Origin of the sequence: Nocardioides sp. T2.26MG-1 (assembly GCF_950101795.1) — a bacterium.
Lineage (GTDB): Bacteria > Actinomycetota > Actinomycetes > Propionibacteriales > Nocardioidaceae > Nocardioides.
In genome coordinates, this window is sequence record NZ_CATNLZ010000032.1 from 558,585 (window position 1) to 613,857 (window position 55,273).

The window sequence follows — 55,273 nt, forward strand, 5'->3', positions numbered from 1 at the left end:
CGCGTTCGGGTCGAAGCCCGACTACGGGCGGTACACCGCACTGCCGAACCGGGTCTCGCTGACCGAGAACATCGCGACTGCTCCCGCGTGCGGACTCGACACCCCGCCCAACGGGGCGTCCGCGAGGACCGGGCCCGTCCCGGCGAGTGCCGTGTCCTACACGGTCGCGTGGCAGCGGTGGGCGAAGCGGCAGCACTTCAGCGGCCACCGTGCCCAGGCCGACTACGCCAACCCGGAGCAGATGAACCGCTACACCTGGTACGACGCCCACCACTGGGACCTGCCGTACCCGGGCGACCCGAAGGTCTACCTGCCGGGTGAGGTGCCGGGGGCAGCCCTCCCGGGTGCAGAGGTCGACTGACGCACAGCAGCCCACGCAGTCCTTCGAGGCGGCGGCGGGGGCCCCCCCCCCCCACCACCACACNGGGCCCCCCCCCGCCGGCGTCGTGGGTCAGGCCGTGGTGATCTCGCCGCCCGTGACGGTGACCGCGACCGCGGGCAGCGGCTTGGTGGCCGGGCCGGTCGCGACCGACCCGTCCGTGATGGAGAACTTGCTCCCGTGGCACGTGCAGTTGATCGTGCCGTCCTTCACCGCGGTGACCGGGCAGCCCTGGTGGGTGCAGATCGACGAGAACCCCCTGAACTGACCCTCGGTCGGCTGGGTGACCACGATCTTCTGGTCGGCGTAGATCGTGCCTCCGCCCACCGGCACGTCGGAGGCCGGGCCGAGCTTCTCGCCGGACGTCACGTCGGGAGCGTCCGACGCACCGGAGGACCCGCCGCCGCTCCCGCACGCGGCCAACAGGGGAGCCGCCACCCCCACCGCCGTCGCTCCGGCCAGGGCCTGGCGTCGCGTCATCCATCGGTTGGTCCCCATGCTCACGGTCGTCCTCTCGACGGGCAGTCGTTGAATCTTCACCCTACAAACGCAGGCCGGCGCCGAGAGGTTCACGCGAATGAGAGTTCGGTGAGAATCCCCGGCCTCGGTCAGCCAGCCTTGCGGACCGCGGCCTTCTTGGCCGCCGTCTTCTTGGCGGCGGTCTTCCTCGCCGCGGCCTTGGTGGCGGGGCCGTTCGCGGCCGGCTTCGCGGGGCTCGCCCGGCGCGTCGGCTGCTTGGCGGCCCGTCCCTCGAGCAGAGGAGCGAGGAACTGGCCGGTGTAGCTGTCGGCGTTGTCGGCCACCGTCTCCGGAGTGCCCTCGGCGACCACCATGCCGCCGCGAGAGCCGCCCTCGGGTCCCATGTCGACCAGCCAGTCGGCGGTCTTGATCACGTCGAGGTTGTGCTCGATCACCAGCACGGTGTTGCCCTGGTCGACCAGCCGGCCGAGCACGAGCAGCAGCTTGCGGATGTCCTCGAAGTGCAGACCGGTCGTCGGCTCGTCGAGCACGTAGACAGTGCGCCCGGTGGAGCGCTTCTGGAGCTCCGAGGAGAGCTTGACACGCTGCGCCTCGCCGCCGGACAGCGTCGTGGCCGGCTGCCCCAGCCGGACGTAGCCCAGGCCGACCTCGACCAGCGTCTTCATGTGCCGGGCGATCGCGGGCACCGCGGCGAAGAACTCGGCGGCCTCCTCGATCGGCATGTCCAGCACCTCGGCGATGGTCTTGCCCTTGTAGTGGACCTCGAGCGTCTCGCGGTTGTAGCGGGCGCCGTGGCACACCTCGCACGGGACGTAGACGTCCGGCAGGAAGTTCATCTCGATCTTGATCGTGCCGTCGCCGGAGCACGCCTCGCAGCGACCGCCCTTGACGTTGAAGGAGAAGCGGCCCTGGAGGTAGCCGCGCATCTTCGCCTCGGGGGTGGAGGCGAACAGCTTGCGGATGTGGTCGAAGACCCCGGTGTACGTCGCCGGGTTGGACCGCGGGGTACGCCCGATGGGCGACTGGTCGACATGGATGACCTTGTCGACGTGCTCGAGGCCGCTGATCTTCTGGTGCCGGCCCGGCACCGCGCGGGCGTTGTAGATCTGCTTGGCCAGCGAGGTGTAGAGGATGTCGTTGACGAGCGTGGACTTGCCCGAGCCCGAGACGCCCGTGACCGCCACGAACAGCCCGAGCGGGAACGACACGTCGACGTCGCGGAGGTTGTGCTCGCGGGCGCCGTGCACGGTCAGCTCGCGGCCCTTGGTCCGCGGACGGCGTACGGCGGGCACCGGGATCTCGCGGCGGCCGGAGAGGTACTGGCCGGTCATCGAGTCGGGGTGGCGCAGCAGGTCCTCGACGCTGCCGCTGTGGACCACCTGGCCGCCGTGCTCGCCGGCACCGGGCCCGATGTCCACGACCCAGTCGGCGACCCGGATGGTGTCCTCGTCGTGCTCGACGACGATCAGGGTGTTGCCGAGGTCCTTGAGCCGCAGCAGGGTCTCGATCAGACGGTGGTTGTCGCGCTGGTGCAGCCCGATCGACGGCTCGTCGAGGACGTAGAGCACCCCGACGAGGCCGGCCCCGATCTGCGTCGCCAGCCGGATCCGCTGCGCCTCGCCACCCGACAGCGAGCCCGAGGGCCGGTCGAGCGAGAGGTAGTCGAGGCCGACGTCGAGCAGGAAGTTGAGCCGCTCCTGGATCTCCTTGAGCACCCGCTCGCCGATCTGCCGCTCACGCGGGGTGAGGTCGAGGTGGCGCAGGTAGTCGGCGGTCTCGTTGATGGGCAGCGCGCAGACCTCGGCGATGTTCTTGCCGCCGTCCTGCAACGACCCGCCGAGCGTGACCGACATCGACACCGGCTTGAGCCGGCTCCCGCCGCACGTCGGGCAGGGCACCTCGCGCATGAACCCCTCGAACCGCTCGCGGCTCGTGTCGGACTCGGCCTCGCGGTGCCGGCGCTCGACGTAGGTGCGCACGCCCTCGAACTCGGCGTAGTAGGCGCGCTGCCGCCCGTAGCGGTTGCGGGTCACCACGTGGACCTTGGTGGAGTGCCCGTCGAGGATCGACCGCTGCGCCTTGGCCGAGAGGTCCTCCCACGGCGTGTTGAGGTCGAACCCGAGCTCGTCGCCGAGCGCGCCCATCAGGCGCAGGAAGTAGTCGGCGACGTGCGCCTGGCTCCAGGGCTGGATCGCGCCCTCCCCCAGCGTCGCCTGCGGGTTGGGGACGACGAGCTCGGGGTCGACCTCCATCCGGGTGCCGAGGCCGTGGCAGGCCGGGCACGCACCGAACGGGGAGTTGAACGAGAACGAGCGCGGCTCGAGCTCGTCGGTGTCGATCGGGTGCTCGTTGGGGCAGGCCATCTTCTCGCTGAACCGCATCTCGCGGTGCGGGTCCTTGGCGTCCAGGTCCACGAAGTCGAACAGCACCAGGCCGCCCGCCAGCTGCAGGGCGGTCTCGACCGAGTCGGTGAGCCGGCGCTTGGAGGACTCCTTGACCGCCAGGCGGTCGACGACCACCTCGATCGTGTGCTTCTTCTGCTTGTCGAGCGTCGGCGGCTCGTCCAGCGAGTAGGTCTCACCGTTGACCCGGGCCCGCGAGAAGCCCTGGGTCTGCAGCTGCTTGAAGAGCTCGACGTACTCCCCCTTGCGGCCGCGGATCACCGGGGCGAGCACCTGGAACCGCCGGCCCTCCTCGAGCGTGAGGATGCGGTCGACGATCTGCTGCGGCGTCTGCCGCTCGATCGGGGCGCCGCACGTGGGGCAGTGCGGCCGACCCGCACGCGCGTAGAGCAGCCGGAGGTAGTCGTAGACCTCCGTGATCGTGCCGACCGTGGAGCGGGGGTTCTTGGACGTGGACTTCTGGTCGATCGAGACCGCCGGCGAGAGGCCCTCGATGAAGTCGACGTCCGGCTTGTCCATCTGCCCGAGGAACTGGCGGGCGTACGCCGAGAGCGACTCGACGTAGCGCCGCTGTCCCTCCGCGAAGATCGTGTCGAAGGCGAGCGAGGACTTGCCGGAGCCCGAGAGGCCCGTGAAGACGATGAGCGAGTCTCGGGGGAGGTCGATCGAGACGTCCTTGAGGTTGTGCTCCCGGGCCCCCCGGATGATGAGCTGGTCCGCCACTGCGTTGTCCCCTGGTCCCCTCGTCTTCGAACACGTGTTCGTCATCGTAACCGGCGCGAGCTCGTCATAACGAGCCCCGGCGTACGGATGTTCCCCACGATCTCACGGGCCACCGACAACGGCCCGTCCGGCAGGATGGGGCCATGGCCGACCTCACGCCCGACCACCCGATGATCCACCTCCACGACCTGCTGGCCGAGGCCACCCGCCGGCTGATCCGCACCACGGACGGCCTGGCCGACGACGACTACGCGGCGCCGAGTGCGCTCCCGGATTGGACCCGGGGCCACGTGCTCGCCCACCTCGCCCTGAACGCCGAGGGTCTCGCCGCGGCGCTCGCCGGCATCGTCGAGGGGAACCGGACGCCGATGTACGCCTCGCAGGAGGCCCGGGACGCCGACATCGAGGTGCTCGCCGGGCAGGAGCCGGCGGCGATCCGGACCCGGCTCCTCGGCGCCTGCACCGACCTGGCCGACGCCATCGCAGCGGTCCCGGACGACGCGTGGGACAGCAGCATCGAGCGGACGCCCGGCGGGCGCACCTTCCCGGCCTCGGCGGTCCCAGGCATGCGGCTGCGCGAGGTGGAGATCCACCATGCGGATCTCGCGGCCGGCTACGACCGGACCGCCTGGCCGCCGGCCTTCACCGTGCTGCTGCTCGACGGTATGACGACGCGCGTCTCCGCCGGCGCCGGGCTCACGGCGTACGCCACCGATCTCGGCCGCACGTGGAACCTCGGTGCGGGCCCGACCGTCTCCGGGACCGCCGCCGACCTCGGCTGGTGGCTCACCGGGCGCGGCGACGGCGAGGGGCTGACCAGCGACAGCGGCGAGCTGCCGCGCATCGAGGAGTGGTGATGAACGAGTACACGGGACAGGTCGAGCCGGGCGCCGGACCCGACGTGCGCGAGCTAGAGCACCTGACGATCGCGAAGGTCGCGGTCGACGCGCAGATGTCCAACAACTGCTACCTGCTGCGGTGCCGGCGCACCGGCGAGCAGGTCCTCATCGACGCCGCAGCCGAGCCGGAAACGCTGCTGCCGTTGATCGGGGATGCGGGGCTGACCGCGGTGGTCACGACCCACCAGCACTGGGACCACCACCGGGCCCTCGCCGACGTGGTGTCCGCGACCCGCGCCGAGGTCGTCGTCGGCGCTCCAGACGCACAGGCGGTGACGGACCAGACCGGCGTGGTCGTCACCCGCCGGGTCGCGCAGGGTGACACCGTGGCAGTCGGCGACTGCACCCTGTCGGTGATCGCCCTCGCCGGCCACACCCCCGGCTCCATCGCGCTGCTGTACGAGGACCCCAGCGGCCCTCCGCACCTGTTCACCGGCGACTCGCTGTTCCCGGGCGGCGTGGGCAACACCTTCGGCGACGAGGGCGCCTTCGCGCAGCTGATCGACGAGGTCGAGACCAAGGTCTTCCAGCGGCTTCCCGACGAGACCTGGTTCTACCCCGGCCACGGGGACGACTCGACGCTCGGCGCCGAGCGTCCGGCACTCCCGGAGTGGCGCAACCGCGGCTGGTAGCCGCGCCTCGCGCCCTCGACGGCGGGTCGCGAGCGCGGTCGCGCTGCGCCCGATGGCTGGAGTCCGATCGGTGACGACGAGTCGCTCTTGATCGCCGCCGCGGTGAGCTGCGGGCACCTCAGCATCGAGCCTGCGTAGATCGAGCCTGCGTAGATCGAGCCTGCGTAGATCCGGGCGCGCCGAGGAACCGATCGACCGAGACGTGGGCGTCCGCGAGCCGCCACACGCCGCACATCGCGACGACCAAGCCGCAGATGACGAGGATGCGCTGCGCAGCGCCGTCAGTGACGTGCGCGGTGCTCACGGCGCGACTGTCGCACGGCCGGGCCCCTGGATCTCTGTCGTTTGGTCACCAACGGCAGAACCGGAGCACCGAACCGTGTCGTTGGTGACCAAACCACGACACCAGCCACGGCGAGCGAGACCGCCGCTCAGGCGACGGAGGACCAGCCCCCGTCGCCGTCGGATTCCCAGTCGGCGGTCGAGGGAAGCGGTGAACGCCCAGGCCCCGTCGCGTCGGTCGACCAATCGGCGAGCTCGGTCGGGAACGTCAGGTCGTCAAGGGTGGGGATCGAGTCGAGGTCGAGGAGCTCCGCGATCGGCATCCCGGCCGGGAGGCTGTCCTCGCTCAGGCGGGCGAAGACGCGGAGCGACTCCCAGCGCGGCGCCGTCCCTGCGTCCAGGTGCTCGAGCATCGCGTCCTCGGCGAGGCCGGCGTCGACGACGACGACCAGCTTGTCGACCCCGTGAGCACCGATCCAGCGCCACAGCGTCCGCGCGGAGAAGCGGCGGTCCCGGGCCAGCCGCATCACCCGCTCGACGGCCGGGGCGGACACCCCACCGGCGAGCAGGCGCGCCTCGACGTCGCCGTGCTGCACCCGCTCGGGGTGCCGCTCCAGCTCGAGGTCGCGGCGGCGCGCGCCCTGGCCGGGCGAGCGCACGACGGTGCCGGCGATCGCCAGACCGAGGCAGGTCATGCAGATCAGGAACAGTCCGAGGACCATCGCTCACCCTCCTTCCCGTGCTCCGGCCGGTCGGCCGAGGTCGTGGTCGACCCCCGCAACTCCCCCGCCCCGTACAGGGTTACGCCGCAGCGCGCCCGCGGCCCCGGCGGGCTAGACCAGAAATGCCACGAAATCTCGAGCTCGGCCGCGGCCACGAGGATTACGTCGGCGCTCCGACAGGCCGTCGGTGCGTCAGTGGTACGTGACCTTGACCGTGTCGGTGACCGGGACCGCCTGGCAGCCGAGCCGGATGCCCTCGGCGATGTCCTCGTCGTCCAGGACGTCGTTGTGGAGCATCTTCACCTCGCCCTCGAGCAGGCGGACGGCGCACGCGGAGCACTCCCCCTCCCGGCAGGAGTACGGCGCCTTGACGCCCTTGGACTCCAGGTGCTCGAGCAGCTTGGTGCCGGGCGCCCAGTCGTCGAAGACGTACTGCTCCCCGTCGAGCTCCACCTCGAGCTTCACCGGACCCTGCGGCCGGTCCCCCTCGACGCCGAGCAGAGCCTCGTCGGCGTCGTCCGGGTCGTGCTCGGCGTCCTCGATCTCGTGCTCGGCGACCTCCTGGTCGTGCAGGTCTCCGAACGGGTTGCCGCCGAGGGAGATGAACTTCTCCTGGTGCCGGCGCCCCCGCGGGAACTCCAGCTCCTTGAGCGCGGCGACGGCGAGCTTCATGAACGGCGCGGGTCCGCAGACGAAGGCGTCGTACGTCGCGTAGGCGGACGCGAACGCCTTCAGCTGCTCCTGGGTGGGCAGCCCCTGCACCGACTCCAGCCAGTGCACGACCTGGAGCCGGTCGGGATGCTCGGCGGCCAGCCGGGACAGCTCGGGGGCGAAGATTACCGACCGCTCGTCACGGTTGGCGTAGAACAGCACGATCCGGCCGCCGCCTTGCCGGAGCGCGGTCCGGGTGATCGACATGACGGGCGTGATCCCGCTGCCGCCGGCGAAGAGCAGCAGGTCGGCGTCGAGCGAGGCCGGGGTGAAGATCCCGCTCGGCGGCAGCATCCGCACGGTGTCACCCTCGCGCACGTGGTCGCACAGCCAGTTGGAGGCATAGCCGTCCGCGGTGCGCTTGACGGTGATCGTCAGCGGGCCGCCGTCCCCGGGGCTGCTCGACAGCGAGTAGCAGCGTGCGGCGACGCCCGTCCGGTCGCTCGGCACCGCGAGGGTGAGGAACTGGCCGGGCTTGTAGGCGAACTGCTCCTCGGCACCCGGAGGCACCTCGAAGGAGATCGAGTACGCGTCAGTGGTCTCCTCGACCACGTCCACGACCTTCAGCTCGAAGGACTCGTCCGTCATGGGGTCAGTAACCGTCCTCGGCTCCGATGGGGATCCGGCCCTCACGCACCGCGGCGTCGATGCTGGCCACCAGCCGCGGGCATCCGGCGTACACCGGGCGCCCGCCGGGCTGCGCCGACATCCTCGCGAACTCCTGGCAGTGCTCGAGCGCCTGGTCCGACCACTGGATGGAGGTGTGGTGGTCGCTGTTCTTCTTCACGCCGACGGTCGCCAGGCAGTCCTGGCACGCGACCTCCACCAGCCTGGCCCGGGTGTAGAGCCGCTGGTCCTCCAGCGTCTCGGCGCTGGTGGGCACGAACGACGCCATCAGGTGCCCGTCATGATCGGCGGGGTGGCGTCGCTGCCCGCCTGGCTCTCGGCGCCGTCCTCCGCGCTCTTGCGGGCGAGGTTCTCCTCGACCTCGGCACGCCAGTTCTCGTTGGCCCTGGTGGTGTCGACCTCGAACTCGAACCGCTCGGTCATCTCCGGCGCGACGTCGGCCTTGTCGACGTAGAACTGCTCGTACCAACGGCGCAGCTGGTAGACCGGGCCGTCCTCCTCGCACAGCAGCGGGTTCTGCACCGGGGCCTTGTTGAGCCAGATCGCGACGTCCTGCTCGAAGCCCTCCTTGAACGTCTCGGAGTAGCGCCGGCCGATGTACTCGGCGGTCGCGTCGTCGACGCCCTCGGGCTTCTTCACGCACAGGCCGTACTGGAGCTTGAAGGAGTTCTGCGACGTCGGGACGTGGCAGTTGATGAGGATGACCTCGGTCTCGAAGCCTTTGTAGTCGACGTTGATCCAGTTGATCATGTAGGACGGCCCGTAGTACGAGGCCTCCGACTTCAGCATCAGCCCCTCGTCGCCGTAGCCGGCACCGTCCACGTCGGGGCGACCGGTCGACTCCATGAACTGCGTCGCCACGTGCCCCTCGAACACGTTGCGGAAGCTCGTCGGGAACGCGAAGTGGATGTAGAAGAAGTGCGCCATATCGACGACGTTGTCGATGATCTCGCGACAGTGCGCGTTGGGGACGTCGAGCACCTCCCAGGTCCAGTCGGTGTACTCGTCGGTGCCGACCCCCGGCAACTCCGGCGGCAGGATGTCGAGGTCGGGTTCCGACCCTTCCACGTCGTGCCACACCAGCACCTGACCGTTGCGCACGACCACCGGGTAGCGCTGGGTGCGGGCGCGCAGCGGCACCCGACGCGCGTACGGGATCGCCTTGCACTTGCCGTCGCCGCCCCACCGCCAGTCGTGGAAGGGGCAGGCGATCTCGTCGCCCTTGACGGTGCCCTGGGTCAGGTCGCCGCCCATGTGGCGGCAGTAGCCGTCGAGGGCGTTGATCTGACCCTGGGAGTCCTGCCAGACGACGAGCTTGCCGCCGAACGCCTCGATCCCGTGGGGCTTGCCGTCCGCGAAGGCCGACGCGAGCCCGAGGCAGTGCCACCCGCGTGCGAACCGCTCCGGCGGCGTGCCGCGGTCGAGGGCGCGGGCGCTGGACGGGGCGCTGGTCGAGGTCGGGCTCATGACGTGCCTCCAGACAAGGTGGACCAAAACGAGAACAGGTTATAGTTTTTGGGTCGCCGGTGCCAGCACCGACTGCACGTTCCCACCGCCACACTCCCACGGAGTCTCGATGCACATCGCCCTCACGCCCGAGCAGGAGCGGCTCCGCGAGGAGCTGCGCGAGTACTTCGCCACGCTGGTCACCCCCGAGGTCAGGGCCGGGCTCGCGTCCGCGACCGGCGAGTTCGGTGAGGCGGGCACGTACAAGGACGTCATCCGCCGCCTGGGGTCGGACGGCTGGCTGGGCATCGGCTGGCCGGAGGAGTACGGCGGGCAGGCCCGCTCGATGATCGAGCAGCTGATCTTCACCGACGTCGCGGCCGTCGCCGGCGTACCGATCCCCTACCTGACGCTCAACACCGTCGGGCCGACGATCATGCGCTACGGCACGCAGGAGCAGAAGGACTACTTCCTGCCGCGGATCCTCGCGGGCGACCTGCACTTCTCGATCGGCTACTCCGAGCCCGGCTCGGGCACCGACCTCGCCTCGCTGAAGACCAAGGCGGTGCGCGAGGGCGACGAGTGGGTGATCAACGGCCAGAAGATGTGGACCTCGCTGATCCAGTACGCCGACTGGATCTGGCTCGCCTGCCGCACCGACCCCGATCTGCCCCGCCACAAGGGCCTGTCGATGATCCTGGTGCCCGCCGACGCCCCCGGCTTCTCCTACACGCCGGTGCACACGGTCGCCGGGGTGAGCACCAGCGCGACGTACTACGAGGACGTCCGGGTTCCGTACGGCAACCTGGTGGGCGAGCTCAACGGCGGCTGGTCGTTGATGACCAACCAGCTCAACCACGAGCGGGTCGCGCTCACGTCCTCGGCGCCGCTCACACACTCGATCGAGATGGTGCGCCGGTGGGCGCAGGAGACGAAGAACCCCGATGGCCAGCGGGTGATCGACTCCGAGTGGGTGCAGATCGCCCTGGGCCGCGCGCACGCGCGCACCGAGGCGCTCTCGCTGATCAACTGGAAGCTCGCCGCGGACGCCGACGCGGGCGTCGATCTCTCCCCCGCCGAGGCGTCGGCCACCAAGATCTACGGCTCCGAGCTCGCGACCGAGGTCTACCGGTCGCTGATGGAGATCGTCGGACCCAACGCCGGGGTGACCGGCGACTCCGAGGGCGCGGTGCTCGCCGGGCGGCTCGAGCGCTACCACCGGTCGGCGCTGGTGATGACGTTCGGCGGCGGCACCAACGAGATCCAGCGCGACATCATCGGGTACGTCGGTCTCGGCCTGCCCGCCGCGAAGCGATAGTCCCGAGAGGCAGACATGGACTTCCGATTCACCGCCGAGCAGGACGAGGCCGCGGAGCTCGCGGCGAGCATCCTCCAGGACCGGGCCACCAACGACCGCCTCAAGGCCGTCGAGGCCGCCGGTGACCGGTTCGACCGCGAGCTGTGGGCCGAGCTCGGCTCGGCCGGGCTGCTCGGGCTCGCGCTTCCCGAGCAGTACGACGGCGCAGGGCTCGGCCTCCTCGAGCTGTGCCGGGTGCTCGTCGAGGTCGGCAGGACGGTCGCGCCGGTGCCGCTCGCGGCCCACGGCCCGGCCTCGCGGCTGCTCGCCGAACGCGGCCCGGACGCTCTCCGCGAGCGCTGGCTGCCGCGCGCAGCCACCGGCGCGGCCGTGCTCACCGCGGCGGTCGCCGAGGAGCGGGCCTACGCGCCCGCGCGGCCGACCACCGCAGCGACCCCTGAGGGCGACGGGTACCGGATCACCGGCAGCAAGGCCATCGTCCCGGCCGGCCCGTATGCCGACGCGTTCGTGGTCCCCGCCGAGACCGCGACCGGGGTCGGCGTGTTCCTGGTCGAGCCCGGCGACGCGGGCGTCACCGTGGTCGCCCAGACCTTCTCCGACCGTGACGCCGTGGCCCGCCTCGACCTCGACGGCGTGATCGTCGGGCCCGACCGGCTGGTCGGCGAGGCGGACGGCGCCGCCGACCACCGGCTGCGCCAGCTGATGCTGCTGGCCGGCTGCGCCGAGCAGCTGGGCATCACCGAGGGAGCGCTCCGGCTCACCGCGTCGTACGCGAAGACCCGCGAGCAGTTCGGACGGCCGATCGGCACGTTCCAGGCGGTCTCGCAGCGCCTGGCCGACGGCTACATCGACGTGCTCGGCCAGCGGCTGACGCTCTGGCAGGCGGCCTGGCGGCTCGACGAGGGCCTGCCCGCCGACACCGAGGTGGCGATCGCCAAGCTGTGGGCCGCGGACGCCGGGCACCGGGTCGCGCACACGACCGTGCACGTCCACGGCGGGGTCGGGATCGACCTCGACGGCGAGGCGCACCGCTACTTCACCAGCGCCAAGCGCTTCGAATTCCTGCATGGCGGGGCCACCGAGCAGGCGCTGAACGTCGGCCGCGCCCTCGCGGCCGAACCGGCGTGAGCAGCGGCGAGGCCCGTGGTTTCGAGGCTCGCTTCGCTCGCACCTCAACCACCGTGGCCGCTCGCTTCGCTCGCACCTCAACCACCGTGGCCGCTCGCTTCGCTCGCACCTCAACCACCGTGGCCGCTCGCTTCGCTCGCACCTCAACCACCGGCAGACGGTGGTTAAGGTGCGAAGGCCGCCAGGCCTGAGCCTCGAAACCACCATGCCCACCGTCCGCGACCAGCTGCTCGCCCGCGCGGACGACCCCTCCCCCGGGCTGCTCTTCGAGGACGAGGCCTGGACCTGGGCCGAGGTGGTGCGCGAGTCCTGCGTCCGCTCCGCGGTGCTGGGCGCGCTGCTCCCACCCGGGGAGCCGCCGCACGTGGGCGTGCTGCTCGACAACGTCCCGGACTTCGCCTTCCTGCTCGGCGGCGCCGCGCTCGGCGGCCAGGTCGTCGTGGGCCTCAACCCCACCCGGCGCGGAGCGGCGCTGGCGGCGGACATCGCCCGCGCCGACGTCCGGGTCGTGGTCACGGACACGACGTACGCCGGGCTCCTCGGCGACACGGACCTCCCAGTGCTGCTCGTGGACGGCCCCGAGTGGGCGGCCCTGCTCGACAGCCATGCCGGCGCTCCCGTCCCGCTTGCCCCGGTCGGGCCGGACACGTTGATGATGCTGGTCTTCACCTCCGGCACGTCCGGGGAGCCCAAGGCCGTCAACGTCACGCAGGCGAAGGTCGCCCACCCGGGGCAGTTCCTGTCCGAGCGGTTCGGGCTCGGCCCGGCCGACGTCGCCTACGTGTCGATGCCGATGTTCCACTCCAACGCGATCATGGCGGGCTGGGGTCCCGCGCTCGCGTCGGGAGCCGCGATCGCGCTGGCCCGCCGGTTCTCGGCCTCCGGGTTCCTGCCCGACGTGCGGCGGTACGGCGCGACGTACGCCAACTACGTCGGCAAGCCGCTCACCTACGTCATGGCCACCTCGGAGCAGCCCGACGACGCGCACAACCCGCTGCGCCTGGTGTTCGGCAACGAGGCCAACGACCGCGACATCGACGGCTTCGCCCGCCGGTTCGGCTGCACGGTCGTCGACTCCTACTCCTCGACCGAGAACGCGGTGATCGTGCAGCGGGTCCCCGAGATGCCGGCCGGGAGCCTGGGCCGGCCTGTGGAAGGCGTGCAGGTGCTCGACCCCGTGACGATGGAGGAGACGCCCGACGCTGAGTTCGGGCGCGACGGCGTGCTGCTCAACGCCGCGGAGGCCACGGGCGAGCTGGTCAACACCGCCGGCGCGGGCGCCTTCGCCGGCTACTACAACGACCCGGACGCCGAGGCAGAGCGGATGCGCGGCGGCATGTACTGGTCGGGAGACCTCGCCTACCGGGACGCCGACGGATTCGTCTACTTCGCCGGCCGCACGGCCGACTGGCTGCGGGTCGACGGCGAGAACCTCGCAGCCGCCCCCGTCGAGCGGATCCTGCTGCGACACCCGGCGATCGCCGAGGCGGCGGTCTACGCGGTGCCGGACGAGTCCGTCGGCGACCAGGTGATGGCCGCGCTGGTGCTCCGTGAGCCGGTGGACCCGGCCGGCTTCGAGGGGTTCCTGGCCGCGCAGCCCGACCTGTCCCCCAAGGCGTGGCCTCGCTACGTGCGGCTGGCCGACACCCTGCCGCGCACCGCGACCAACAAGGTGCTCAAGCGCGAGCTCTCCGCCCAGGGGCCGGTCGCCGGAGGTGGCACCCTGTGGGTGCGGGACACGCGCGGCACGGCGTACGCCCCGGAGCGCTGACAACGGATCGCACCGGTGCGTCCGTCTGGGTGGTGAAGGGGGACACCATGACCGACATCACCGTCCTGAACGCGGCTCTCGAGCGAGCCATCGGACCCGGGCCCGAGGGGCCGGAGCTTAGCACCCTCCTGCACCACGGCCACCGGTCCGTACGCCGCCGCCGCGTCGGTGCGGCCGCCACCCTGGCTCTCGCCGCGATCGCCACCGCGGGCGTCGTCCACGGCCTCGACGGGGCGGCGCCGTCGAGCAGCTCCCGGATCGAGCCGGCGACCACGGGGCCCAGCGACGCGGGCCGCCTCGATGAGACGCTCCACGGCCGCGAGCAGGTCTGGGACGCCGGCGCCCGCCACCTGGCGGCGCAGCGCGGGCTGAGCATCGAGGCGGACGGGTCGATCGTGTTCCCCACCGACGTCGTGGTCGTCCGGCACATCGACGACGCCCTGCATCGCGCCCCTGAGGAGCAGTCGGTCGGCTACGTCGTGCGCGAGGACGGCGAGGACGTCTGGTACCTCGGCCGGCTCCGGGCGACGGGCGGCGCGCAGAGCCTCGGCCACCTGGTCACCGGACGCCCCGGAGTCGATGCCCCGACCTTCGAGGACTGGCTCGCCCAGCAGGGCGCCCCATGAGTCGGTCCGACCGCGACGCGGAGTTCGCCGAGTTCGTGCTCGCCCGGCGAGCGCACCTCGCGCGGATCGCGTACGCCGTCTGCGGCGATCAGCACCGGGCGGAGGACCTCGTGCAGACGGCGCTGGTCAAGCTGTACGCCGCCTGGCCACGGATCCGCCGGAGGGGCAACGAGGAGGCCTATGCGCGCACGATCATCGTGCGCGCGGACATCGACGAGTCCCGCCGGCCGTGGCGCCGCGAACGGCCCGGGCTCGACGGCCACGACGAAGCCGCTCCCGAGACGATGACGACCGAGGACCGGTCCGCGCTCTTCGAGGCGCTCCAGACGCTCCCGGCCATGCAGCGCAAGACGGTCCTGCTGCGGCACTGGCTGGGGCTGTCGGTCACCGAGACCGCCGCCGAGCTCGGCATCGGCGAGGGCACCGTCAAGAGCCACACCTCGCGCGGCCTCGCCGCGCTCCAGCAGACGCTGGCCGGCGACGTGCGCTGACGGCTGCTCAGGGTCCCGCCCCCGCGCGCCGTCGCGCCGGGCGGGCGGTGAGCCAGCAACCCTTCCCGGACCCGGCTCGGTTGCCCGGCCACGCTGACCCGGCCGCCGCCAGCCGCCACCGGGCAGGGCGGTGACCCGGCAACCCCATCACCGGTCGGGCGGCGGAGACGGCGCGGTGTCCGCGTCGGTGAAGGGGGTGCCGCCGCCGAAGCCATCGCTGACCTGCCGGCCGTCGAGCACGCGGTACGGCGCGGCCGCGCTCGCCGCGCGGGCCCCGAGCACGTCGACCGGCACCGGCGCGCGGGACGCGACCACGACCAGGTTGCCGAGTCGCCGGGCGCGCAGGGTCGCCGGCTCGGCGGTCAGCAGCATCGACCCGAACACCTGCCGCAGCCCGGCCACGACCCGCCGGCTCCAGCCGAACGGCGCCCGGTCGGTCAGGTTGAGCACGAACAGCCCGCCCTCGTCGAGCACCCGTGCGACGTCCTCGAAGAACTCGACGGTGACCAGCTCCGCAGGCACCCGGGCGTCCGCGAACGCGTCCAGCATCACCAGCTCGGCGTGCCGGTCCCGGAGCGCGGCAACGCCCTCACGCCCGCCGACGGCACGCACCTTGATGCCGCTGCGGCGCGGCAGCGGCAGCTCGCGGCGGACCAGCTCGGTGACCTCGGCGTCCGGTTCCAGCACCACCTGCGGCGACGCCGGCCTGGTGGCCGCGACGTACCGCGGCAGGGTCAGGCCCGCGCCACCGACGTGCACCATCCGCACGGGCTGGCCCGCAGGTGCGGCGGCGTCGACGACGTCGGCCATCCGGCGCACGTAGTCGAAGACCAGCCGGGTCGGGTCGACGAGGTCGACGTAGGACTGGTTCATCCCCGCCATCCGGAGCAGGTGGCTGCCGGGCCGGTCGCCCGGGACGATCTCGGCGTCGGCCATGGCTCAGGTTAGGTCCTGGGGCAGCAGCGGCGGGCCGTGGGTCCGGAGCCGGGTGGGCGCGGTCACCGCGCTACGGTGATCGCCCGCCCACCGACCAGGAGAAGCCCGTGATCGCGCCGCCCCGTCCCGAAGCCGCCGCGTCCGCCCAGGAGCGCCTCGCCGCCCTGGCGACCCCACCCGGAGCGCTCGGCCGGCTCGGTGACCTCGCGGTGTGGCTCTCCGCCTGTCAGGACGCGGTCCCGCCCCGCGAGCTCACCAACGTCCGCCTGGTGATCTTCGCCGGCGACCACGGTGTGGCCCGGCACGGCGTGTCGGCCTTCCCGCCGGAGATCACCGCCGCGATGGTGCGCACGTTCCTCGCCGGCAAGGCCGGCGTCAACGCGCTCGCGAGCGCCCATGGCGTCGCGGTCCGCGTGCTCGACCTGGGCGTCGACGACGACCTGGACGGCGTCCCCGACGACGTACGCCGCTTCAAGGTGCGGCGCTCGTCCGGGGCCATCCACCTCGAGGACGCGCTCACGGCCGAGGAGACCCGGGCCGCGCTCGAGGCCGGGGCCGCCGTCGCGGGTGAGGAGATCGACGCCGGCGCCGACCTGCTCATCAGCGGCGACATGGGCATCGGCAACACCACGCCCGCCGCGGCGCTGGTGGCCGCCGGGCTCGGGCTGCCCGCTCGCGAGGTCACCGGGCGCGGGACCGGCGTCGACTCGATGACGCTCGCCCACAAGGAGCAGCTGATCGACCGGGCGCTCGCCCGGGCCGGCGACCGCACCGACGACCCGGTCGAGACGCTCACCGCGCTCGGCAGCGCCGACCTGGCCGCGAGCACCGGATACCTCCTCGAGGCGGCCCGCCAGGGCGTCCCGGTGCTGCTCGACGGGCTGATGGCCGTTGCCTGCGCCCTCACCGCGGACCGGATCGACCCCGGGGCCGCGGCGTGGTTCGCCGCCGGCCACCGGTCCACCGAGCCCGCGCAGACCCTCGCCCTGGCAAAGATGGGGCTGGAGCCCGCACTCGACCTCGGCATGCGGCTCGGCGAGGGCAGCGGCGCGGTCGCCGCGGTGCCGGTGCTGCGCAGCGCGGTCGCCGTGCTGCGCGACGTCGCGCTGCTCAGCGAGCTCGGTGGGTGAGTCCTGGCGGCTCGCGGTCGGCACGCTGACCGCGCTGCCGGTGGGCGCCGTCGGCGGCGTCGACCGGCGTACCGCCCGCGGTGCGATGCTGCTCGCCCCTCTGGCCGTGTTGCCACTCGGGCTGCTGGTCACGCTGGTGCTCGTGGCCGGCTCGGCCACCGGGCTCCCGCCGCTGGCGGTGGCGTTCGTGGCCGTCGGCGCGCTGGCGATGGGGTCGCGGGCGCTCCACTGGGACGGGCTGTCCGACACCGCCGACGGACTGACCGCGTCCTACGACCCGGCTCGCTCCCTGGAGGTGATGCGGTCCGGCACGAGTGGCCCGGCCGGCGTGGTGGCGACCGTGGTCGTCCTGGGCATCCAGGTCGCCGCGCTCTCGTCGTACGTCGAGGTGGGCTGGCGCGCGATCCTGGCGGGTGCCCTGGTGTGCCTGTCCCGGTGCGCGCTGTGGATCGTGTGCTGCACGCGGGTCCCGCCGGCCCGGCCCGACGGCCTCGGCGCCGCGGTCACCCGGACCGTCCCCGTCCCGATCGCGGTCGTCGGCGGGCTCCTGCTGTCCGTGGTCGGCGGCCTCGCGGTCCTGGTCCTGACCCGCCGGACGGTGCGCCGGTTCGGCGGGGTCACCGGCGACGTGCTCGGGGCCGCGATCGAGGTGGCCCTGGCGACCACCCTGCTCGCGTGGTCCTGGGCCTGACCGGTCCCGGCTGTCACACTTCGCGACCGGCCGTCGTCTGGATGTCGTACCGACTCACCCAGGAGGACGACATGACCGCAACCACCCGCATCCCGCCTGCCGAGATCACCGGGTTCAAGGGCTCGCTGATCAAGCGCTTCGCGCAGAAGAAGCTCGGCCAGGTCCCGGCCTCGCTCGGCGTGCTCTGGCACAACCCGCAGGTGCTCACGGACCTGGCCCGGGCCGGGGGCAAGGTCCAGAAGTGGGCATCCTGCGACGAGCAGCTCAAGTCGTTCGCCCACATGGCGGTGGCCGCTCAGGTCGGCTGCAGCTGGTGCCTGGACTACAACTACTTCGAGGCGAACAACCGCGGCCTCGACATGGACAAGGCCCGCGAGATCCCGCGGTGGCGGGAGTCGGAGGCGTTCTCGCCGCTCGAGCGCGAGGTGCTGGGCTACGCCGAGGCGATGACCGTGACCCCGCCGACCGTGACCGACGGCATGGTGGCATCGCTGCGGGCCCAGCTGGGTGAGGCCGCGCTGATCGAGCTGACGGCGGTCATCGGGTTCGCCAACTCCACCACCCGCCCGAACATCGCGCTCGGCATCGAGTCCGACGGCTTCGCCGCAGCCTGCGGCCTCCGGCCCCTCGCACAGCCGACTGCGGCAGGATCATCGGCGTGACCAGTAGTACCGAGGACCCGTTCGTCACCCACCGGGGGCTCCTCTTCACCGTCTCCTACCAGATGCTGGGATCGGCGACGGACGCCGAGGACGTCGTGCAGGACACCTGGCTGCGGTGGGACGCCATCGGGGCGGAGACGAGGGCCACGGTGCGCGACCCGCGCAGCTTCCTGGTGCGGATGGTGACTCGCAAGGCGCTCGACCGGCTGCGCGCGAACGCCCGGCGCCGCGAGGAGTACGTCGGCGAGTGGCTGCCCGAGCCGCTCCTGACCGCCCCCGACGTGGCCGACGACGTCGAGCTCGCGGAGAGCGTCTCGATCGCGATGCTGACCGTGCTCGAGACGCTCACGCCCGCGGAGCGCGCGGTGTTCGTGCTGCACGAGGTCTTCGACACGCCGTACGACGAGATCGCGGCGGTGCTCGGCAAGTCCGCGCCCGCGGTGCGCCAGATCGGGCACCGGGCCCGGGGACACGTCGCGGCGCGCCGGCCACGGATGGACGTCGGTCCCGCGGAGCAGCAGGAGGTCGTCCGGCGGTTCATGCGGGCGGTCACCCAGGGCGACCTGCAGGGCCTGCTCGACGTGCTCGCGCCCGACGTGGTGCTCGTGGCCGATGGCGGCGGGGTCGTCCAGGCGCTGGTCAACCCGGTGGTGGGAGCCAAGAAGGTCGCGAACCTGCTGCGCCCGTTCAGCCGGCTGGCGCCGGGAGCGCAGTTCGTGCCGGTGCTGCTCAACGGCGCGGTCGGGGCCCGGATCGTGGGCACCGACGACGGCTACGACGCCGCGATCAGCTTCGTGTTCGACCAGGGCCGGATCAGCCGCATCTACGCCGTGCGCAACCCGGCCAAGCTCCACGGCATCGACGTCGAGGCGACGATCCGGCGCTGACCCCGCTCACGGTCAGAGCCGCAGCACGCGCCCGGCCACGACGAGGTGCACCTCGTCGCAGGCGCCGGCGAACCGCTGGTTGACCACGCCGAGAAGGTCGCGGAACAGCCGGCCCGAGCGGTGCTCGGGCACCACGCCCAGGCCGACCTCATTGGTGACCACCACCACCGAGCCCGAGGCCGCCAGCAGCGCGGCCACGGCGGCGTCGGTCGCGGCGGCGACGTGGGCGTGGACCACGTCGGCGGGTGCGTCCCAGAGCTCGGCCTCGTCCAGCGCCGCGGTGAGCCAGGTGCCGAGGCAGTCGACGAGCACAGCGCTCTCCCCCGCCCTCGACAGGGCGTCGGCCAGGTCGCGGGTCTCGACGGTCGCCCAGTGCGCCGGCCGGCGGGCGCGGTGGGCCGCGATGCGTGCCGCCCAGTCGGGGTCGTCGTCCTCCTCGGGGGTCGGCCCCGGCGCGACGTACCTGACGGTGGTCTCGGCGCGGAGCAGCCGCTCGGCGTGGGTGGACTTCCCGGAGCGCACGCCCCCGGTGACCAGGACCTTCACCGGTCGGCGCCCGGCGGCAGCACCGGCAGCCCGGACGGGGCGCCGTCGGTGGCCAGGCCGGCGATCGCGGCGACGTCGAGGTGCTCCTCGACGAGGTCGGCGAGCAGCTCCAGCCGGCGTTGGCGTGCTGCTCCGAAGCTCACCCCGGAAGGCTCCCACACGTGCCCGGTGAGCCGCGCCACCTCGGTCAGGAACGCCGTGCGGAACGCGTCGCCCTCCAGGGCGCCGTGCCACATCGTCCCGAACACGTGGCCGGACCGGGCGCCGCCGAGGAACTCCTCGGCGTCCTCGCCTCGCGTCACGACGCCGTGGTGGATCTCGTAGCCGCTCGCCGCGGCACCGAGCGCGGTGCCGCGCGGCAGCCGCAGCACCTTCTCCGCGGCGAAGTCGGTGCGTACGTCGAGCAGCCCGAGCCCGTCGGCCACGGCGCCGGCCGCGCCCTCCACGCCGGCCGGGTCGGACACGCTCCGGCCGAGCAGCTGGAAGCCGCCGCAGATGCCCAGGACCGGCCTCCCGGCCGCGGCGTGGGCGTGGATCGCGCGGTCGAGCCCGCGGTCGCGCAGCCAGGCGAGGTCGGCGATGGTCGCGCGCGTCCCCGGCAGCACCACGAGGTCGGCGTCGGCGATCGCGCGCGGGTCGGCCGCGAACACCACGTCCAGTCCGGGCTCCAGACCCAGTGCGTCGGCGTCGGTGGCGTTGCTGATCCGCGGCAGCCGCACCACGGCCACCTTGAGCGCCGCCCGGTCGTCCCGTGCCCGCCGGCCGGCCAGGTCGAGGGTGTCCTCGGAGTCCAGCCACAGGTCGGGGTGCCACGGCAGCACGCCGTACACGGTGCGGCCGGTGAGCCGCTCGAGCTCGTCGAGCCCGGGCCGGAGCAGCGACAGGTCGCCGCGGAACTTGTTCACCACGAACCCCGCGACCAGCCGCTGGTCCGCCGGCTCGAGCAGCGCCACGGTGCCGAACATCGCGGCCAGCAGCCCGCCGCGGTCGATGTCGCCGACCACCACGGTCGGCAGGCCGGCGTGCCGTGCCAGCCCCATGTTGACGTAGTCCCCCGCCCGCAGGTTGATCTCGGCCGGGCTCCCGGCGCCCTCGGCGACGACGACGTCGTAGCGCGCCGCCAGGTCGTCGAACGCGTCGTACGCCGCGCGGGTCAGCCGGTCGCGCCGGCCCGCGAAGTCGCGGGCACCGACCTCACCGGCCGCGCGACCCATCACGACCAGGTGGCTGCGCAGGCTGCCGGGCTTGAGCAGCACCGGGTTCATCGCGGCCTCGGGCTCGGCGTTCGCCGCGACGGCCTGGACCCACTGCGCGCGGCCGATCTCCGCGCCGTCGGCGCAGACCATGGAGTTGTTCGACATGTTCTGCGCCTTGAACGGCGCCACCTTCACCCCCGCGCGCGCCAGCGAGCGGCACAACGCGGTGGTGACGACGCTCTTGCCGGCGTCGGAGGTGGTGCCGGCGACCAGGATCCCGCTCATGGGCAGCCCAGCATAGGAGGCGGGCGCGGTGACCCAGGGCCTGGGCACAAAGTCCCGTCCCTGACGGGACCCGGGACCCTGCCGAGCACGCCGGGCCGGAGGTGATCGTCGTCACGACCGCGCACCGAGCCCCCGCGGGAGGACCCGATGAACCCCGGCCAGAACTACCCGATCGCCGAGCACCCACCCACGTTCTGGGTGCTGTTCCTCATCGGCGTGATCCTCATGGTGGTCGCCCTCACGGGCGTCTTCCTCGTCGCCGTCGGCCGGGCCTGCCAGGCCACCCGCGCCGACACCGCGGCCCCGGAGCCCGAGCGCGCACCGGACGTCGGGCGGGCCCCGCGCCGGCACGGCGTGATCCACCCCGCCTGAGTCCAGGCCGAGCGACCTACGCCGGGCCGCCGGCGCGGGTCACTCCGTGGCGTCGGCCGTCGGCCGGCTGGCTGCGGGGGCGGGAGCCGGACTGCTGCCGTTGGTGGCCGCGCCGCCCTTGATCGAGGTGATCAGGTTCTGCGCCAGGCCGAGTCCGGCGCCGCCCATCGTGAGCGCCTTGCCCAGCATGTCCTCCATGCCGTCGGCGCCGTTGAGCACGACGAGGTTGTCGATGTTGCCGAGCGCCGAGGCACCCGCCTTCACGATCTCCGGGTAGTGCTCGGCGATGGTCTGCGCGATCACCGCGTCCTGGTTCTCGGCGAGCGCCTCGGCTCGCGCCTTGATGCCGGCGGCCTCGGCGAGGCCACGAGCCTGGATCGCCTTCGCCTCGGCCTCGCCGGTGGCGGCGGTGGCCCGCGCCTCGGCGTCACCGCGCAGGGTGGTCTCCTCGGCCTCGGCCCGGGCCCGGGCGATCTTCGCCTGGCGGTCGGCGTCGGCCAGCGTGACCTGCCGGTAGGCCTCGGCGTCCGCGGGCTTGCGGATCTGGGTGTCGAGGACCTTCTCGGCGCGCTGCGCGTCGAGCTCGGCGGCCGCCGTCTCGGCCTTGACGACCTCCTGGCGGGCCTGGGCCTCGGTGAGCGGTCCGGCCTGGGCCGCCTGGGCCTTCGCGGTGTCGACCTCGGCCTGGTAGCCGGCCTGCTCGATCTGGGACTGCCGGACCGCCTCGGCCTTGCGGGCGTCGGCGACCTGCTCGGCCTGGGTGGCCTCCTGGTCGCGCTGCGCGGCGGCGATCCGGGCCGCGGCCTCGATCGCGGCGGCCTGCGGCTTGCCGAGGTTGTTGATGTAGCCGACCTCGTCGTCGATCTCCTGGATCTGCAGGGAGTCGACGATCAGCCCGAGCTTGCCCAGGTCGTCGGCCAGCGAGGTGCGGATGTTCGCGGTCAGCGACTCCCGGTCGTGGAGCATCCCCTCGACCGTCATGCCGCCGACGATCGCACGGAGGTGGCCGGCGAAGAGCTCGTGGATCGTGCTGACCAGCGTCTCCTCGTCCTGCTCGAGGAAGCGGCGGGCGGCGTTCGCGATGCTCGCCTTGTCGTCGGCGACCTTGAAGACGACGACGCCCTTGACGGTCAGCGGGATCGACTGGCTCGACACCGCCTTGACGGTCAGCGTGGTGGTGCGCAGCCCGAGGTAGAACCGGCGCACGGTCTGGAAGCCCGGGATCACCGCGGTGCCGCGGCCGACCACGATCTTGAAGCCGCGGCCGGTGTCACCCGGCATGTCCGCCGGCGTCTCACCGTGAGCCCCGAGGCCGGAGATGATCAGCGCCTCGTTGGGCTCGGCGACCCGCCAGATCATCTTGAAGACGAGCACGAGGAAGAGGACGGCGGCGAGCGCGACCGCGCCCAGGATGAGGAGAGTCATGACGATGGCTTCCGGTTCAGGCCGCTACAGCGCAGCGGAGACGTAGACGATGCGCGGCTGGGCGTACTCCATGACCCGCACGAGGGTGCCGATCGGGAGTGTGTCCGTGCCGACGTACGGATAGGCGTTGAACGCCTCGCTGCCGCCTCGGATCGGCAGGATCACCTCGCCGACGAGACCGGGGCCGACCGTACCGGTCACGCGTCCCTCACGACCGACGACGCTGTCGTCCCCGCGGTCGACTGCAGACCTGCGCGCCATCCGAACCCCCGTTCGTCCTCGCTCCGAGCAACGCGACACAGACATCAGACCACATCGGTGCGCGCCTGACGACCGCGCCCCCGGTTCAGCTGTGGACCAGGGCGGACAGCACTCTCGCGGCCGGTGATCCCGTCGGCACGGGCACGACGACGCGCGCCAGCCCCGCCACCAGTGACACGAGCGCGACGTCGGGGTACGCCGGGTGGGCCTCGTCCTCGACACCGTCCAGAGCGCGTCGCGTCACGAGCACCCGGGAGAGCGTGTGGACGGGTGACCGACCGCGGGCCAGCCCGATGCGCCCGAACACCTCGACGGTGTCCTCGTCCGCGGCGACGACGGCCGCGTGCAGCGTCATCGGGCGCAGCGCGTGGGCGACGCGCCGGGCAGCCCCCTCCAGCCCGTCGCCGCCGGGTCGCACGACCCGCCTGCCGTGCGACGCCACCACCCGCAGCTCCGGTCTGCTGGCGGCCACCGCCCGGTGGGCGTTCACGACCCCGATGTCGTCGAGCCCCAGCGCCGTCGGCTCGAGCATCCCTGGGGCGCGGCCGGGCTCGAGGGCGTCACCTGCCTCGCGGGCGACCGGCGGGCGCACGGCGAGGAGCCGGAGCTCCTCGACGAGCCGACCCGGGTTGGCCCGGTCGGCGCCGTTGTAGGTCAGGGTGACGACGTCTCCCTCGCGGGTGTGCACCAGGACCCGGGCGTCCAGCAACGTCACGACGTCCTCGATCGCGACCACGTCGGCGTAGGCGACCCGCCGGACGTCGTACCCGCCACCGGTGGCCGGCCGGCTGAGAACGGTCAGGTGCTCGGGCTCCAACGCCACCAGGTGGTCGTAGAGGTCCATGCCGGCGTGGGCATCACGACGGGCGATGCTCCGCGGCACCTTGAGCACCAGCCGGGCCGCTCCCAGGTCGAGACCGTGGGGACGGTAGAGACGCGGGACGTCGTCCTCGGACCGGACCTCGTCGACCCAGGGCCCGAACAGGTCGTACTCCCGGGTGTCGGTGACCACGGCGCCCTCCTCGTCGGCCCGACCCACGTTACGGGCTCAGAGCGTCCGGAACCGGCGAACGGGTGCGACCCCGGGTGCGACCCCGGTCACCCGGGGCGGCGTCCCTGCTCAGGCGAGGGCGGCTCGGGCGGCCACGAACGCCTCCACGCACCGGCGTACGTCGGCCTCCGCGTGCGCGGCCGACAGCTGGACCCGGATCCGCGCCTTGCCGCGCGGCACCACCGGGAACGAGAACGCGATGACGTAGACGCCCTGCGTGAGCATGTGGTCGGCGATCGCCGTCGCCACCCGGGCGCCGTCGTCGCCGGGGAACATCACCGGGATGATCGGGTGCTCGCCGGGCAGCAGCGCGAACCCCGCCTCGGTCATCAGCGACCGGAACAGCGCGCTGTTGGCGGCGAGGGTGTCGCGAGCCGCGCTGGAGGACGTCACCAGGTCGAGCGCCTTGAGCGAGCCGGCCACGACACCGGGGGCAACCGAGTTGGAGAACAGGTAGGGACGCGACCGCTGCCGCAGCAGGTCGACGACCTCCCGGTGGGAGGCGATGTAGCCGCCCGAGGCTCCCCCGAGCGCCTTGCCGAGCGTGCCGGTGAGGATGTCGACGCGGTCCATCACCCCGAACAGCTCGGGTGTGCCGCGTCCGCCGGGTCCCACGAACCCGACCGCGTGGGAGTCGTCGACCAGCACCATCGCGGAGAACTCGTCGGCGAGGTCGCAGATCTCGGCGAGCGGGGCGTAGCTGCCGTCCATGGAGAACACGCCGTCGGTGGCGATCAGCACCCGTCGGGCGTCGGCCTCGCGGGCCGCGACCAGCTGGGTGCGCAGGTCGGCCATGTCGGCGTTCCGGTAGCGGTAGCGGGCCGCCTTGCTCAGCCGGATGCCGTCGATGATCGAGGCGTGGTTGAGCTCGTCGGACACGATCGCGTCCTCCTCGCCGCAGAGCACCTCGAAGACGCCGCCGTTCGCGTCGAAGCACGAGCTGTAGAGGATCGTCGCCTCGGTCTGCAGGAACTCCGAGAGCCGCCGCTCCAGCTCGGTGTGCTGGGTCTGGGTGCCGCAGATGAACCGCACCGAGCTCATCCCGAAGCCCCAGGTGTCGAGCGCCGCCTTGCTGGCCGCGATCACCTCGGAGTGGTCGGAGAACCCGAGGTAGTTGTTGGCGCAGAAGTTCAGCGCGTCACCGGCGGTGGTGGAGATGTGCGCGGCCTGCGGCGTGGTGATCTCGCGCTCGCGCTTGTAGAGACCGGCGGCCTCGATCTCCGCCAGGGTGTCGGCCAGCTGCTGCTTGACGTCGCCGTACATGTGTCAGCTCCAATCCAGGACGGCCTTGCCGGCGGTGCCGGACCGGGTGTGCTCGAACGCCTCTTCCCACTGCTCCGCAGGCCCGCGCCACGTGATCACGGACTGTACGGCGTCCCGGAGGGCAGGGCCGGTCGCGAGCATCGAGCCCATCAGGTACCACGTCTCGAACATCTCACGACCGTAGATCCCCTTCAGCGTGATCATGTGCGTGATCACCCGACCCCAGTCGATCTCGTACGCCGAGTGCGGCAGGCCCAGCAGCGCGACCCGGCCGCCGTGGTTGAGGTTCAGGAGCATGTCGCGCACGGCGGCGGGCGCGCCGGACATCTCCAAGCCGATGTCGAACCCCTCGAGCATCCCGAGCTGCTCCTGAGCCCAGGCGAGGTCCTGGCCCTGGGAGAGGTCGACCGCGAGGTCGGCGCCGGCCCGGGCGGCCAGCGCCAGCCGCTCCGGCCTGAGGTCGGTCACCGCGATGCGCCGGGCCCCCGCGTGCCGCACGATCGCGGTCGCCATGATGCCGATCGGGCCGGCGCCGGTGATCACCACGTCCTCGCCCACCACCGGCCACTGCAGGGCGGTGTGGGTGGCGTTGCCCAGCGGGTCGAACAGCGCGCCGAGGTCGGGGTCGAGGTCCGCCGGCTGCACCCACGCGTTCGTCGCCGGGATCACGATGTAGTCGGCGAACGCGCCGTCGCGGTTGACCCCGATCCCGATGGTGTGGATGCACAGCTGGCGGCGGCCGGCGCGACAGTTGCGGCAGGCGCCGCACACGATGTGCCCCTCGCCCGAGACCCGGTCCCCCACCGAGACGTGGTCGACATCCGAGCCGACCTCGACGACCTCGCCGAAGAACTCGTGCCCGATCGTCATCGGTGTCTTGACCGTCGCGGCGGCCCAGTCGTCCCAGGTCAGCAGGTGCAGGTCGGTGCCGCACAGGCCCGCTCTCAGCACCCGGATCTTCACGTCGCGGTCCCCGCAGACCGGTTCGGGTACGTCGACGAGCTCGAGTCCGGGACCGGCGGTTGTCTTCACGAGTGCGCGCACGAGCCCATCCTGCACCGCGCACCGACCCGCCAGGCACGCGGGCACGCCGTCCGGTGCCGGCTGTCGCGAGCGAGTGCCGGATCGTCGCGTGCCGGACGTGCGGTCAGAAGGTCAGGACCTCGTCGGCCTCGACCGTCCAGGCCGCGAGCTCGTCCATCGTCGAGCGTGGCGCCTCGTCGATGAGGTGGCCCGCGGTGAGTCCACGCGCGTCCAGGCACGTGCCGCAACAGGCGATCCGCCCGCCGTGGCGGGCGAAGCCCTGGAGCATCCGGTCGAGGGTGTAGTAGCCGTCGGGCGTCTTCTGTCCCGCGACGGCGCAGGTCACGGCGTCGCCCATCAGGAACACCTTGACCTCGGCGTCGTCGCGTCGGCTGAGGGCGACCGCGAGTCGCACGGCGTTGTAGGTCTCGTCGGCACCGTAGGCGGGTCCGTTGAGGATGAGCAGGATCTGCTTCACGGCGCGATGCTCCTTCGTCCGGTGTCGTGGGCCGTGCCCGCTGCGATCGCACCGCGGCGCAGCCATCGCAGGTGCTCGTGGTCCCCCAGCAGCTCGATGCGGCGCCACATCACGCTGCCGGGCACGGCCTGGCTGGGGTGGCATCCCACGGCGTCGAGCTGGCGAGTGCGGTCCACCGGCACGACCAGGTCGATCTCGCTGTCGGTGTGGCCGTCGAAGGCGGCACCGTGCTCCTCACGCAGCTGTCGCGCGACCGTGGCGGGCACCGTCCAGCCGAGGACCGGCAGGTCCAGGGTCTCTGCGGCGCGGACGGCGGCGGCGGTGGCGTGGGCGTGGTCCGGGTGACCGGTGACGCCATCGAGGTCGAACCCGATGAGTCCGTCGGCACCGACGCCCTCGGCTGCGGAGATCACGTGTGCGGCGAGCTGGTCGAGGCCGACCTCGGGGAGGTGCCCGTCGGGGTAGGCCAGGAGCTCGACCGACTGCAGGCCGAGGGCGGCGGCGGCTGCGGTGAGCTCGTCGGTGCGCAGCTCGGTGAGGTCTCCGGGGACGCCGTGCAGGGTGGAGGCCTCGCCGCGGGTCAGGCACAGGACGGACACCCGGGCGCCGGCTGCGGCGAAGGCGGCGAGGATCGCCCCCAGGGCGAACGACTCGTCGTCGGGATGCGCGACGACGGCCAGCACCGAGCGCCACGGTGGCAGTGCGTTGTGCGTCATGGGCGTGCGCTCCTCGGCTCGCGCGTCAGGCGGCATCGGTCTCGAGGGCCAGGCCGGAGACGCGCCACTCCAGGACGCCGTCGGCGGCCCGCCGGGCCCTGAGCCCACGAGCGTTCAGCAGCCGGACCGCGTCGTGGGCCAGCACGCAGTACCGCCCCCGGCAGTAGGCGACGATCTCGAGGTCCGCGGGCAGCTCGGCCAGCCGCTCGGAGAGCTCCTCGAGCGGGATGTGGATCGCCCCGCGCAGGTGGCCGCCGGCGTACTCGGCTCCGGGCCGTACGTCGAGGACGACCGCGTCTCCCGCCTCCATGCGCCGCAGCAGCTCGGCGGTGTCGACCTCGTCGGTGTCCTCCGGACCGAGATAGGCGCGACGGGCGGGCTCGGTGTGCGGCCGGTGGGCGAGCGCGACCCCCCGCAGCTGCTCCCACAGCCGCGCGACGTCGTCACCGGCGAGCGAGTAGTAGACCCACTTGCCCTCGCGGCGCGGCTCGACCAGGCCGGACGCACGCAGGGTCTGGAGGTGCGCGGAGCAGGTGCTCATGCCGAGCGCCGCGGCGGCGGCGAGGCCCTCGACGCTCCGCGGCCCCTGCGCGAGGAGGTCGATGATCTCGAGCCGCTTGGGATGGCCGAGGACCTTGCCGACGGCGGCGAACTCGGCGAACAGGGTGTCCTTGCCGGACGGGTCACTCATCCCCGCCACCTCCTCGGTCCTGGCTGCCCGCTTTACGATACCTCATTCCATGAATCGACAGAATCTAACTGGTTCAAACTCCGACGAGCCTCACGGCCCGCTGTACGTGTTCCTCGACCACCCACTGCAGGTGCGTGTCGGGCATGGCGGGGTCGGTCTCGGCACCGTCTAGGGAAGGCAGACCGCCGAGCGGATGGTCCGGGAGGCTCGCTTCGCAGACGTCACCCCCACGACCTCGAGGAGGACCCGTTCAACGGCTGCTTCGTCGCCCACCCCTGCCGGGCGCCGCCACCGGGTCGCGCGAGAGGGATCGGGCGTGCCCGCCCGCTGCCTGGGGCCGGTCCCCCCAATCACCCGCTTGTCTCTCTTTGCACCGGGATTCCGCGCACGAGGATCGCTCGGGGACTGCCCAGGGTGGAGGTGTCCCGGGAGACGTCACCGTCCACCACAAGCACGTCAGCGGCATGGCCCGGCGCGAGGCGCCCGGTCTCGCCGGCGAGACCGCATGCCTGCGCACTGGCCGATGTCGCGGCCGCGAGGGCGTCGGCCGTCGAGTAACCCCCTTCGACCATCTCCCCGACCGTGCGCCACACATTGCCGTGCCGTTTCGGTGGCGCCATCCCGGAATCGACTCCGGTGATCACCCGAACGGCGTGCTCCCTCAGCCTGGCGAGCTCAGCGATCCGCGCAGCGTAGAACTCATCGAAGCTGCTGACTCCGAACCGTGCCATGAGCTCGGCGAGCGGCGGAGGCGGCGTCGGCATCAGCGCGTGGAAGCTGCGGTCATTCCCCATGGTGAGGTCCACGTACACGCCTCGTCGAGCCACCTCATCAAGAAGGTCGTCGTCGATCCTCGAGCCGTGCGCCGAGGACAGACCGGTGAAGTGCTCGATACCGTCCGCGCCGGCCGCCACGGCGTTCTCCATCGCGACGAGGGAGTGGGCGTGTGCGACCAAGGGCAGACCAACTCGGTGTGCCTCCTCGACGAGGACGGTCAGCTCGGCCGCCGTGAACTGCGCACCCAGCTGATCGCTCCCCGGGGTCGCGAACCCGCCGGAGGCCATCACCTTGATCACATCCACGCCTCGCTCGGCGCGTTCGCGGACTGCGGAACGGAGGTCAGCATCGAGCACTCCGCCGACGGCGCCGCCGAGGAAGTGGCAGTGCCCACCGGGGGTGGTGACCGGCGGCCCCGACGCGACCACGCGGGGCAGACCCGGAGCATCGCGGAATCCGAGCGTGCGGTATCGGATGTCGCCCAGGTCCCGGACTGTCGTCGCGCCGGCGGCAGCGTGGGCGCGCAGCGACGCGATGATGATCGCGTCGATCTCCCCGTCGGTCATGGCCGCCGTGCGTTCGAGCCCACCCACGGTGCAATCAGCGACCAGGTGGGTGTGACAGTCGATCAGGCCAGGGAGCACCGTGCCGTCGTACTCGGCGACGTCGACATCTGCCGGGAGGTCGACACGATCCGTATCGACGTCGACGATCCGGTCACCGGCGACCACAACCGTCGCCCCACCAGGCAGGAACCGGTTGCCGTCGAACGCATGCGCCGCACGGATCGCGAACACGCGACCATGCTCCTGGGTGCGCACCAATCCGGCAATGGATGAACCCCGCTCATTTCTCGCGAGGTGTCTGCCGCCCACCGCATGGGAGAGCCGAAGCCCGGGCGCCGCTGCTCCATGAGGTGGCCGCCCGGACCGATGGCGCGCGAACCGCCAGATGAAGAACACCCGGACCCACGCTTCCGTGGGTCCGGGTGTCCGCGATGTCCTGAGACATCACTTTGTCGGGCTGACAGGATTTGAACCTGCGACCCCTTGACCCCCAGTCAAGTGCGCTACCAAGCTGCGCCACAGCCCGAACACTCCGCGCGGTCCCGACAAGCGCGACCACCCGAGCGGCGTGAACACTACCGCAGCCGGGGCGATGACCCGGAATCGGGTCGTGTGCCTGCGCCCGCGCCATGGCGCGTCGGGGGGCACACGACCCGACGGGATCGCGTCAGTCCCGGACCTGGCCGCTGTCGTCGGACACCTTCAGCGACGAGATGTCGACGGCGACGAAGGCCGACGCCGGGATCTCCTTGAGCTCCTCCACCAGGGACGCGGGCCACCGGGCGTTCTGCTCCCCCTGGAAGTACCACGGCGAGCCGTTGTCGGCGAGCACCAGGCCGTACTTCTTCATCGCGGCGATCACCGCGACGGCGTACGCCGAGAAGCCCCGGGTCGAGAACCCGGCCCGCAGCCGGAACCGCGCGCCCATCGGCGGGTAGGCCCGGGAGTCCTGCGAGCCGGCGTCGTGCCGGGCCGGCCACAGGTGGTGGCGGCTCGTGACGTCGGTGGTGAACCGGATCGCGTGGTCGACCCTGCCGGCCCTGACCTCGTTCCAGCGCAGCAGCCCGGGCAGGATCGGCAGCCCCGCGGCGTCAGCAGACGTCCACCCGTCTGGCCGCAGCCGGTTGGACGTCAACGACCACACCGCTCCCGAGCCGGCGACCCAGCGTCCGCCGCGCACCCGGGTGTTCCAGGTCTCGTAGAGGCGGCACGAGCCGCGGTCGACCACGATCGCGTGCTTGTCCCCCGCCGACCCCCGGCCGCCCTCGATCCGGGTGTCCACGCCGAGCGGGTACCGCACCCGGTCGCTCTCGCTCGCGTAGTCGAACCGGACCCGTACCTTCGGGTGCGACGGCCTCACGACCGTGATCGGGATGCCGTAGTCGGGCCCGGCGCCGTACGACGGGCCGAAGTCAGGGTGCAGGTCCACGCCGGTCGACATGTGCGAGAGCCAGGCCCGGCTGCGGGCGTGCACCGGGAGGTCGCGGACGTCGGCATGCCACCAGCTGTCGGCCGGGAACGCCGAGCACGACGTGCCGCCGACCGGCCTGGCGTCGTACACCGGCCGGCCGGCGGACGACGGCGCGGCGGCCGACGAGCCGGCCAGCAAGCCGACCACCGCGAGGAGCACGAGCCTGCGCATGGACCGACGGTAGCCCTCGGACCGGCCGGGCCTACCGCTTGCGCTTCTCCCGCGGCCGCTGCTGCAGGATGATCGGGGTGCCGACGAACCCGAACTCCTCGCGCAGCCGGCGCTCGATGAACCGCTCGTAGCCCGCGTCGAGCCGGCCGCTGGTGAACAGCACGAACATCGGCGGCGCGGTCGAGGCCTGGGTGCCGAACAGGATCTTGGGCTGCTTGCCGCTGCGCACCGGGTGCGGGTGCTCGGCGACCAGCCGGCCGAGGAACCCGTTCAGCGCGCCGGTGGAGATCCGGGTCTCCCAGCCCTCCAGTGCCTTCTCCAGCGCCGGGACGAGCCGGTCGACGTGCCAGCCGGTCTTGGCGGTGATGTTGATCCGCGGCGCCCACTGCACCTGGACGAGCTCGCGCTCGATCTCGCGGTCGAGGTAGTAGCGGCGCTCCTCGTCGACGAGGTCCCACTTGTTGAACGCGATGACCAGCGCCCGGCCCGCCTCGCGGACGGTCTGCAGGATCCGGACGTCCTGCTCGGAGATCGACTCGCCGCCGTTGACGACCAGGACCGCCACCTCGGCGCGGTCGATAGCGGTCGAGGTCCGCAGGGAGGCGTAGTACTCGTGCCCGGAGGCCTCCTTGACCCGCTTGCGGATGCCGGCGGTGTCGATGAACCGCCAGGTCTTTCCGCCCAGCTCGATGAGCTCGTCGACCGGGTCGACCGTGGTGCCGGCCACGTTGTCGACGACGACGCGCTCCTCACCGGCCAACTTGTTGAGCAGGGAGGACTTGCCGACGTTGGGCTTGCCGACGATCGCGATCCGGCGCGGCCCGCGGGCCTCCGGCTCGCGCTCGGGCGGCGGCTCGGGCAGGGCGTCGAGGATCGCGTCGAGCATGTCGCCCGACCCGCGGCCGTGGAGCGCGGACACGGGCCACGGCTCCCCCAGTCCGAGGTTCCACAGCCCGTAGGCCTCGGCCTCGGTGCGCTGGTCGTCGACCTTGTTCGCGGCCAGCACGACAGGCTTGCCCGACTTGCGCAGGATCCTGACCACGGCCTCGTCGGCGTCGGTGATGCCGACGGTCGCGTCGACGACGAACAGCACGGCGTCGGCGAGCGTGACCGCGACCTCGGCCTGGGCGGCGATCCGCTCGGCGAGCCCCCGGGCGTCGGGGTCCCAGCCGCCGGTGTCGACCACGGTGAAGGCGCGGCCGTTCCAGTTGGCGTCGTAGGACACCCGGTCGCGGGTGACGCCGGGGACGTCCTCGACGACCGCCTCGCGGCGGCCGATGATCCGGTTGACCAGCGTCGACTTGCCGACGTTGGGCCGTCCGACGACGGCGAGGACGGGAACGGGGCCGAGTGCTTCGGCGTCCGCGGTGGCATCCGGGGTGCCGTCAGGGGCACCCTCGAGCTCGGTCATGGTGCTCCTTGATCGGTGACCCCGGTGGCGGGGTCTGGGTCTACGTCGGTCACGGGCAGCGGACCCGGCAGCTCCCGGCCGGTCGACGCGCGCGCACGGTCCAGCTGGACCAGCATGTGCTCCCGTAGCAACAACGAGGACTTCTCCACTTGTTCCCGGGTGCGTGGCCACGGGATCGGGTCGATCCGGTAGGCCTCGCCGAACACGAGGTCGATGCGCGAGCGCCGGGGCGGCAGCGAGTTGTGGTGGCCGCCGGGCTCACGGCTGCCGAGCATGGTCACGGGTACGACGGGGGCGCCGGACACCAGCGCCAGGTACGCCGCGCCACGGTGGAAGCGCCGCAGGTCGCCGGCCCCACGACCGCCCTCGGGGTAGATCCCGATCGCTCCCCCGCCGCGCAGCACCTTGAGGCAGGTCTTCACCGCGGCCGGATCGGGCCGGAACCGGTCCAGCGGGATCTGGCCGGCCTGGATCAGGAACCGGCCGAACAGCCCCCGGAACAGCTCGATCTTCGTCAGCGCGTGCGCCGGCCGCGGCGCGAAGATCGCGAGCAGCGGGCCGTCGAGGACGCCCACGTGGTTGGAGGCGTAGATCACCGGGCCGTGGCGCGGCACCTGCTCGGGCTGGTGGACGCGCACGTCGTACCACCGCCGGATCAGCCAGCGGGCCAGCGGCCGCAACGGCGAGTACAGCGCGTAGCGGGGCGCGCCCCGGGCGGTGTCGCTGCGCGGCAGCTCGCGGTGGGCCGAGAGGTCCTTCATCGCGCCCTCATCGCGCCGCCCTCACGCGCGCGTCGGCGTCCTCGACCAGCCCGACGACCAGCCCGATGACCTCCTCGAGGGAGTACGGCGTGGTGTCGATGTGCACCGCACCGTCGGCCCGCACGAGCGGCGCCGTGGCGCGGCCCGAGTCTATCCGGTCCCGGGCGAGCAGGGACTCCTGGGTCGCGGCCACGTCGGTCGCGCCGGTCGCACCCTGCTCGGCAGCCCGGCGTACGGCGCGGGCCTCCGGGTCGGCGCTCAGGTAGACCTTGACCGGGGCGTCCGGCGCGACGACCGAGCCGATGTCGCGGCCCTCCACGACGATGCCCCCGGCGCGGGTCTCGCGGGCGATGACCGCGCGCTGCAGGTCCAGCAGGCGGGCGCGCACCTCGGGGACGGCGCTGACGGGCGACACCGCACCGTTGACCGCGTCACCGCGGATCTCCACGGCGACGTCGGTGCCGTCGACGGTGATCGTCGGATTCTCCGGGTCGGTCCCGGAGACGATGTCGGGCTCGCCGCAGCGCGCCGCGACCGCGCCGGCGTCGTGGACGTCGACGCCCTCACGCAGCAGCCACCAGGTCATCGCGCGGAACATCGCGCCGGTGTCGAGGTAGCGCAGGCCAAGCCGGGTCGCGACGCCGCGCGACGTGCTCGACTTGCCCGATCCCGAGGTGCCGTCGACGGCGATCACAAGACCGACGAGAGCGTCGGGGGCGGGCGTGCTCGAGGTGTGCTCCACGGGGCCGCAGCCTACCGGTGAGTCACCCATCCCCGTGACTCCAGAGACGTCAGCAGGTGCTCGGCGCGGGTCTCGTCGACCACGAGTTCGACCAGTCCGACGGGCCGGCCCGGGTCGTGGTCGATGTGGACGTCCTCGATGTTGACCCCGCTGGCGCCGGCGTCGGCGAACAGGCGGGCGAGCTCGCCGGGGTGGTCGGGCACCGAGACGAACACCGATCGGGTGGGCCGCGCGGGGCCGCCGTGCTTGCCGGGGATCGCGCGGGTGCCGGCGACGCCCTGGGCGAGCACGGTCTCGAGGGCGTGCCGGTCGTCGGCCGCCACGGCGTCGATCACGGTGTCCAGCTGCGCCCGGACCTCGGCGAGGAGGCCGAGCACGGCCTGGGCATTCGCGGAGACGATCTGGCCGTACAGCGCCGGGCTGCCCGCCGCGACGCGGGTGACGTCCCGGACTCCCTGACCGGACAGCGCGAGGTGCTGCTCCGGAGCGCCGACCAGGCGTCCCGCGACCAGCGAGGCGAGCAGGTGCGGCACGTGGGACGTCCGCGCGACCGCCTTGTCGTGCTCCTCCGGGCTGAGCGGCACCGGCACGGCGCCGCACAGCACCGCGAGCGCCTCGACCAGGCGTACGGCGGCGGCCTCGTTGCCGTCGTGCGGCGTGATCGCCCACGGACGGCCGTCGAAGAGCACGGGCGTCGCGGCCAACGGCCCGGACCGCTCCGAGCCGGCCATCGGGTGCCCGCCGACGTAGCGGCTCGCCACCTCCGGACCCACGGCCCGCTCCACCTGCGCGGCGAGGCCGGACTTCACGCTGCCCACGTCGGTGACCACGGCCTCGGGACGGTCCCGCAGCGCCTGTGCGATGACCCCGCTGAGCGCGTCGGGCGGCACGGCCACGACCACGAGCTGCGGCCGGTCGTCCGTGGCGCTGGGCCGGCCGGCGCCGAGGCCGGAGGCCGTGCGCACGTGCTCGACCGCGGCGTCGGACAGCAGGACGTCGAGGCCGGCGCGGCGGCAGGCCAGCCCGATCGAGGTGCCGAGCAGCCCGGCGCCGACGACCTCGACCGGTCCGGTCAGCTCGCTACTCATCGTCGGGCACCGACCGGACCCGGGTCAGGTCGGTGCGCAGCGCCGCCGCACCGTGCAGGTAGACGTGGGTGATGTCGGAGCGCGGCAGGTCGGTCTCGACGTGCGCCATCATCCGCACCACCCGCGGCATCGAGCCGGCGATCTCCAGCTCGCGGGCGCAGATCAGTGGCACGTCGCCGAAGCCGAGCCGGCGCGCGGCGTACGCCGGGAACTCCGAGACCAGGTCGGAGGTCGCGGTGAAGATCACCGAGATGAAGTCGTCGACCTCGAGTCCGTTGGCCGCCATCACGTCCACGACCATCTCGGCGACCCGCTCGAGCATGTGGTCGCGCGTGTCCTCGTCGAGCTGGGTCGCTCCTCGCACTGCCCTGACTGCCACGCCGCAAGGTTATCGACGCGACGCCCCACCCTCGCGCCGGTCTCACCCGGCGGGTCCCTGGCTCAGCGAGGCTCAGGAGGGCTGGTAGCTGCCGAAGGACCAGTGGTTGCCCTCGGGGTCCTCGACGCTGCCACCCCGGCCGCCGTAGTCCTCCTCGACCATCTCGCGGACCACGCACGCCCCGGCGGCGACCGCCCGGTCGAACGCCGCGTCGGGGTCGGCGGTCACCAGGTAGGCCGCCGACCCGCCGGCGTTGCGGACCACGCCGCCCTCGCGCAGCGAGCCGAACATGATCCCTCCGCCCTCGGGCCACAGCCACTCGGCATGGACGACGACCGACGGGTCGGCCTCGTCGCGATACGTCGCGTGCTCGACGAACCCGACCGCACCGAGCCAACGCATCATCGTGTCCGCGTCACGGAACGCGAGGCTCTGCCAGTGCTTGATGTGCTGGGCGTCACTCATGCGGCCAGCGTGCCGCGGCATCGCCACCCAGGTCTTGGAGGAATGGGAACTCCTCCCGCAGCCAGGTGGACGGCGGGCAGCCGGCCAGCGCAACCCACTCGCGGGTGAGGTGCGCCTGGTCCGCGTACCCGCACGCGTGCGCGACGTCGGCCAGCGGGACTCGGCCGACCCTCGCGCGGGAGGCCTCGAACCGGCCGAGTCGCTGCACCTGCTTCGGCGACAGTCCGGTCTCGGCCCGGACGAGCGCCCCCAGGTGCCGTCGGCTGTAGCCGACGTCGTCGGCGACGGCCTGCACCGGGACGCCGCGCGCCAGGAGGTGACAGGCGCGCTCGACCTCGCCCCGCGGAGAGTCGGGCTGGCGCCGCGCCAGCTCGGCGTGGAGGGCCGAGGCGACCACCGCCGCCCGCTCCGCCGGCTGCGCGGCGGCGAGCCGCTCCGGGAGGTGACGCAGCCGTGGAACCGCCGCCTCGAGCTCGTCGAGCTCCAGCAACCCGCCTGCGAGCGCGGCGGCGGGGAGGCCGAGCAGCGCACGTGCCCCCGCGAACGTCAGCGCCACCTGTACCCCCTCCTGCCGGCCGCGGTGGTGGATCTCGGCGGGGTGGGGGTGGAGCCCGGACAGCGACGACCAGCCGCACCTGCGGCTGCCGGGCTCGCCCGCCCACGAGACGTCGAGCGGCTCGCCGACGGGCAGCACGAACGTCACGGTCGTCGACGGCAGACCTCGGTGGATGCCGGGTGCGCCCAGGTCGACGTCGTACGCCGAGAGGGACGCGACGTACGGCGCGAGCGGGGCGGCCGGGCGCATGTGAACAGGCTAATCACCCCTCCGGGTGGAGCAGTTCGCTCCGATTCCGGCGCCACAGCGTGTAGAACGAGCGAGTGCCCACCTTCCAGCCCCTGACGATCGCCGTCGAGCCGCACGGTGACGTCACCGTGATGCGGTGCGCGGGCGAGATCGACATCGCCACCGCCGGCCTGCTGCGGGCGCGCATGACCGACGTGCAGGTCGACGGGCCCAGCGACCTCGTGGTGGTGCTGGACGACGTCACCTTCCTCGACTCGCTCGGGCTCGGCGCCCTCATCAGCGCCCACAAGCGCGCCCGGGTGCTGCAGGGGTCCTTCACGATCGTCTGCACGAGCAGTCCGGTGCTGCGGGTGTTCGCGGCGACCGCGATGCACCGGGTGTTCCGGATCGTCGACACCCTCGACGAGGCACTCGAGCAGGACGCGTAGGACCCGGTCAGAGCTGCGCGAGGTCCAGGAGCTCGCCGAGCTCGTCCAGCGTGAGCTCGCGCACCTCGCCGCTGCGCAGCCGGCCGAGCGTCACCGGGCCGATCGCGGTCCGGGTGAGCCGGCGGACCGGGTGGCCGACGTGGTCGAGGAGTCGCCGCACGATCCGGTTGCGGCCCTCGTGGATGACCAGCTCGACGATCGACTTGGACGCCGTCGCCTCGACGATCCGCGCCTTCGACACCGTCACCGGGCCGTCGTCGAGGGTCACCCCCTCCAGCAGCTGCTTGATCGTGCGCCGGAACACCTCGCCCTCGACCTCCGCGACGTAGGTCTTGTCGACCTCGTAGGACGGGTGGGCCATCCGGTGCGCGAAGTCGCCGTCGTTGGTGAGCAGCAGCAGCCCGGATGTGTCCGTGTCGAGGCGTCCCACGTGGAAGAGCCGCTCGGGGCGATCCGCGACCAGGTCGGACAACGTGCGCCGGCCCTCGGGGTCCGACATCGTCGAGACGACTCCTCGGGGCTTGTTGAGCACCAGGTAGACGAGCTCGGACACCGGCGGCAGCCGCTTGCCGTCGACCCGGATCACCGCGGTGCGGGGGTCGACCTTCGTCCCGAGCCGGGTGACCACCTCGCCGTCGACCTCGACCAGGCCCTCGAGCATCAGCTCCTCGCACTTGCGACGGGACGCGACTCCGGACTGGGCCAGCAGCTTCTGCAGCCGGACCTGGCCGTCCCCGTCGAGCTCGAGCCCGTCCACCACCTCGTTCACGTGGGCTCCGTCCCACCATCGGGCTCGGTGCCGTCGCCGCTGTGCGGCGAGTGCGGGTGCTCGTGCTCGTGCCCGGGCTCCGACGTGGGCTCGGGGGCGGGCTCGCTCGCCACGGGGGCGACCATCTCCGAGAGCTCCTCCTCGAGGTCGTCCATGTCCGGCAGGTACGGCGCGAGCTCGGGCAGGTCCTCGATCGAGGTGACCCCGATCCGCTCGAGGAAGTAGGTGGTCGTGCGGTAGAGGTTGGCTCCGGTCTCGTGGTCGTGACCGGCCTCCTCGACCAGGCCACGGGTCAGCAGCGTGCGCATCACCCCGTCGACGTTGACCCCGCGGATCGCCGAGACCCGCGCGCGGGAGACCGGCTGCTTGTAGGCCACGACCGCCAGCGTCTCCAGGGCGGCCTGGGTGAGCCGGGCCTGCTGACCCTCGAGCACGAAGGTCTCGACCACGGCCGCGTAGTCGTCGCGGGTGTAGTAGCGCCAGCCGCCACCGACGTTGCGCAGCTCGAAGCCCCGGCCCTGCTCGGTGTACTCCGCAGCCAGGGCGTCCAGTGCCTCGACGACCTCACCGACCGGGTAGCCGACCGCGGTCGCGAGCGTCATCGTGTCCATCGGCTGGTCGGCGACCATCAGGAGCGCCTCCAGCGACGGCCGGAGCGCGGCGACCGGGACCGCGAGGGTCTCCTCGACCTCGGCGACGCCGTCAGCCGCCATCTCGGGCCCCGTCTCCGCCGTCGTCTCGACGGTCGTCTCCGTGTTCGCCTCGGTCATCGATCTCTCCCTCCGGTACGTCGCTCGCCTCGGGAGGAGCGCCGTCGAACTCGTCGGTGATCAGCTCGTCGACGTCGGCGTCGTCCTCACCGGTCCACCGTACGGTCAGCTCGCCGAGCGGCGTCACCTGGTCGAACGCGACCGCGCCCTCACGGAACAGCTCGAGCAGCGACAGGAACCGGGCCACGGTGGTGAGCCGGTCCGGTGAGTCGCCGCAGAGCGCGCGGAACGTCATCGTGCCGTTGCGCCGGAGCCGGTCGATGACCAGGGCCGCCTGTTCCCGGACGCTGACCTTGTTGGCGTGGATGTGCTGGAGCGAGACCTCCAGGACGGGCTTGGGCTCGAGCGCCTTCGCGGCGAGCTGCGCGAACTGGTCGAGCCCGATGCCGATCAGCACCTCCGGTAGCAGCCCGGCGAACCTCTCCTCCAGCCCGACCGCGCGCGGGTGCCGCTTGGACTCGGCCGCGAGCCGGGTCGCGAGCACCGCGGCGACCTGCTTGAACGCGCGGTACTGCAGCAGCCGGGCGAAGAGCAGGTCGCGGGCCTCGAGCAGCGCGAGGTCCTCCTCGTCCTCGATGTCGCCCTGCGGCAGCAGCCGGGCGGCCTTGAGGTCGAGGAGGGTGGAGGCGACGAGCAGGAACGACGTGGTCTGCTCGAGGTCCCACTCCTGGCCGCCCACCTTGATGTGGGCGATGAACTCGTCGGTCACCGTCGAGAGCGACACCTCGGTGATGTCGAGCTTGTGCTTGGCGATCAGGTTCAGCAGCAGGTCGAAGGGGCCCTCGAAGTTGTCAAGACGCACCGCGAACGCCGGCGCCGCCTCGCCGCTGGTCTCCACGGACGCCGCGGTCATCCCTCGGTCAATCGTCGCACCAGCGCGCTGTCGTCGCCCTGCGCATCGAAGTCGGCGAGCACCAGCGCGATCGCCTCGCGGACGATCCGGCCGCGGTCGACCGCCAGGCCGTGGGAGCGGCGCAGCACCAGGCGGGCGTGCTCGAGGTCGAGCAGCTCGTCGGAGGTGACGTAGACCGTCATCTTCTCGTCGTGCCGGACCCGGCCGCTCGGCCTCTTCTTCCGGCCGGCGTCCTCCTCGGTCGCCTCGCCGGTGTCCGCCGCGGGCGCGTCCTGGGCCCGCCGGTCCTCCTCGGGGGGCGCGGTGGGGCGGAACAGGTCGTCGGCGGCGGGGAGGCTCACCCGTCGAGACACCGCGCGAGCACCTCCTTGGCGAGCTGGCGGTAGGAGTCGGCCCCGGCCGAGGTCGCGGCGTACGTCGTGATCGGCTCGCCGGCCACCGTGGAGTCGGAGAACTTCACGGTGCGCCGAATCACCGTGTGGAAGACCGTGTCTCCCCACGCCTGCACCAGGCGGTCCATGACCTCGCGGCTGTGCAGCGTGCGGCCGTCGTACATGGTGCCGAGCACGCCGTCGATCTCGAGCTTGGGGTTGAGCCGCTCGCGCACCTTGTCGATGGTGGTCTTGAGCAGCGCCACGCCGCGCAGGGCGAAGTACTCGCACTCGAGCGGCACGATCACGCCGTCGGAGGCGGTGAGCGCGTTGACCGTCAGCAGGCCCAGTGAGGGCTGGCAGTCGATGAGGATGATGTCGTACTTCTCGATCGCCGGGCCGAGGACGCGCTGCAGGGTCTGCTCGCGGGCCACCTCGTGCACCAGCTGGACCTCGGCGGCCGAGAGGTCGATGTTGGAGGGCAGCAGGTCCATGCCCGGCACGACCGTCGGGACGATCACGTCGTGGATGTCGACGTCCCGCTGCATGAGCAGGTTGTAGATCGTCAGGTCCATCTCGTGCGGGTTGAGACCCAGGCCGACCGAGAGCGAGCCCTGGGGGTCGAAGTCGACCAGCAGCACCTTGCGGCCGAGCTCGGCGAGCGACGCCCCGAGGTTGATCGTGGTGGTGGTCTTGCCGACACCGCCCTTCTGGTTGCACATCGACACGACGCGCGCGTGACCGTGGGTCGTCACCGGTCCCGGCTCGGGGATGTGCGGCAGCGGACGACCCGTCGGGCCGAGCACGACCGGCGCGTCGGCCTCGGCGGGCGGGCGCTCGAACGGCAGGGGTTCGGCCACGGGCGGGTCATCTCCGATTTCTGGTGCGAGGGCGTGGGTGGGGGCTGGGGGCCGGGCGATCGGCGGCATCGCACCGGCGGCGCTGCCGACTGGGCTGGACGTTCCTCCGAAGCTGCCGCTTGCCGTCATCCCCGCTCCTCACCGACTTGTCGACACGGCGACAAGTTGTCGACCCGCGGGCGACTCTAGGACCGGGCTCCGACAGCGACAACCCGAAGGGCGAAACCCCCAGGCCAGCAGGAGAATCTGTTGATGAGTTGTGCACTCGCCAGGCGGTGGCTGCACAGGCACGGGCCGCCTGTGCACAGACCTGTGGAGAGCCCGCGGCGAGGTTCAGCCGGTCGTCGAGGTCTCGGTGGTGCCCTCGGTGGTGCCGTACACGAGGTCGGTGTACTCGGGATGCTTGCCGATCCAGCCCTTGATGAAAGGGCACAGCGGCATCACCTTGCGCTCGCCGGCGGCGCGGACGTCGTTGAGCCCGAACCGGGCCAGCGCCGACCCCACGCCCTTGCCGCCGAACTCGTCGCCGACCTCGGTGTGGGTGAAGACCACGAGCTCGTCGGTGAGCTGGTACTCGGCGAATCCGGCCAGCTCGCCGTCGATGTGTGCCTCGTAGCGGCTCTGCTGAGGATTGTGCGAAGTCACGACGTCGGTCATGCCACCGACTCTAGACTGACGGTGTGCGCCCACGTGCGGCCGTCCTGGCCTGGCTGGCGGGGTTGCTCACGGGGGGACTGATCATCGCGTCCGGGGCGACCCCTGCCTCCGCGCGCCCGGCTCCACGCGAGCGGAGCAGCACCGTGACCGTGCGCCTGTCCCCTCCTGTCGTCACCGTCGGGGAGCCGAGCTCCCTGGTGGCGCAGCTCTCCCCCGCTCAGCGCGGACGCACGTTCACCGTGCAGCGGGTCGACGACGCCACCTGGACGGCGATCGCCACCGTGACCGGCGACGCCGCGGGCCGAGCCGTGGTGACCCTCGACACCAGCACCTCCGGCGCCCAGCAGCTGCGCGTGGTCGCCGAGGCGACCCGTGGCCTGCCGCGGAGGGCCTCGGCCCCGGTCACGCTCAGGGTCTACCCGGACGCCTCCTGCACGCCGAGGCCGGCGCTCGTCGACCCCGACGCCAGCGCGGCGGCCCGCTGCCTCGCCGCCCGCCTGGACCGGTGGCGGGCGGCCGGCCTGATGGGCCTCGGCCAGCAGCTGAACGTCTCCAACCGGGACTACCGCGGCCCGCTGGTCGCCCTCGGCGGACGTCGGGTCTCCGTCGTCGGCTTCGACCTCGAGGAGCTCGCGCAGGGCGAGACCTACCAGTTCCCCGAGCCGCCCCTCGACGCCCTGGTCGGGCTCGCCCAGCAGGGCGCCGTGCTCTCCGCGTCGTGGCACGTCACCAACCCGCACACGACCAGGTCGGCCTGGGACCGCAGCTGGACGTCCCTGGACGCCCTGCTGAGCACGACCACGTCCGAAGGGGCCCGGTTCTGGGCCGACTTCGACGCCAAGCTCGAGCTGCTCCGGCGCTTCCAGGACGCCGGCACCGCGGTGGTGCTCCGGCCCTTCCACGAGGCCAACGGCGGGTGGTTCTGGTGGGGCCGGCCCGACCCGGCGACGTACAAGGCACTCTGGTCGATGATGCAGCAGCGCGCCTGGGACGCCGGCGTGCACAACATCGTGTGGGCCTACTCCTTCGCGGCGAAGACCTGGTCCGGCATCCGCGCGCCGGAGACGCTGGTCCCGGCCAGGGTCGACGTGGCTGGCATCGACAGCTACGACCCCGAGGGGTCCTCGGCCGATCGGCATGACCGCCTCGACCTGACCGGGTATGCCGCCGTGGCGAAGCGTGTCCCGCGGATGGCCCTCACCGAAGTGGGCCCGGAGAACAGCGCCGCCGGTTCCTGGAACCCGGCCGTGATCACCCGCACCGCGCGCACGGTCACGCCGCGGCCGCTCTGGTCGATGCTGTGGTTCGACGACACCGCCGGCCTCAAGCAGATCAGCTCGCTGCACGGCGGCCTCACCTGGCTCGACTCCTGCCCCACGGCGCTCTGCTACCTGCGCTGATCCAGAGCCTGGTCATCCACCGAGGCGCCGCATCGAGGTCGTGCGCAGCACCAGCTCGCCGGCCTCGTCGGAGGCGTCCAGGTCGACCTCCGCCTCGACGACCCAGTCGTGGTGGCCCTCGGGGTCGTGCAGGGTCTGCGTGACCCGCCACGTGCGCCCCGCCTCCTCGACCTGCAGCAGCGACGGACCGCGGGCGTCCGAGTCGAGCAGCACCCGGTCGTGCTCGGCGTAGTACTCCTCGATCGCCGCGTCCCACGCCGAGCGGGTCATCACGACCTCGACGGGCGGCTCGGTGCGGTCGGCGGCCGCCCGCTCCATGGCCATCAGGCCGTCCAGGTCGTCGCGGGCGACGAGCTCGACCCGCCGGAACATCGCGTTGCGGATCATCACCCGGAACGCCCGGTCCTGCTTCGAGATCGGTCGGGGCGGTGGCGGCGGCTCGTGGTGAGCGACGTCCGAGCGCACGTGGGTGGGGTCGGCCAGCGCCTCCCACTCGTCGAGCAGCGAGGAGTCCGTCTGGCGCACGGTCTCCCCCAGCCACTCGATGAGGTCGCCGAGCTCGGGGGTGTGGTGCTGGTCGGGCACGGTCTGCCGCAGGGTCCGGTAGGCGTCGGTGAGGTAGCGCAGCACCAGCCCCTCGGAGCGGGCGAGCTGGTAGCGGCCGACGAAGTCGGTGAAGCTCATCCCCTGCTCGTACATCTCCCGCACGATCGACTTCGGCTGGAGCGCGTCCTCCCGCAGCCAGGGGTGCCGCTCCCGGTAGATCTCGTACGTCGCCTCCAGCAGCTCGGCGAGCGGCTGGGGCCAGGTGATCTCCTCGAGCAGCGCCATCCGCTCGTCGTACTCCAGCCCGTCGGCCTTCATCTCCGCGATGGCCTCACCGCGGGCGACGTGCTGCTGCTGGAACAGGATCTGCCGCGGGCCCTCGAGGACCGCCTCGACCACCGAGACGATGTCGAGCGTGTAGGTCTCCGCCTCCGGGTCGAGCACGTCGAGCGCGGCCAGCGCGAAGTGCGCGAGCGGCTGGTTGAGCGCGAAGTCGGGCGGCAGGTCGACGGTGAGCACGTACCGGCGGCCGAGCTCGTCCGGCTCCGCGAGCCGGGTCAGCGTGCCCGATCGCAGAAGCGAGCGCGCCAGCCGCACCGCCCGGCGAGCCAGCCGCAGCTGCTGGCGACGGTCCTCGTGGTTGTCCATCAGCAGCCGCCGCAGCACCGGGAATGCGTCCTCGTCCCGCGCCAGGACGTTGATCAGCATCGAGTTGTCGACCTTCATCCGCGACACCAGCGGCTCGGGCTCGCCCGCGACCAGCTTGTCGAAGGTCTGCTCGCTCCACACCACCGTGCCCTCGGGCGGCTTGCGCAGCTGGGCCCTGGAGTTCTTCTTGCCGGCGGCCTGCCGGGCGGCGACCTTCGCCTTCGCCTTCTCGTTCTCGATGACGTGCTCGGGCGCCTGCACGACGACGTACCCGGCGGTGTCGAAGCCGGCGCGCCCGGCGCGGCCCGCGATCTGGAGGAACTCCCGGGTCCGCAGGACCCGCTGCCGGCTGCCGTCGAACTTGGCGAGCCCGGAGAACAGCACGGTCCGGATCGGCACGTTGATGCCGACGCCCAGGGTGTCGGTGCCGCAGATGATCCGCAGCAGCCCGGCCTGGGCGAGCTGCTCCACCAGCCGGCGGTAGCGCGGCAGCATCCCGGCGTGGTGGACGCCGATGCCGCGGCGCAGCAGCTTGGCGAGCGTCTTGCCGAAGCCGGCGCCGAAGCGCACCCCGGCGAGCCGCTCGGCCAGGAGGTCGCGCTGCTCGCGCGGCGCGGCAGCCCACCCGGCGTTCAGCAGCGACGTCGCCTGCTCGACGGCGTCCTTCTGGGTGAAGTGCACGACGTAGACCGGCCCCTGGCCGGTGGTCACCAGCTCCTCGAGCGTCTCGATCAGCGGCGTCATCACCCAGCTGAACGTCAGCGGCACCGGGCGTACGGCGTCGTCGACCACGGTGGTCTCCCGCCCGTTGCGCCGGGTCAGGTCCGCGGCGATCTCGGACATGTCGCCCAGGGTCGCCGACATCAGCACGAACTGCGCCTGGGGCAGCTCCAGCAGCGGGACCTGCCAGGCCCAGCCGCGGTCGGGCTCGGCGTAGAAGTGGAACTCGTCCATCACCACCAGGCCGACGTCGGCTGCGGAGCCCTCGCGCAGGGCGATGTTGGCGAGCACCTCGGCGGTGCAGCAGATGATCGGCGCCTCCGGGTTGACCGAGGCGTCGCCGGTGAGCATGCCGACGTCCGCGGCCCCGAACTCCTCGACGAGCGCGAAGAACTTCTCGCTGACCAGCGCCTTGATGGGTGCGGTGTAGAACGACACCCGGTCCTCGGCGAGCGCCGCTCGGTGAGCCGCGGCGGCCACCAGCGACTTGCCCGAGCCCGTCGGCGTGGCCAGCACGACGTTGTCGCCGGCCAGCACCGCCAGGATCGCCTCCTCCTGGTGCGGGTAGAGCGTCAGTCCGCGGGCGGTCGCAGCGGCGGTGATCTCATCCAGAAGGTCGGTCAAGGGGTCTCAATCGCGAGCGCGTGGATGGGCGGTGGCGAAGACCTCGCGCAGGTTGTCCACCGTCACCAGCGTATAGACCTGGGTGGTGGTCACCGACGCGTGGCCGAGCAGCTCCTGCACGACGCGGACGTCGGCGCCGCCGTCGAGCAGGTGGGTGGCGAACGAGTGCCGCATCGTGTGGGGGGAGACGTCCCTGGTGACCCCGGCCCGGTCGGCGGCCTTGACCAGCACCGCCCAGGCCGACTGGCGCGAGAGCCGCCCGCCGCGGGCGTTGAGGAACAGCGCTCCCCCGGTGGAGCCGGTCGAGACCCCGGCCAGCTCCGGCCGGCCGCGCACCAGGTAGGCGTCCACGGCCTCGCGGGCGTACGACCCGACCGGGACGATCCGCTCCTTGCCGCCCTTGCCGCGCAGCAGCACGGTGCCGTCGACCATGTCGAGGTCGTCGACGTCGAGGCCGACCGCCTCCGAGATCCGGGCGCCGGTGCCGTAGAGCACCTCGAGCAACGCCCGGTCGCGCAGCGCCAGCGTCGTCCCGGGAGCCCCCGCCGCCTCGAGGATGGCCTCGACGTCCGCGAGCGGGAGCGCCTTCGGCAGCCGCTTGGCGGGGGTGGGGGGCTTGACCCCGCTCGCGGGGTCGCTCGACGCGAGGCCGTCGGCGACCGCGAACTTGTGGAAGCCCCGCACGGCCACCACGGTCCGCGCCGCCGAGGTGGAGGTCAGCGGCGGATGGTCGGCGTCCCCCTCGCGCAGCCGCATCAGGAACCCCGCCACGATGGCCTCCGTGACCTGGTCGAGCCCGTCGATGCCCCCCTCGGCGAGGTACTCCTGGTAGCGCCGCAGGTCGCGTCGGTACGACGTCAGGGTGTTCTTCGCGAGGCCGCGCTCAACCGACAGGTGGTCGAGGTAGGTCCGGACCGCGCGCCCGACCTCGGTGGGCCGAGTCACCGCGCCGTCGGTGGTCGAGCCTGTCGAGGCCACTACGCCAGGACGGAGTCCAGCGGGTCGGCCGCGATCCCCACCGCCTCGCCCACCGGAGCGTTGGTGAGCCGGCCGGCGTGGGTGTTGAGGCCGAGCGCCAGGCTGTGGTCGTCGCGGCTCGCCTGGCGCCAGCCCTTGTCGGCCAGCGCCATCACGTAGGGCAGGGTCGCGTTGGTGAGCGCGTAGGTCGAGGTGTTCGGCACCGCGCCCGGCATGTTCGCCACGCAGTAGAACGTCGAGCCGTGCACCTGGTAGGTCGGGTCTGCGTGCGTGGTCGCGTGGGTGTCCTCGAAGCACCCGCCCTGGTCGACGGCGATGTCGACGAGCACCGAGCCGGGCTTCATCCGGGACACGAGATCGTTGCTCACCAGCTTGGGCGCGGCCGCGCCGGGGATGAGCACGGCGCCGATGACCATGTCGGCCTCGGTCACCTGCTGCTCGATGGCGAGCTTGGACGACGCGAGTCCGTGGACACGGTTGTTGTAGCGCCAGAACGACATCCGCAGCTTGTCCAGGTCGGTGTCCAGGAGCGTCACGTCGGCACCCATGCCGAGCGCGATGTTCGCGGCGTTCTGGCCGGAGACACCGGCGCCGATGATCACGACCTTGGCGTTGGCGACGCCGCCCACACCGCCCATCAGCACGCCCCGGCCACCCTGCGCCTTCAGCAGCGAGTAGGCGCCGACCTGCGGCGCCAGGCAGCCGGCGACCTCGGACATCGGGTACAGCAGGGGCAGCCCGCCGGAGGGCAGCTGCACGGTCTCGTAGGCGATGCCGGTCACCCTGGTCTCGAGCAGCTTCTCGGTCAGCGGCTTGTCGGCGGCCAGGTGCAGGTAGGTGAACAGGGTGAGGCCCTCACGGAGGCGGTGGTACTCCTCGGCGACCGGCTCCTTGACCTTGAGCACCATCTCCCCCACACCCCACGCCGCGTCGGCGTCCGGCACGATCTGCGCACCGGCGGCGACGTACTCCTCGTCGTGGATCGAGGACCCCTCGCCGGCGCCGCGCTCGATGAAGACCTCGTGGCCGTGCGCGGTCAGCTCGTGCACGCCGATCGGCGTGATCGCCACCCGGTACTCGTGGTTCTTGACTTCCTTGGGGACACCGACCTTCATCCGCGTGCATCCTCCTGCTCGGGTCTCGCCGCCACGACGTTGTGACGGCCACGCCGACACTATCCGGCCAGGCCCCTCGCGCGGGCCAGCAGCACGGCACCGGCGAGGTGCGCGTCGGCGAGCCGGCCGGACGCGACCGCACTGTGCAGCTCGGCGAACGGGACCCAGCCGAGCTCCATCTCGGCCTCCTCGTGCTCGGGGGTGAAGTCGCCGCGCCCGACCTCACGGAGGTCGCGGGCCAGGAAGAAGTGGCACTGCTCGGAGGAGAAGCCCGGGGAGGAGTACGTCGAGGCCAGGTGGGTCCACTCCGCGGCCTCGAGGCCGGCCTCCTCGGCCAGCTCGCGGCGGGCGACCTCGGCAGCATCCTCACCCTCCACGTCACACAGACCAGCGGGGAGCTGCACCAGCGTGCGGCCGACCGCGTGCCGGTACTGCCACAGGCACAGCACCCGCTCCTGGTCGTCCACGGCCAGCACGATCGCGGCCCCGGGGTGCTCGACGACGAGCCGCGTGAACGGCTCCTCCTCCGGGTGGCCCGGCCGGCGCACCCGGTCCTCTCGGACCTTCACCACCCAGCCGCCCCCGTCGTAGGGGTAGCTGCTGTCGTCGATCGGCCACCGCTCGTGGCCGTCGGCGAGCTCGGGCATCCCTACTCCTCGTCCTCGTCCGGCTCGCGGCGCAGCCCTGACTCGTCGATCGGGAAGCGCAGCTCGCGCTGCCGCTCGATCGCGGCACCGACCAGGCCCGCGAACAGCGGGTGCGGCCGGGTCGGGCGCGACCGGAGTTCGGGGTGGGCCTGGGTCGCGACGTAGTAGGGGTGCACCTCGCGAGGGAGCTCGACGAACTCGACGAGGTTGTTGTCCGGGGAGGTGCCGGAGAAGACCAGGCCGGCCTCCTCGAGCTGGCCGCGGTAGCCGTTGTTGACCTCGTAGCGGTGCCGGTGCCGCTCCTCGATCAGCGGGCTGCCGTAGGCCTCGCGGGCGATCGAGCCGTCCTTGAGCGCCGCCGGGTAGAGCCCGAGCCGCATGGTCCCACCGAGGTCGCCCGCACCCTCGACGTATGCCTTCTGCTCGGCCATCGTCGCGATGACCGGCTCGGGCGTGTCGGGGTCGAACTCGGTCGAGCCGGCCTTCTCCAGGCCGAGCACGCTGCGGGAGTACTCGATCACCATGCACTGCAGGCCAAGGCACAGACCGAGGGTCGGGATGCCGTGGGTGCGGGCGTAGGTGAGCGCACCGAGCTTGCCCTCGATGCCGCGCACGCCGAAGCCACCCGGGACGCAGATCGCGTCGACGTCCTGGAGGTTGCGGGCCGCGCCGGCCGGGGTCTGGCACTCGTCGGAGGCGATCCACCGGAGCTGGACCTTCGCCTCGTGGGCGAAGCCGCCGGCGCGCAGCGCCTCGGCGACGGAGAGGTAGGCGTCGGGGAGGTCGACGTACTTGCCGACCAGCGCCACGGTCACCTCCTCCTTGGGGTGGTGCACCCGGCGCAGCAGGTCGTCCCACACCGTCCAGTCGACGTCGCGGAAGGGCAGGTCGAGACGGCGGACCAGGTAGGCGTCGAGGCCCTCACGGTGCAGGACCTTGGGGATGTCGTAGATCGAGGGCGCGTCGGCAGCGGTGACCACGGCCTCCTGGTCGACGTCGCACATCAGCGAGATCTTCTTCTTGATCGACGGCGGCAGCTCGCGGTCGGCCCGGCACACGATCGCGTCGGGCTGGATGCCGACCTGGCGCAGCGCCGCCACCGAGTGCTGGGTGGGCTTGGTCTTCAGCTCGCCCGACGGGCCGATGTAGGGCACCAGGGAGACGTGCAGGAAGAAGCAGTTGTCGCGGCCGATGTCGTGGCGCACCTGGCGGGCGGCCTCGAGAAAGGGCAGCGACTCGATGTCGCCGACGGTGCCGCCGACCTCGGTGATCACCACGTCCACCCGCTGGCCGTCGACCTGGGTCGCGCCCATGGCGAGGATCCGGTCCTTGATCTCGTTGGTGATGTGCGGGATCACCTGCACGGTGTCGCCGAGGTAGTCGCCGCGGCGCTCCTTGGCGATCACGTTGGAGTAGACCTGGCCGGTGGTGACGTTGGCGATCTGGCTCAGGTCAGTGTCGAGGAACCGCTCGTAGTGCCCGATGTCCAGATCGGTCTCGGCGCCGTCGTTGGTGACGAAGACCTCCCCGTGCTGGAACGGGTTCATGGTCCCGGGGTCGACGTTGAGGTAGGGGTCGAGCTTCTGCATCGTGACGCGCAGACCACGCGATCGCAGGAGGCTGCCGAGGCTGGACGCCGTCAGGCCCTTCCCGAGCGAGGAGGCGACGCCTCCGGTCACGAACACGTGCTTGGTCGGCGTCGCTTGGTTCACGGAGTTCTATCCTACTTGAGAGGAACGGCTCCGTCGGACCCCGACGCTCCGAAAGCACCGCCTTTGACCGAGATCGAGCGGATCAGGGCCAGCACGGTGGTCACCTGGCCGAGCGGTGTGTCGGCCCCGTCGACGGTCGCGACCTTGTCGGCCGCAGGCTCCGAGCGCAACGCGGCGAGGTCACCCGAGCCGGCCGCAGCGGCGGCGTCTCCGGCAACGACGACGCCCGACGCCTTCGCGGAGAGGCCGGCGACCAGGCCCGACAGGATGGCCGGGTTGGTCGACGTCCCGAGCACCACCAGCACGATCGGCGCCCGCATCGCGTCCTCGGGAGACGTGAGCAGCTCGGCGCCGGCCAGGCTCTGGCGCACCGAGAGCGCGTCCTCCGAGGGCAGGTCGGTGGTCGCGGTCGCGAGCCCGACGAGCTGGCCCAGACGGACGTACGTCGAGGCGTCGGAGGTGACCGCGCCGGACCCGAGCTGGGTCATCAGCTGGCTGCCGAGGGTGTCGACCAGCGACTTCTCCTCGGGGTCGGTCAGCGCCGGGAGCACGTCGTAGGTGCCGGCGATCTCGCCGCCGGCGGCCTCCACCTGAGCGCCGAGCGCGCTCACGACGTCACCCGATGCGCCGGGCAGCGTCACGACCGAGACCGAGTGATCGCGCAGGCCGCCGTCGTACAGCGCAGCGGCGCTCGCGGCGGCGAACTCGTCGCCGAACGACGCCCCGGACGTCGCCGCTCGCTGCTGGCGAGTGGTGGCGGACGCGGGCCGGTCGTCGCGACCGAGCTCGCTCAACGGTCCCCCGCCGAGCGCGACCCCGACCGCGAGGGCCAGGAACACGGCGACGAGGGAGACGATGTGGTGACGGTAGGAGATCACGGGAGCAGTCCTTGCAGGGTGTCGGCCAGGGTGTCGGCCCACTCCTGGCCCACCGGCGTGACGCCGATCGCGGCACCGAGCGCGACGAGCCCGGACAGCATGACCAGGAGCAGGTGCCGGGGGCGGACCCGCCCGGCGTAGAGCAGGGGTACGGCGGTGGCGTCGACGAGACGGGGACCGACCTTCAGACGGGTCAGGTAGGTGCTGGCGAGCCCGGCGCGCTGACGGTCGAGGAAGTCCTCGAGGGTCGCGTGCATCCCGACCCCGACGATGATGGACGCCTCGGCGGCCTCGGCGAGGATCAGCGCCGCGTCCTCGGGCGTGGCAGCGGACTCGAAGCGCAGCGGGCGCACCCCGAGCCGCTCGAGCTGCTCGGCGGCCCCGCGCCCGTCTCCGCGGTCGGTGCGGACCACCACGTCGCGAGCGGCCTTGAGGGCCTTCGCGCCCGGGGTGTCCGCGTCGCCGGCGTGAGCGTCCACGACGATCACGTCGGGTCGCAGGCCGGCCTCGCGCAGGGAGTCCGCCGCACGGCCCACGGCGATCAGCACCGGGTGCTGCTCGCGCACGAACGTCCGCACCAGTCGCAGCTCGCGCTCGTGGTCGTGACCGTGGACCACCACGACGACGGACCGCCCGGCGACCCGGGTGGCGAGCCGGGGTACGCCGAGCCCGTGCAGCAGCAGGTCCTGCTCACGGCGCAGGAACTCGGTGGTGTTGTGGGTGAAGGTCTCCAGCTGGGTCCCCAGCCCGCCGCGGGCGGCGTCCAGCTCCGCGGCGACGACCTCGGCGTCCACGACCCGCCCCGTCGCCACCGGACGGTCCTCGACGAGGACGGTGCCGTCGTGGACCCGGACCGGGACCCCGTCACCGATCGAGGCCAGGCCCTCGGCGCCGATGCCGTCGACGACCGGGATGCCGGCGGTCACCAGGACCGACGGCCCCAGGTTGGGGAACCGCCCCGAGATCATCGGCGCGGCGTTGACGACCGCACGGACCCCGGCATCGACCAGGGCCTGGGCGCTCGCTCGGTCCAGGTCGACGTGGTCGATCACCGCGACGTCGCCGGGGCGCAGGCGGCGCAGCAGCGATCCGGTCCGGCGGTCGACTCTGGCGGTGCCCACGACGCCCGGATGGTCGTGGGCGGGACGTTGACGTACAGGCATCCTCATGACCGCGTCCATGCTGCCAGCCGAGGTCCGGCGGACGGCGCACCGCGGGTCGCCGGGCGCGTCGGGTCGTCAGCGGGCGGCCCTGGCCTCCTGGGCGACGTCGAGGAGCTCGCGGGCGTGGGCCAGCGCCGACTCGGAGTCGGCGAGCCCGGCGAGCATCCGGGACAGCTCGCGCTCGCGCTGCTCCTCGTCGAGGACGGTGAGCCCGGAGCTGGTGACGGTCCCGTCGGAGGACTTCTCGACCACGACGTGGCGGTCGGCGTACGCCGCGACCTGGGGCAGGTGGGTGACCACGAGCACCTGGGCCGTCCGCGCGAGCTCGGCCAGGCGGCGGCCGACCTCGACGGCGGCCGCGCCACCGACGCCCGCGTCGACCTCGTCGAACACGAACGTCGGGACGGGGCTGGTGCCGGCGAGTGCCACCTCGAGGGCCAGCATCACCCGTGAGAGCTCACCCCCGGATGCGCCCTTGCCGAGCGGCCGCGGCTCGGAGCCGGTGTTGGCGGCCAGCAGCAGCTCCACCTCGTCGGCACCGGACGCCGTGAAGCGCAGCCAGCGACCGTCGACGAGCAGCGGACCGTGGGTGCCGGGGGCCGGCTCGTCCACCTCGTGCTGGCGCACCTCCACGGTGAGCCGGGCGTGCGGCATCGCCAGCAGCGTGAGCTCGGCGGTGACCTCGTCGGCGAGCCGGGTCGCGGCCTCCGTCCGGGCCGCGGAGAGCGCGGCGGCGGCGGTGGCCAGGTCACGGCGCAGCTCGCCTTGCCGAGCGCGCAGCTCCTCGATCCGCTCGTCGGTGTGATCGAGGTCCAGCAGCCTGGTCGCGGAGCGCTCGGACCAGGCGAGGACGTCGTCGATGGTGTCGCCGTACTTGCGGGTCAGCGCGGTGAGCGCCGCGCGCCGCTCGGAGACCGCGGCGAGCCGGGCCGGGTCGGTGTCGATGCGCGCGGCGTAGGACGCCACGTCGGCGGCCAGGTCGGACAGCAGGTAGGTGAGCTCCGCGAGCCGGTCGGCCAGCTCGCCCGCCTCGGGATCGTGCTCGCGGACGCCGTCGAGGAGGGTGCGGGCCGCCGAGGTGGTCGCGAGCGCATCGGGGTCGCCCTGCTCGCTGGACAGTGCCTCCCGGGCCTGCTCGGCGGCGGTGCGGAGCGTGTCGGAGTAGCCGAGCCGCGACTCCTCGGCAGCCAGGGACGCATCCTCGCCCGGCTCGGGGGCGACCGCCTCGATCTCGCCGAGCCCGAAGCGGAGCAGGTCGGCCTCCTGGGCCCGCTCGCGGGCGCTCGCCACCACCTCGTCGAGCTCGCGCTCCGTGGCCTCGAGCCGGCGGTAGAGGTCGGCGTAGGTCGCGAGCAGCTCGGCGATCGTCTCGCCGCCGAACCGGTCGAGTGCCTCGCGCTGGGCGCGGGCCCGGAGCAGCCGGTGCTGGTCGGACTGGCCGTGGACGGCCACGAGGGGCTCCGCCAGGTCGGCGAGCACCGACACCGGCACCGAGGCGCCACCCACGAACGCACGCGAGCGCCCCTCGGCCGACACGTTGCGCGCCAGCACCACCCGATCGTCCTCGACCTCTCCTCCGGCGCCGTCGACCGCGGCTGCGAAGCCCGCCAGGCCACCGACCCGCACGACGCCCTCGACCCGTGCCGTCTTGGCGCCGGTACGCACCGCCCCGCTGTCCGCTCGGCCACCCAGGAGCAGACCCAGGGCGGTCACGATCATGGTCTTGCCGGCCCCGGTCTCGCCGGTGATGACGGTCAGGCCCGGTCCGAGCTCGAGCGTCGAGGACTCGATGACGCCGAGGGAGCCGATCCGGATCTCCTCAAGCATGCGGCCCCATCCCCGACTCGGGGCCGGTCTCCTCGGCGATCCGGCGACGACGCTCGGCGGAGCCGCGCCAGCCGGTGACCGGGAGGCCGAACTTCGCGACCAGGCGGTCGGTGAACGGCGCCTGGTGGAGCCGGACCAGCCGGACCGGCTGCGCCCCCCTCCGGACCTCGATCCGCGCCCCGGGCGGCAGGTCGACCGTCCGGCGGCCGTCGCACCACAGCACGCCGGCGCCGTCGGTGCGGGCCAGGACCTCGACCGCGAGCACGGACGTCGGGGCGACGACGAGCGGCCGAGCGAACAGCGCGTGGGCGCTGATCGGGACCATGAGCAGCGCCTCGACACCGGGCCACACGATCGGCCCACCGGCGCTGAAGTTGTAGGCGGTGGATCCGGTCGGGGTGGCACAGACGACCCCGTCGCAGCCCCAGCGCGACAGCGGGCGACCGTCGATCTCGACGACCACCTCGAGCATCCGCTCTCGAGCGGCCTTCTCGACGCTTGCCTCGTTGAGCGCCCAGGTGCGGGCGATGACCTCGCCGTCGACGAGCACGGTCACGTCGAGGGTGAGCCGGTCCTCGGTGGTGTAGCGGCGCCGTGCGACGGCGTCGATCGTCGACTCGAGGTCGTCGTACTCCGCCTCGGCCAGGAAGCCGACGTGGCCGAGGTTGATGCCCAGCACGGGCGCTCCGGAGTCGTGGGTGATCTCCGCGGCGCGCAGGATCGTGCCGTCACCGCCCACGACCACCGCGAGCTCGCAGCCGGCGCTCGCGTCCCCCTCGGTGACGACCTCGATCAGCTCCGCGTCGGTGTCGAGACCGAGCTCGACGGCGTCGTTGGCGAGCACGCGGACCACCAGGCCGTGGGCGGTGAGCGCCTTGGCGAAGGCCCGCGCCACGTCACGGGCGTCGTCGCGCCCGGTGTGGGCGAGCAGCAGCACGCGGCGCGGCTGCGAGCTGTCGGCGGTCATCACGGGTCCACCCTCTCACCCGGCGCCCCCGACGGCGCGGCGGCGCGGACCACCGTGTGGATGGCCTCGTCGTCGAGCACGGCGGGACCGCGGCGCAGCCACAGGAAGAACTCGACGTTCCCCGACGGACCGGGCAATGGGCTGATCGCCACCATCCGGGCACCCCAGCCGCGAGACGCCGCGGCCGCGGCCACACCGGCCACGGCCTCGGCGCGCAGCGCCGGGTCGCGCACGACACCGCCCTTGCCCACCCGCTCCCGGCCGACCTCGAACTGCGGCTTGACCATCAGCGCCAGGTCGCCGTCCGGCTCGGTGACCCCGGTCAATGCGTCGAGCACCAGCCCGAGGGAGATGAAGGAGAGGTCGCCGACGACCAGGTCGACGCCTCCGCCGATCGTCTCGGGCACCAGGTCGCGCACGTTGACCCGGTCGTGGACCGTGACCCGCTCGTCCT

At 72.5% G+C, this 55,273-nt stretch carries 58 protein-coding genes and 1 tRNA gene (2 of these 59 only partly in view); 15 read left to right on the forward strand and 44 right to left on the reverse strand.

From position 1 onward, the window contains the following. Window positions 1-361 carry the end of an alkaline phosphatase family protein gene (locus QQZ14_RS17760; protein WP_284535716.1) on the forward strand. 2,345 nt of this gene lie to the left of the window's left edge, so 361 of the gene's 2,706 nt are visible here — the last part of the coding sequence; its start codon lies beyond the left edge, outside the window; its stop codon occupies window positions 359-361. 90 nt (window positions 362-451) lie between these two features. Here the strand turns inward: QQZ14_RS17760 and QQZ14_RS17765 are convergent, their stop codons facing one another. Then, window positions 452-859, reverse strand: a complete 408-nt coding sequence (locus QQZ14_RS17765; protein ID WP_284535717.1) for a Rieske (2Fe-2S) protein — start codon at window positions 857-859, stop codon at window positions 452-454. A 128-nt stretch (window positions 860-987) separates the two neighbouring features. Next, window positions 988-3,984: an excinuclease ABC subunit UvrA gene (uvrA, locus tag QQZ14_RS17770; protein ID WP_284535718.1), complete on the reverse strand. Its 2,997-nt coding sequence runs from the start codon at window positions 3,982-3,984 to the stop codon at window positions 988-990. A gap of 143 nt (window positions 3,985-4,127) precedes the next feature. Between uvrA and QQZ14_RS17775 the strand changes: the two genes are divergently transcribed. Then, window positions 4,128-4,841, forward strand: coding sequence for a maleylpyruvate isomerase family mycothiol-dependent enzyme (locus QQZ14_RS17775; protein ID WP_284535719.1), 714 nt, complete (start codon window positions 4,128-4,130; stop codon window positions 4,839-4,841). Continuing rightward, window positions 4,841-5,515: an MBL fold metallo-hydrolase gene (locus QQZ14_RS17780; RefSeq protein WP_284535720.1), complete on the forward strand. Its 675-nt coding sequence runs from the start codon at window positions 4,841-4,843 to the stop codon at window positions 5,513-5,515. Before QQZ14_RS17775 ends, QQZ14_RS17780 begins: the two co-directional genes overlap by 1 nt. A 118-nt stretch (window positions 5,516-5,633) precedes the next feature. Here the strand turns inward: QQZ14_RS17780 and QQZ14_RS17785 are convergent, their stop codons facing one another. The 5 genes from QQZ14_RS17785 to QQZ14_RS17805 all read right to left on the reverse strand — a co-directional run bounded on the left by QQZ14_RS17785 (window position 5,634) and on the right by QQZ14_RS17805 (window position 9,324). Then, window positions 5,634-5,819: a hypothetical protein gene (locus tag QQZ14_RS17785; protein ID WP_284535721.1), complete on the reverse strand. Its 186-nt coding sequence runs from the start codon at window positions 5,817-5,819 to the stop codon at window positions 5,634-5,636. Window positions 5,820-5,946: 127 nt separating this feature from the next. Beyond that, entirely contained in the window at window positions 5,947-6,519 is a 573-nt protein-coding gene (locus QQZ14_RS17790; protein WP_284535722.1) for a hypothetical protein, read from the reverse strand. Window positions 6,520-6,711: 192 nt separating this feature from the next. After that, window positions 6,712-7,818, reverse strand: a complete 1,107-nt coding sequence (locus QQZ14_RS17795) for a 2Fe-2S iron-sulfur cluster-binding protein (protein WP_284535723.1) — start codon at window positions 7,816-7,818, stop codon at window positions 6,712-6,714. Window positions 7,819-7,822: 4 nt separating this feature from the next. Continuing rightward, on the reverse strand, window positions 7,823-8,125 hold the full coding sequence (locus tag QQZ14_RS17800; protein ID WP_284535724.1) for a hypothetical protein: 303 nt from the start codon (window positions 8,123-8,125) through the stop codon (window positions 7,823-7,825). Continuing rightward, complete coding sequence (locus QQZ14_RS17805) at window positions 8,125-9,324, reverse strand: Rieske 2Fe-2S domain-containing protein (RefSeq protein WP_284535725.1); 1,200 nt, start codon at window positions 9,322-9,324, stop codon at window positions 8,125-8,127. The genes QQZ14_RS17800 and QQZ14_RS17805 overlap by 1 nt, the downstream gene beginning before the upstream one ends. 109 nt (window positions 9,325-9,433) lie before the next feature. On the opposite strand from QQZ14_RS17805, the gene QQZ14_RS17810 reads away from it, so the two are divergent. From QQZ14_RS17810 to QQZ14_RS17830, 5 genes are all read left to right on the forward strand, one after another. Next, window positions 9,434-10,621 (forward strand): acyl-CoA dehydrogenase family protein, encoded by a 1,188-nt coding sequence (locus tag QQZ14_RS17810; RefSeq protein ID WP_284535726.1) that lies wholly within the window; start codon window positions 9,434-9,436, stop codon window positions 10,619-10,621. A gap of 15 nt (window positions 10,622-10,636) precedes the next feature. Next, window positions 10,637-11,749, forward strand: coding sequence for an acyl-CoA dehydrogenase family protein (locus QQZ14_RS17815; RefSeq protein WP_284535727.1), 1,113 nt, complete (start codon window positions 10,637-10,639; stop codon window positions 11,747-11,749). A 205-nt stretch (window positions 11,750-11,954) separates the two neighbouring features. Continuing rightward, on the forward strand, window positions 11,955-13,520 hold the full coding sequence (locus QQZ14_RS17820) for a long-chain-fatty-acid--CoA ligase (protein WP_284535728.1): 1,566 nt from the start codon (window positions 11,955-11,957) through the stop codon (window positions 13,518-13,520). Window positions 13,521-13,567: 47 nt separating this feature from the next. Next, the gene (locus QQZ14_RS17825; protein ID WP_284535729.1) at window positions 13,568-14,146 is read left to right on the forward strand and encodes a hypothetical protein; all 579 of its coding nucleotides are present in this window, start codon (window positions 13,568-13,570) and stop codon (window positions 14,144-14,146) included. Further along, window positions 14,143-14,637 carry a SigE family RNA polymerase sigma factor gene (locus QQZ14_RS17830; protein WP_284535730.1) on the forward strand — a complete coding sequence of 165 codons (495 nt, stop codon included), beginning with the start codon at window positions 14,143-14,145 and terminating at the stop codon, window positions 14,635-14,637. The genes QQZ14_RS17825 and QQZ14_RS17830 overlap by 4 nt, the downstream gene beginning before the upstream one ends. Window positions 14,638-14,784: 147 nt before the next feature. Here QQZ14_RS17830 and QQZ14_RS17835 read toward each other — a convergent pair whose 3' ends face one another. Then, the gene (locus QQZ14_RS17835; RefSeq protein ID WP_284535731.1) at window positions 14,785-15,573 is read right to left on the reverse strand and encodes a spermidine synthase; all 789 of its coding nucleotides are present in this window, start codon (window positions 15,571-15,573) and stop codon (window positions 14,785-14,787) included. A 107-nt stretch (window positions 15,574-15,680) separates the two neighbouring features. Here QQZ14_RS17835 and cobT point away from each other — a divergent pair, with 107 nt between their 5' ends. From cobT to QQZ14_RS17855, 4 genes are all read left to right on the forward strand, one after another. Further along, the gene (gene cobT / locus QQZ14_RS17840) at window positions 15,681-16,703 is read left to right on the forward strand and encodes a nicotinate-nucleotide--dimethylbenzimidazole phosphoribosyltransferase (protein WP_284535732.1); all 1,023 of its coding nucleotides are present in this window, start codon (window positions 15,681-15,683) and stop codon (window positions 16,701-16,703) included. After that, window positions 16,696-17,394 carry an adenosylcobinamide-GDP ribazoletransferase gene (locus QQZ14_RS17845; protein ID WP_284535733.1) on the forward strand — a complete coding sequence of 233 codons (699 nt, stop codon included), beginning with the start codon at window positions 16,696-16,698 and terminating at the stop codon, window positions 17,392-17,394. The genes cobT and QQZ14_RS17845 overlap by 8 nt, the downstream gene beginning before the upstream one ends. 71 nt (window positions 17,395-17,465) lie before the next feature. Further along, the gene (locus QQZ14_RS17850; RefSeq protein ID WP_284535734.1) at window positions 17,466-18,056 is read left to right on the forward strand and encodes a carboxymuconolactone decarboxylase family protein; all 591 of its coding nucleotides are present in this window, start codon (window positions 17,466-17,468) and stop codon (window positions 18,054-18,056) included. Next, a complete protein-coding gene (locus tag QQZ14_RS17855; protein WP_342395243.1) occupies window positions 18,053-18,943 on the forward strand; it encodes an RNA polymerase sigma-70 factor in 891 nt (296 codons plus the stop codon). Before QQZ14_RS17850 ends, QQZ14_RS17855 begins: the two co-directional genes overlap by 4 nt. A 12-nt stretch (window positions 18,944-18,955) precedes the next feature. Here QQZ14_RS17855 and cobU read toward each other — a convergent pair whose 3' ends face one another. Further along, complete coding sequence (cobU, locus tag QQZ14_RS17860; RefSeq protein ID WP_284535735.1) at window positions 18,956-19,489, reverse strand: bifunctional adenosylcobinamide kinase/adenosylcobinamide-phosphate guanylyltransferase; 534 nt, start codon at window positions 19,487-19,489, stop codon at window positions 18,956-18,958. Further along, on the reverse strand, window positions 19,486-20,970 hold the full coding sequence (locus tag QQZ14_RS17865) for a cobyric acid synthase (protein ID WP_284535736.1): 1,485 nt from the start codon (window positions 20,968-20,970) through the stop codon (window positions 19,486-19,488). Before QQZ14_RS17865 ends, cobU begins: the two co-directional genes overlap by 4 nt. Window positions 20,971-21,117: 147 nt before the next feature. On the opposite strand from QQZ14_RS17865, the gene QQZ14_RS17870 reads away from it, so the two are divergent. After that, window positions 21,118-21,342 carry a hypothetical protein gene (locus tag QQZ14_RS17870; protein ID WP_284535737.1) on the forward strand — a complete coding sequence of 75 codons (225 nt, stop codon included), beginning with the start codon at window positions 21,118-21,120 and terminating at the stop codon, window positions 21,340-21,342. Between the two features lie 39 nt (window positions 21,343-21,381). Here the strand turns inward: QQZ14_RS17870 and QQZ14_RS17875 are convergent, their stop codons facing one another. The 18 genes from QQZ14_RS17875 to QQZ14_RS17960 all read right to left on the reverse strand — a co-directional run bounded on the left by QQZ14_RS17875 (window position 21,382) and on the right by QQZ14_RS17960 (window position 36,886). Then, window positions 21,382-22,767 carry a flotillin family protein gene (locus QQZ14_RS17875; RefSeq protein ID WP_284535738.1) on the reverse strand — a complete coding sequence of 462 codons (1,386 nt, stop codon included), beginning with the start codon at window positions 22,765-22,767 and terminating at the stop codon, window positions 21,382-21,384. A 24-nt stretch (window positions 22,768-22,791) separates the two neighbouring features. Further along, window positions 22,792-22,968, reverse strand: coding sequence for a hypothetical protein (locus QQZ14_RS17880; protein WP_284535739.1), 177 nt, complete (start codon window positions 22,966-22,968; stop codon window positions 22,792-22,794). Window positions 22,969-23,113: 145 nt separating this feature from the next. After that, window positions 23,114-24,040 (reverse strand): hypothetical protein, encoded by a 927-nt coding sequence (locus QQZ14_RS17885; RefSeq protein ID WP_284535740.1) that lies wholly within the window; start codon window positions 24,038-24,040, stop codon window positions 23,114-23,116. Window positions 24,041-24,148: 108 nt separating this feature from the next. Next, entirely contained in the window at window positions 24,149-25,342 is a 1,194-nt protein-coding gene (locus QQZ14_RS17890) for a glycine C-acetyltransferase (protein ID WP_284535741.1), read from the reverse strand. A gap of 3 nt (window positions 25,343-25,345) precedes the next feature. Further along, a complete protein-coding gene (gene tdh / locus QQZ14_RS17895) occupies window positions 25,346-26,386 on the reverse strand; it encodes an L-threonine 3-dehydrogenase (protein WP_284535742.1) in 1,041 nt (346 codons plus the stop codon). A 103-nt stretch (window positions 26,387-26,489) separates the two neighbouring features. Then, entirely contained in the window at window positions 26,490-26,843 is a 354-nt protein-coding gene (locus QQZ14_RS17900) for a DsrE/DsrF/TusD sulfur relay family protein (protein ID WP_284535743.1), read from the reverse strand. Continuing rightward, window positions 26,840-27,559, reverse strand: coding sequence for a PIG-L family deacetylase (locus tag QQZ14_RS17905; RefSeq protein ID WP_284535744.1), 720 nt, complete (start codon window positions 27,557-27,559; stop codon window positions 26,840-26,842). Before QQZ14_RS17905 ends, QQZ14_RS17900 begins: the two co-directional genes overlap by 4 nt. Before the next feature lie 25 nt (window positions 27,560-27,584). After that, window positions 27,585-28,250: an ArsR/SmtB family transcription factor gene (locus QQZ14_RS17910; RefSeq protein WP_284535745.1), complete on the reverse strand. Its 666-nt coding sequence runs from the start codon at window positions 28,248-28,250 to the stop codon at window positions 27,585-27,587. 350 nt (window positions 28,251-28,600) lie between these two features. Continuing rightward, a complete protein-coding gene (locus QQZ14_RS17915) occupies window positions 28,601-29,824 on the reverse strand; it encodes an amidohydrolase family protein (protein WP_284535746.1) in 1,224 nt (407 codons plus the stop codon). A 221-nt stretch (window positions 29,825-30,045) separates the two neighbouring features. Beyond that, a tRNA-Pro gene (locus QQZ14_RS17920) sits at window positions 30,046-30,119 on the reverse strand. 141 nt (window positions 30,120-30,260) lie between these two features. Further along, the gene (locus QQZ14_RS17925; RefSeq protein WP_284535747.1) at window positions 30,261-31,235 is read right to left on the reverse strand and encodes a hypothetical protein; all 975 of its coding nucleotides are present in this window, start codon (window positions 31,233-31,235) and stop codon (window positions 30,261-30,263) included. A gap of 31 nt (window positions 31,236-31,266) precedes the next feature. Then, window positions 31,267-32,646 (reverse strand): ribosome biogenesis GTPase Der, encoded by a 1,380-nt coding sequence (gene der / locus QQZ14_RS17930; protein WP_284535748.1) that lies wholly within the window; start codon window positions 32,644-32,646, stop codon window positions 31,267-31,269. Beyond that, window positions 32,643-33,407: a lysophospholipid acyltransferase family protein gene (locus QQZ14_RS17935; RefSeq protein ID WP_284535749.1), complete on the reverse strand. Its 765-nt coding sequence runs from the start codon at window positions 33,405-33,407 to the stop codon at window positions 32,643-32,645. Before QQZ14_RS17935 ends, der begins: the two co-directional genes overlap by 4 nt. 7 nt (window positions 33,408-33,414) lie before the next feature. After that, on the reverse strand, window positions 33,415-34,149 hold the full coding sequence (gene cmk / locus QQZ14_RS17940; protein WP_342395244.1) for a (d)CMP kinase: 735 nt from the start codon (window positions 34,147-34,149) through the stop codon (window positions 33,415-33,417). Between the two features lie 11 nt (window positions 34,150-34,160). Further along, window positions 34,161-35,237, reverse strand: a complete 1,077-nt coding sequence (locus QQZ14_RS17945) for a prephenate dehydrogenase (RefSeq protein WP_284535751.1) — start codon at window positions 35,235-35,237, stop codon at window positions 34,161-34,163. Continuing rightward, window positions 35,230-35,616 carry a chorismate mutase gene (gene aroH, locus QQZ14_RS17950; RefSeq protein ID WP_284535752.1) on the reverse strand — a complete coding sequence of 129 codons (387 nt, stop codon included), beginning with the start codon at window positions 35,614-35,616 and terminating at the stop codon, window positions 35,230-35,232. Before aroH ends, QQZ14_RS17945 begins: the two co-directional genes overlap by 8 nt. A 72-nt stretch (window positions 35,617-35,688) precedes the next feature. Next, window positions 35,689-36,081: a VOC family protein gene (locus QQZ14_RS17955; RefSeq protein ID WP_284535753.1), complete on the reverse strand. Its 393-nt coding sequence runs from the start codon at window positions 36,079-36,081 to the stop codon at window positions 35,689-35,691. After that, a complete protein-coding gene (locus QQZ14_RS17960) occupies window positions 36,074-36,886 on the reverse strand; it encodes a helix-turn-helix domain-containing protein (protein ID WP_284535754.1) in 813 nt (270 codons plus the stop codon). Before QQZ14_RS17960 ends, QQZ14_RS17955 begins: the two co-directional genes overlap by 8 nt. Window positions 36,887-36,960: 74 nt before the next feature. Between QQZ14_RS17960 and QQZ14_RS17965 the strand changes: the two genes are divergently transcribed. Continuing rightward, window positions 36,961-37,314 carry an STAS domain-containing protein gene (locus tag QQZ14_RS17965; protein WP_284535755.1) on the forward strand — a complete coding sequence of 118 codons (354 nt, stop codon included), beginning with the start codon at window positions 36,961-36,963 and terminating at the stop codon, window positions 37,312-37,314. A 7-nt stretch (window positions 37,315-37,321) separates the two neighbouring features. Here the strand turns inward: QQZ14_RS17965 and QQZ14_RS17970 are convergent, their stop codons facing one another. The 6 genes from QQZ14_RS17970 to QQZ14_RS17995 all read right to left on the reverse strand — a co-directional run bounded on the left by QQZ14_RS17970 (window position 37,322) and on the right by QQZ14_RS17995 (window position 41,594). Further along, window positions 37,322-38,083 carry a pseudouridine synthase gene (locus QQZ14_RS17970; protein WP_284535756.1) on the reverse strand — a complete coding sequence of 254 codons (762 nt, stop codon included), beginning with the start codon at window positions 38,081-38,083 and terminating at the stop codon, window positions 37,322-37,324. Further along, a complete protein-coding gene (gene scpB, locus QQZ14_RS17975) occupies window positions 38,080-38,853 on the reverse strand; it encodes an SMC-Scp complex subunit ScpB (protein WP_342395245.1) in 774 nt (257 codons plus the stop codon). The genes QQZ14_RS17970 and scpB overlap by 4 nt, the downstream gene beginning before the upstream one ends. After that, a complete protein-coding gene (locus QQZ14_RS17980) occupies window positions 38,786-39,706 on the reverse strand; it encodes a segregation and condensation protein A (protein ID WP_284535757.1) in 921 nt (306 codons plus the stop codon). Before QQZ14_RS17980 ends, scpB begins: the two co-directional genes overlap by 68 nt. Next, entirely contained in the window at window positions 39,703-40,059 is a 357-nt protein-coding gene (locus QQZ14_RS17985; protein ID WP_284535758.1) for a hypothetical protein, read from the reverse strand. The genes QQZ14_RS17980 and QQZ14_RS17985 overlap by 4 nt, the downstream gene beginning before the upstream one ends. After that, entirely contained in the window at window positions 40,044-40,937 is an 894-nt protein-coding gene (locus tag QQZ14_RS17990) for a ParA family protein (RefSeq protein WP_284535759.1), read from the reverse strand. Before QQZ14_RS17990 ends, QQZ14_RS17985 begins: the two co-directional genes overlap by 16 nt. 333 nt (window positions 40,938-41,270) lie before the next feature. Beyond that, entirely contained in the window at window positions 41,271-41,594 is a 324-nt protein-coding gene (locus QQZ14_RS17995; RefSeq protein ID WP_284535760.1) for a GNAT family N-acetyltransferase, read from the reverse strand. Window positions 41,595-41,617: 23 nt separating this feature from the next. Between QQZ14_RS17995 and QQZ14_RS18000 the strand changes: the two genes are divergently transcribed. Beyond that, a complete protein-coding gene (locus QQZ14_RS18000; RefSeq protein ID WP_284535761.1) occupies window positions 41,618-42,994 on the forward strand; it encodes a glycoside hydrolase family 26 protein in 1,377 nt (458 codons plus the stop codon). 12 nt (window positions 42,995-43,006) lie between these two features. On the opposite strand, the gene QQZ14_RS18005 is transcribed toward QQZ14_RS18000, so the two are convergent. The 10 genes from QQZ14_RS18005 to QQZ14_RS18050 all read right to left on the reverse strand — a co-directional run. Then, on the reverse strand, window positions 43,007-45,532 hold the full coding sequence (locus tag QQZ14_RS18005) for a DEAD/DEAH box helicase (protein ID WP_284535762.1): 2,526 nt from the start codon (window positions 45,530-45,532) through the stop codon (window positions 43,007-43,009). Window positions 45,533-45,538: 6 nt separating this feature from the next. Next, window positions 45,539-46,477: a site-specific tyrosine recombinase XerD gene (gene xerD / locus QQZ14_RS18010; protein ID WP_284535763.1), complete on the reverse strand. Its 939-nt coding sequence runs from the start codon at window positions 46,475-46,477 to the stop codon at window positions 45,539-45,541. 32 nt (window positions 46,478-46,509) lie between these two features. Continuing rightward, window positions 46,510-47,625 (reverse strand): alanine dehydrogenase, encoded by a 1,116-nt coding sequence (gene ald, locus QQZ14_RS18015; RefSeq protein ID WP_284535764.1) that lies wholly within the window; start codon window positions 47,623-47,625, stop codon window positions 46,510-46,512. Between the two features lie 59 nt (window positions 47,626-47,684). After that, window positions 47,685-48,272: an NUDIX domain-containing protein gene (locus QQZ14_RS18020; RefSeq protein WP_284535765.1), complete on the reverse strand. Its 588-nt coding sequence runs from the start codon at window positions 48,270-48,272 to the stop codon at window positions 47,685-47,687. Between the two features lie 2 nt (window positions 48,273-48,274). Then, window positions 48,275-49,984: a CTP synthase gene (locus QQZ14_RS18025; protein ID WP_284535766.1), complete on the reverse strand. Its 1,710-nt coding sequence runs from the start codon at window positions 49,982-49,984 to the stop codon at window positions 48,275-48,277. An 11-nt stretch (window positions 49,985-49,995) separates the two neighbouring features. After that, window positions 49,996-50,862: a copper transporter gene (locus QQZ14_RS18030; RefSeq protein WP_284535767.1), complete on the reverse strand. Its 867-nt coding sequence runs from the start codon at window positions 50,860-50,862 to the stop codon at window positions 49,996-49,998. After that, window positions 50,859-51,983: a putative cytokinetic ring protein SteA gene (steA, locus tag QQZ14_RS18035; protein WP_284535768.1), complete on the reverse strand. Its 1,125-nt coding sequence runs from the start codon at window positions 51,981-51,983 to the stop codon at window positions 50,859-50,861. Before steA ends, QQZ14_RS18030 begins: the two co-directional genes overlap by 4 nt. A gap of 117 nt (window positions 51,984-52,100) precedes the next feature. Next, a complete protein-coding gene (recN, locus tag QQZ14_RS18040) occupies window positions 52,101-53,852 on the reverse strand; it encodes a DNA repair protein RecN (protein WP_284535769.1) in 1,752 nt (583 codons plus the stop codon). Next, window positions 53,845-54,819, reverse strand: a complete 975-nt coding sequence (locus QQZ14_RS18045; RefSeq protein WP_284535791.1) for an NAD kinase — start codon at window positions 54,817-54,819, stop codon at window positions 53,845-53,847. The genes recN and QQZ14_RS18045 overlap by 8 nt, the downstream gene beginning before the upstream one ends. After that, a protein-coding gene (locus tag QQZ14_RS18050; protein ID WP_284535770.1) for a TlyA family RNA methyltransferase crosses the window boundary here: on the reverse strand, window positions 54,819-55,273 show its 3' portion. Its footprint extends 385 nt past the window's final position; 455 of the gene's 840 nt are visible here — the last part of the coding sequence; its start codon lies off the right edge, out of view — the gene reads right to left on this strand; its stop codon occupies window positions 54,819-54,821. Before QQZ14_RS18050 ends, QQZ14_RS18045 begins: the two co-directional genes overlap by 1 nt.

Excerpts from the sequence above, each read along its gene's own strand:
- QQZ14_RS17765 (WP_284535717.1), bottom strand. The coding sequence starts at position 859 with ATGACGCGACGCCAGGCCCTGGCCGGAGCGACGGCGGTGGGGGTGGCG.
- QQZ14_RS17775 (WP_284535719.1), top strand. The coding sequence starts at position 4,128 with ATGGCCGACCTCACGCCCGACCACCCGATGATCCACCTCCACGACCTG.
- QQZ14_RS17780 (WP_284535720.1), top strand. The coding sequence starts at position 4,841 with ATGAACGAGTACACGGGACAGGTCGAGCCGGGCGCCGGACCCGACGTG.
- QQZ14_RS17790 (WP_284535722.1), bottom strand. The coding sequence starts at position 6,519 with ATGGTCCTCGGACTGTTCCTGATCTGCATGACCTGCCTCGGTCTGGCG.
- QQZ14_RS17795 (WP_284535723.1), bottom strand. The coding sequence starts at position 7,818 with ATGACGGACGAGTCCTTCGAGCTGAAGGTCGTGGACGTGGTCGAGGAG.
- QQZ14_RS17800 (WP_284535724.1), bottom strand. The coding sequence starts at position 8,125 with ATGGCGTCGTTCGTGCCCACCAGCGCCGAGACGCTGGAGGACCAGCGG.
- QQZ14_RS17805 (WP_284535725.1), bottom strand. The coding sequence starts at position 9,324 with ATGAGCCCGACCTCGACCAGCGCCCCGTCCAGCGCCCGCGCCCTCGAC.
- QQZ14_RS17810 (WP_284535726.1), top strand. The coding sequence starts at position 9,434 with ATGCACATCGCCCTCACGCCCGAGCAGGAGCGGCTCCGCGAGGAGCTG.
- QQZ14_RS17815 (WP_284535727.1), top strand. The coding sequence starts at position 10,637 with ATGGACTTCCGATTCACCGCCGAGCAGGACGAGGCCGCGGAGCTCGCG.
- QQZ14_RS17820 (WP_284535728.1), top strand. The coding sequence starts at position 11,955 with ATGCCCACCGTCCGCGACCAGCTGCTCGCCCGCGCGGACGACCCCTCC.
- QQZ14_RS17825 (WP_284535729.1), top strand. The coding sequence starts at position 13,568 with ATGACCGACATCACCGTCCTGAACGCGGCTCTCGAGCGAGCCATCGGA.
- QQZ14_RS17830 (WP_284535730.1), top strand. The coding sequence starts at position 14,143 with ATGAGTCGGTCCGACCGCGACGCGGAGTTCGCCGAGTTCGTGCTCGCC.
- QQZ14_RS17835 (WP_284535731.1), bottom strand. The coding sequence starts at position 15,573 with ATGGCCGACGCCGAGATCGTCCCGGGCGACCGGCCCGGCAGCCACCTG.
- QQZ14_RS17850 (WP_284535734.1), top strand. The coding sequence starts at position 17,466 with ATGACCGCAACCACCCGCATCCCGCCTGCCGAGATCACCGGGTTCAAG.
- QQZ14_RS17865 (WP_284535736.1), bottom strand. The coding sequence starts at position 20,970 with ATGAGCGGGATCCTGGTCGCCGGCACCACCTCCGACGCCGGCAAGAGC.
- QQZ14_RS17870 (WP_284535737.1), top strand. The coding sequence starts at position 21,118 with ATGAACCCCGGCCAGAACTACCCGATCGCCGAGCACCCACCCACGTTC.
- QQZ14_RS17875 (WP_284535738.1), bottom strand. The coding sequence starts at position 22,767 with ATGACTCTCCTCATCCTGGGCGCGGTCGCGCTCGCCGCCGTCCTCTTC.
- QQZ14_RS17890 (WP_284535741.1), bottom strand. The coding sequence starts at position 25,342 with ATGTACGGCGACGTCAAGCAGCAGCTGGCCGACACCCTGGCGGAGATC.
- QQZ14_RS17905 (WP_284535744.1), bottom strand. The coding sequence starts at position 27,559 with ATGACGCACAACGCACTGCCACCGTGGCGCTCGGTGCTGGCCGTCGTC.
- QQZ14_RS17910 (WP_284535745.1), bottom strand. The coding sequence starts at position 28,250 with ATGAGTGACCCGTCCGGCAAGGACACCCTGTTCGCCGAGTTCGCCGCC.
- QQZ14_RS17925 (WP_284535747.1), bottom strand. The coding sequence starts at position 31,235 with ATGCGCAGGCTCGTGCTCCTCGCGGTGGTCGGCTTGCTGGCCGGCTCG.
- der (WP_284535748.1), bottom strand. The coding sequence starts at position 32,646 with ATGACCGAGCTCGAGGGTGCCCCTGACGGCACCCCGGATGCCACCGCG.
- QQZ14_RS17935 (WP_284535749.1), bottom strand. The coding sequence starts at position 33,407 with ATGAAGGACCTCTCGGCCCACCGCGAGCTGCCGCGCAGCGACACCGCC.
- QQZ14_RS17945 (WP_284535751.1), bottom strand. The coding sequence starts at position 35,237 with ATGAGTAGCGAGCTGACCGGACCGGTCGAGGTCGTCGGCGCCGGGCTG.
- QQZ14_RS17955 (WP_284535753.1), bottom strand. The coding sequence starts at position 36,081 with ATGAGTGACGCCCAGCACATCAAGCACTGGCAGAGCCTCGCGTTCCGT.
- QQZ14_RS17960 (WP_284535754.1), bottom strand. The coding sequence starts at position 36,886 with ATGCGCCCGGCCGCCCCGCTCGCGCCGTACGTCGCGTCCCTCTCGGCG.
- scpB (WP_342395245.1), bottom strand. The coding sequence starts at position 38,853 with ATGACCGAGGCGAACACGGAGACGACCGTCGAGACGACGGCGGAGACG.
- QQZ14_RS17980 (WP_284535757.1), bottom strand. The coding sequence starts at position 39,706 with ATGACCGCGGCGTCCGTGGAGACCAGCGGCGAGGCGGCGCCGGCGTTC.
- QQZ14_RS17995 (WP_284535760.1), bottom strand. The coding sequence starts at position 41,594 with ATGACCGACGTCGTGACTTCGCACAATCCTCAGCAGAGCCGCTACGAG.
- ald (WP_284535764.1), bottom strand. The coding sequence starts at position 47,625 with ATGAAGGTCGGTGTCCCCAAGGAAGTCAAGAACCACGAGTACCGGGTG.
- QQZ14_RS18020 (WP_284535765.1), bottom strand. The coding sequence starts at position 48,272 with ATGCCCGAGCTCGCCGACGGCCACGAGCGGTGGCCGATCGACGACAGC.
- recN (WP_284535769.1), bottom strand. The coding sequence starts at position 53,852 with ATGCTTGAGGAGATCCGGATCGGCTCCCTCGGCGTCATCGAGTCCTCG.
- QQZ14_RS18045 (WP_284535791.1), bottom strand. The coding sequence starts at position 54,819 with ATGACCGCCGACAGCTCGCAGCCGCGCCGCGTGCTGCTGCTCGCCCAC.